Source organism: Streptomyces sp. NPDC001450 (assembly GCF_053597295.1).
Genome location: NZ_JBSFHY010000004.1, coordinates 54,350 through 109,000, shown reverse-complemented (window position 1 = coordinate 109,000; position 54,651 = coordinate 54,350). Strand labels below are relative to the sequence as shown.

The 54,651-nt window shown below is 71.2% G+C and carries 56 protein-coding genes and 3 pseudogenes (2 of these 59 only partly in view); 33 read left to right on the top strand and 26 right to left on the bottom strand.

All coding sequences use genetic code 11. From position 1 onward, the window contains the following. Positions 1-213 carry the 3' end of an SLC13 family permease gene (locus ACWC5O_RS05490; RefSeq protein ID WP_450582483.1) on the top strand. It extends 1,044 nt beyond the left edge of the window, so 213 of the gene's 1,257 nt are visible here — the last part of the coding sequence; the start codon falls outside the window, past its left edge; its stop codon occupies positions 211-213. A 5-nt stretch (positions 214-218) separates the two neighbouring features. Then, positions 219-719, top strand: a complete 501-nt coding sequence (locus tag ACWC5O_RS05485; RefSeq protein WP_450582481.1) for a universal stress protein — start codon at positions 219-221, stop codon at positions 717-719. A 57-nt stretch (positions 720-776) separates the two neighbouring features. Here the strand turns inward: ACWC5O_RS05485 and ACWC5O_RS05480 are convergent, their stop codons facing one another. The 4 genes from ACWC5O_RS05480 to ACWC5O_RS05465 all read right to left on the bottom strand — a co-directional run bounded on the left by ACWC5O_RS05480 (position 777) and on the right by ACWC5O_RS05465 (position 5,414). Then, entirely contained in the window at positions 777-1,412 is a 636-nt protein-coding gene (locus ACWC5O_RS05480; protein WP_450582479.1) for a hypothetical protein, read from the bottom strand. Then, positions 1,409-1,699, bottom strand: coding sequence for an SHOCT domain-containing protein (locus ACWC5O_RS05475; RefSeq protein WP_450582477.1), 291 nt, complete (start codon positions 1,697-1,699; stop codon positions 1,409-1,411). Before ACWC5O_RS05475 ends, ACWC5O_RS05480 begins: the two co-directional genes overlap by 4 nt. 1,007 nt (positions 1,700-2,706) lie before the next feature. After that, the gene (locus tag ACWC5O_RS05470) at positions 2,707-4,002 is read right to left on the bottom strand and encodes an MFS transporter (protein ID WP_450582475.1); all 1,296 of its coding nucleotides are present in this window, start codon (positions 4,000-4,002) and stop codon (positions 2,707-2,709) included. Beyond that, entirely contained in the window at positions 3,999-5,414 is a 1,416-nt protein-coding gene (locus ACWC5O_RS05465) for an MBL fold metallo-hydrolase (protein WP_450582473.1), read from the bottom strand. The genes ACWC5O_RS05470 and ACWC5O_RS05465 overlap by 4 nt, the downstream gene beginning before the upstream one ends. A 30-nt stretch (positions 5,415-5,444) precedes the next feature. On the opposite strand from ACWC5O_RS05465, the gene ACWC5O_RS05460 reads away from it, so the two are divergent. From ACWC5O_RS05460 to ACWC5O_RS05440, 5 genes are all read left to right on the top strand, one after another. Beyond that, positions 5,445-6,113: an ArsR/SmtB family transcription factor gene (locus tag ACWC5O_RS05460; RefSeq protein ID WP_450582472.1), complete on the top strand. Its 669-nt coding sequence runs from the start codon at positions 5,445-5,447 to the stop codon at positions 6,111-6,113. After that, a complete protein-coding gene (locus ACWC5O_RS05455; RefSeq protein WP_450582471.1) occupies positions 6,110-7,282 on the top strand; it encodes a cysteine desulfurase family protein in 1,173 nt (390 codons plus the stop codon). Before ACWC5O_RS05460 ends, ACWC5O_RS05455 begins: the two co-directional genes overlap by 4 nt. A gap of 351 nt (positions 7,283-7,633) precedes the next feature. Next, positions 7,634-7,981: a DUF190 domain-containing protein gene (locus ACWC5O_RS05450; RefSeq protein ID WP_450582469.1), complete on the top strand. Its 348-nt coding sequence runs from the start codon at positions 7,634-7,636 to the stop codon at positions 7,979-7,981. Beyond that, complete coding sequence (locus ACWC5O_RS05445) at positions 7,978-8,142, top strand: hypothetical protein (RefSeq protein WP_450582468.1); 165 nt, start codon at positions 7,978-7,980, stop codon at positions 8,140-8,142. Before ACWC5O_RS05450 ends, ACWC5O_RS05445 begins: the two co-directional genes overlap by 4 nt. Beyond that, positions 8,139-9,359, top strand: a complete 1,221-nt coding sequence (locus ACWC5O_RS05440; RefSeq protein ID WP_450582467.1) for an MFS transporter — start codon at positions 8,139-8,141, stop codon at positions 9,357-9,359. Before ACWC5O_RS05445 ends, ACWC5O_RS05440 begins: the two co-directional genes overlap by 4 nt. A gap of 57 nt (positions 9,360-9,416) precedes the next feature. Here ACWC5O_RS05440 and ACWC5O_RS05435 read toward each other — a convergent pair whose 3' ends face one another. Together ACWC5O_RS05435 and ACWC5O_RS05430 are read right to left on the bottom strand one after the other, a co-directional pair. Beyond that, positions 9,417-9,914, bottom strand: a complete 498-nt coding sequence (locus ACWC5O_RS05435; protein ID WP_450582466.1) for an inorganic diphosphatase — start codon at positions 9,912-9,914, stop codon at positions 9,417-9,419. Then, positions 9,902-10,258, bottom strand: a complete 357-nt coding sequence (locus tag ACWC5O_RS05430) for a hypothetical protein (RefSeq protein WP_450582464.1) — start codon at positions 10,256-10,258, stop codon at positions 9,902-9,904. Before ACWC5O_RS05430 ends, ACWC5O_RS05435 begins: the two co-directional genes overlap by 13 nt. A gap of 345 nt (positions 10,259-10,603) precedes the next feature. On the opposite strand from ACWC5O_RS05430, the gene ACWC5O_RS05425 reads away from it, so the two are divergent. From ACWC5O_RS05425 to ACWC5O_RS05405, 5 genes are all read left to right on the top strand, one after another. Next, positions 10,604-11,389 (top strand): helix-turn-helix transcriptional regulator, encoded by a 786-nt coding sequence (locus ACWC5O_RS05425; RefSeq protein WP_450582462.1) that lies wholly within the window; start codon positions 10,604-10,606, stop codon positions 11,387-11,389. Between the two features lie 346 nt (positions 11,390-11,735). Then, on the top strand, positions 11,736-12,119 hold the full coding sequence (locus ACWC5O_RS05420; RefSeq protein WP_450582460.1) for a hypothetical protein: 384 nt from the start codon (positions 11,736-11,738) through the stop codon (positions 12,117-12,119). Beyond that, positions 12,116-13,279: an MAB_1171c family putative transporter gene (locus tag ACWC5O_RS05415; protein ID WP_450582458.1), complete on the top strand. Its 1,164-nt coding sequence runs from the start codon at positions 12,116-12,118 to the stop codon at positions 13,277-13,279. Before ACWC5O_RS05420 ends, ACWC5O_RS05415 begins: the two co-directional genes overlap by 4 nt. 64 nt (positions 13,280-13,343) lie before the next feature. Further along, a complete protein-coding gene (locus ACWC5O_RS05410) occupies positions 13,344-14,498 on the top strand; it encodes a DUF6545 domain-containing protein (RefSeq protein ID WP_450582456.1) in 1,155 nt (384 codons plus the stop codon). 32 nt (positions 14,499-14,530) lie between these two features. Beyond that, positions 14,531-15,985 carry an NAD(P)/FAD-dependent oxidoreductase gene (locus tag ACWC5O_RS05405; RefSeq protein ID WP_450582454.1) on the top strand — a complete coding sequence of 485 codons (1,455 nt, stop codon included), beginning with the start codon at positions 14,531-14,533 and terminating at the stop codon, positions 15,983-15,985. A 62-nt stretch (positions 15,986-16,047) separates the two neighbouring features. Here the strand turns inward: ACWC5O_RS05405 and ACWC5O_RS05400 are convergent. After that, positions 16,048-16,267, bottom strand: a pseudogene (locus tag ACWC5O_RS05400) (NF041680 family putative transposase); the annotation flags it as partial. A 119-nt stretch (positions 16,268-16,386) separates the two neighbouring features. Beyond that, entirely contained in the window at positions 16,387-17,352 is a 966-nt protein-coding gene (locus ACWC5O_RS05395; protein WP_450582452.1) for a pirin family protein, read from the bottom strand. 119 nt (positions 17,353-17,471) lie between these two features. Here ACWC5O_RS05395 and ACWC5O_RS05390 point away from each other — a divergent pair. Continuing rightward, positions 17,472-17,663, top strand: a pseudogene (locus ACWC5O_RS05390) (hypothetical protein); the annotation flags it as partial. A 13-nt stretch (positions 17,664-17,676) separates the two neighbouring features. On the opposite strand, the gene ACWC5O_RS05385 reads toward ACWC5O_RS05390, so the two are convergent. The 4 genes from ACWC5O_RS05385 to ACWC5O_RS05370 all read right to left on the bottom strand — a co-directional run bounded on the left by ACWC5O_RS05385 (position 17,677) and on the right by ACWC5O_RS05370 (position 20,133). Next, positions 17,677-18,018, bottom strand: coding sequence for a hypothetical protein (locus ACWC5O_RS05385; protein ID WP_450582451.1), 342 nt, complete (start codon positions 18,016-18,018; stop codon positions 17,677-17,679). Further along, a complete protein-coding gene (locus ACWC5O_RS05380) occupies positions 18,015-18,701 on the bottom strand; it encodes an RNA polymerase sigma factor (protein ID WP_450582449.1) in 687 nt (228 codons plus the stop codon). Before ACWC5O_RS05380 ends, ACWC5O_RS05385 begins: the two co-directional genes overlap by 4 nt. Before the next feature lie 74 nt (positions 18,702-18,775). Further along, positions 18,776-19,276, bottom strand: a complete 501-nt coding sequence (locus tag ACWC5O_RS05375; protein WP_450582448.1) for a hypothetical protein — start codon at positions 19,274-19,276, stop codon at positions 18,776-18,778. Between the two features lie 161 nt (positions 19,277-19,437). Next, the gene (locus ACWC5O_RS05370; protein ID WP_450582447.1) at positions 19,438-20,133 is read right to left on the bottom strand and encodes a type 1 glutamine amidotransferase domain-containing protein; all 696 of its coding nucleotides are present in this window, start codon (positions 20,131-20,133) and stop codon (positions 19,438-19,440) included. A 155-nt stretch (positions 20,134-20,288) separates the two neighbouring features. Here ACWC5O_RS05370 and ACWC5O_RS05365 point away from each other — a divergent pair, with 155 nt between their 5' ends. Continuing rightward, the gene (locus ACWC5O_RS05365) at positions 20,289-21,194 is read left to right on the top strand and encodes a LysR family transcriptional regulator (protein ID WP_450582445.1); all 906 of its coding nucleotides are present in this window, start codon (positions 20,289-20,291) and stop codon (positions 21,192-21,194) included. Between the two features lie 5 nt (positions 21,195-21,199). Here ACWC5O_RS05365 and ACWC5O_RS05360 read toward each other — a convergent pair. Both ACWC5O_RS05360 and ACWC5O_RS05355 read right to left on the bottom strand, forming a co-directional pair. Then, a pseudogene (locus ACWC5O_RS05360) lies at positions 21,200-21,717 on the bottom strand (GNAT family N-acetyltransferase). A gap of 37 nt (positions 21,718-21,754) precedes the next feature. Continuing rightward, complete coding sequence (locus ACWC5O_RS05355) at positions 21,755-22,351, bottom strand: phosphohydrolase (protein WP_450582443.1); 597 nt, start codon at positions 22,349-22,351, stop codon at positions 21,755-21,757. Positions 22,352-22,402: 51 nt separating this feature from the next. Between ACWC5O_RS05355 and ACWC5O_RS05350 the strand changes: the two genes are divergently transcribed. Together ACWC5O_RS05350 and ACWC5O_RS05345 are read left to right on the top strand one after the other, a co-directional pair. Continuing rightward, entirely contained in the window at positions 22,403-23,077 is a 675-nt protein-coding gene (locus ACWC5O_RS05350; RefSeq protein WP_450582441.1) for a transmembrane-type terpene cyclase, read from the top strand. Positions 23,078-23,275: 198 nt separating this feature from the next. Beyond that, positions 23,276-23,632, top strand: a complete 357-nt coding sequence (locus tag ACWC5O_RS05345) for a cupin domain-containing protein (protein WP_450582439.1) — start codon at positions 23,276-23,278, stop codon at positions 23,630-23,632. Between the two features lie 76 nt (positions 23,633-23,708). On the opposite strand, the gene ACWC5O_RS05340 is transcribed toward ACWC5O_RS05345, so the two are convergent. The 4 genes from ACWC5O_RS05340 to ACWC5O_RS05325 all read right to left on the bottom strand — a co-directional run bounded on the left by ACWC5O_RS05340 (position 23,709) and on the right by ACWC5O_RS05325 (position 28,101). Then, entirely contained in the window at positions 23,709-24,680 is a 972-nt protein-coding gene (locus tag ACWC5O_RS05340; RefSeq protein ID WP_450582438.1) for an NAD(P)-dependent alcohol dehydrogenase, read from the bottom strand. A gap of 116 nt (positions 24,681-24,796) precedes the next feature. Further along, on the bottom strand, positions 24,797-25,771 hold the full coding sequence (locus tag ACWC5O_RS05335; protein ID WP_450582437.1) for a pyridoxal-phosphate dependent enzyme: 975 nt from the start codon (positions 25,769-25,771) through the stop codon (positions 24,797-24,799). Positions 25,772-25,897: 126 nt separating this feature from the next. Beyond that, the gene (locus tag ACWC5O_RS05330) at positions 25,898-27,247 is read right to left on the bottom strand and encodes a vWA domain-containing protein (RefSeq protein ID WP_450582436.1); all 1,350 of its coding nucleotides are present in this window, start codon (positions 27,245-27,247) and stop codon (positions 25,898-25,900) included. Then, positions 27,244-28,101, bottom strand: a complete 858-nt coding sequence (locus tag ACWC5O_RS05325; protein WP_450582434.1) for an AAA family ATPase — start codon at positions 28,099-28,101, stop codon at positions 27,244-27,246. Before ACWC5O_RS05325 ends, ACWC5O_RS05330 begins: the two co-directional genes overlap by 4 nt. A 154-nt stretch (positions 28,102-28,255) precedes the next feature. Here ACWC5O_RS05325 and ACWC5O_RS05320 point away from each other — a divergent pair, with 154 nt between their 5' ends. The 4 genes from ACWC5O_RS05320 to ACWC5O_RS05305 all read left to right on the top strand — a co-directional run bounded on the left by ACWC5O_RS05320 (position 28,256) and on the right by ACWC5O_RS05305 (position 31,185). Beyond that, a complete protein-coding gene (locus ACWC5O_RS05320; RefSeq protein WP_450582433.1) occupies positions 28,256-28,828 on the top strand; it encodes a TetR/AcrR family transcriptional regulator in 573 nt (190 codons plus the stop codon). A 70-nt stretch (positions 28,829-28,898) separates the two neighbouring features. Then, a complete protein-coding gene (locus ACWC5O_RS05315) occupies positions 28,899-29,579 on the top strand; it encodes an ABC transporter permease (RefSeq protein WP_450582431.1) in 681 nt (226 codons plus the stop codon). Continuing rightward, a complete protein-coding gene (locus tag ACWC5O_RS05310; RefSeq protein ID WP_450582430.1) occupies positions 29,576-30,247 on the top strand; it encodes an ABC transporter permease in 672 nt (223 codons plus the stop codon). The genes ACWC5O_RS05315 and ACWC5O_RS05310 overlap by 4 nt, the downstream gene beginning before the upstream one ends. Continuing rightward, a complete protein-coding gene (locus tag ACWC5O_RS05305; RefSeq protein ID WP_450582428.1) occupies positions 30,244-31,185 on the top strand; it encodes an ABC transporter substrate-binding protein in 942 nt (313 codons plus the stop codon). Before ACWC5O_RS05310 ends, ACWC5O_RS05305 begins: the two co-directional genes overlap by 4 nt. A gap of 9 nt (positions 31,186-31,194) precedes the next feature. Here the strand turns inward: ACWC5O_RS05305 and ACWC5O_RS05300 are convergent, their stop codons facing one another. The 7 genes from ACWC5O_RS05300 to rhaI all read right to left on the bottom strand — a co-directional run bounded on the left by ACWC5O_RS05300 (position 31,195) and on the right by rhaI (position 40,159). Beyond that, complete coding sequence (locus ACWC5O_RS05300; protein ID WP_450582426.1) at positions 31,195-32,349, bottom strand: betaine/proline/choline family ABC transporter ATP-binding protein; 1,155 nt, start codon at positions 32,347-32,349, stop codon at positions 31,195-31,197. Positions 32,350-32,406: 57 nt separating this feature from the next. Then, positions 32,407-33,036, bottom strand: coding sequence for a LutC/YkgG family protein (locus ACWC5O_RS05295; RefSeq protein WP_450582424.1), 630 nt, complete (start codon positions 33,034-33,036; stop codon positions 32,407-32,409). Further along, positions 33,033-34,535, bottom strand: coding sequence for a LutB/LldF family L-lactate oxidation iron-sulfur protein (locus ACWC5O_RS05290; RefSeq protein ID WP_450582422.1), 1,503 nt, complete (start codon positions 34,533-34,535; stop codon positions 33,033-33,035). The genes ACWC5O_RS05295 and ACWC5O_RS05290 overlap by 4 nt, the downstream gene beginning before the upstream one ends. After that, positions 34,532-35,287: a (Fe-S)-binding protein gene (locus ACWC5O_RS05285; RefSeq protein WP_450582421.1), complete on the bottom strand. Its 756-nt coding sequence runs from the start codon at positions 35,285-35,287 to the stop codon at positions 34,532-34,534. Before ACWC5O_RS05285 ends, ACWC5O_RS05290 begins: the two co-directional genes overlap by 4 nt. Before the next feature lie 72 nt (positions 35,288-35,359). After that, a complete protein-coding gene (locus tag ACWC5O_RS05280; protein WP_450582419.1) occupies positions 35,360-36,823 on the bottom strand; it encodes a rhamnulokinase in 1,464 nt (487 codons plus the stop codon). Next, a complete protein-coding gene (locus ACWC5O_RS05275) occupies positions 36,820-38,859 on the bottom strand; it encodes a bifunctional aldolase/short-chain dehydrogenase (protein WP_450582418.1) in 2,040 nt (679 codons plus the stop codon). Before ACWC5O_RS05275 ends, ACWC5O_RS05280 begins: the two co-directional genes overlap by 4 nt. Before the next feature lie 139 nt (positions 38,860-38,998). Further along, positions 38,999-40,159 carry an L-rhamnose isomerase gene (rhaI, locus tag ACWC5O_RS05270; RefSeq protein ID WP_450582417.1) on the bottom strand — a complete coding sequence of 387 codons (1,161 nt, stop codon included), beginning with the start codon at positions 40,157-40,159 and terminating at the stop codon, positions 38,999-39,001. Between the two features lie 270 nt (positions 40,160-40,429). On the opposite strand from rhaI, the gene ACWC5O_RS05265 reads away from it, so the two are divergent. The 11 genes from ACWC5O_RS05265 to ACWC5O_RS05215 all read left to right on the top strand — a co-directional run bounded on the left by ACWC5O_RS05265 (position 40,430) and on the right by ACWC5O_RS05215 (position 52,258). Further along, positions 40,430-41,947, top strand: coding sequence for a sugar ABC transporter ATP-binding protein (locus ACWC5O_RS05265; RefSeq protein WP_450582416.1), 1,518 nt, complete (start codon positions 40,430-40,432; stop codon positions 41,945-41,947). Then, on the top strand, positions 41,944-42,984 hold the full coding sequence (locus ACWC5O_RS05260) for an ABC transporter permease (protein WP_450582414.1): 1,041 nt from the start codon (positions 41,944-41,946) through the stop codon (positions 42,982-42,984). Before ACWC5O_RS05265 ends, ACWC5O_RS05260 begins: the two co-directional genes overlap by 4 nt. Next, entirely contained in the window at positions 42,977-43,969 is a 993-nt protein-coding gene (locus ACWC5O_RS05255) for an ABC transporter permease (RefSeq protein ID WP_450582412.1), read from the top strand. The genes ACWC5O_RS05260 and ACWC5O_RS05255 overlap by 8 nt, the downstream gene beginning before the upstream one ends. Before the next feature lie 31 nt (positions 43,970-44,000). Then, positions 44,001-45,080: a rhamnose ABC transporter substrate-binding protein gene (rhaS, locus tag ACWC5O_RS05250; protein WP_450582410.1), complete on the top strand. Its 1,080-nt coding sequence runs from the start codon at positions 44,001-44,003 to the stop codon at positions 45,078-45,080. Positions 45,081-45,097: 17 nt separating this feature from the next. After that, complete coding sequence (locus ACWC5O_RS05245) at positions 45,098-45,418, top strand: L-rhamnose mutarotase (protein WP_450582409.1); 321 nt, start codon at positions 45,098-45,100, stop codon at positions 45,416-45,418. 16 nt (positions 45,419-45,434) lie between these two features. Beyond that, the gene (locus ACWC5O_RS05240) at positions 45,435-46,847 is read left to right on the top strand and encodes a BNR repeat-containing protein (protein ID WP_450582407.1); all 1,413 of its coding nucleotides are present in this window, start codon (positions 45,435-45,437) and stop codon (positions 46,845-46,847) included. Between the two features lie 78 nt (positions 46,848-46,925). Further along, entirely contained in the window at positions 46,926-47,951 is a 1,026-nt protein-coding gene (locus ACWC5O_RS05235; RefSeq protein ID WP_450582405.1) for a LacI family DNA-binding transcriptional regulator, read from the top strand. Between the two features lie 98 nt (positions 47,952-48,049). Beyond that, the gene (locus ACWC5O_RS05230) at positions 48,050-49,351 is read left to right on the top strand and encodes an alpha/beta fold hydrolase (protein WP_450582403.1); all 1,302 of its coding nucleotides are present in this window, start codon (positions 48,050-48,052) and stop codon (positions 49,349-49,351) included. A 309-nt stretch (positions 49,352-49,660) separates the two neighbouring features. Beyond that, complete coding sequence (locus ACWC5O_RS05225; protein WP_450582401.1) at positions 49,661-50,404, top strand: PIG-L deacetylase family protein; 744 nt, start codon at positions 49,661-49,663, stop codon at positions 50,402-50,404. 34 nt (positions 50,405-50,438) lie between these two features. Continuing rightward, the gene (sigJ, locus tag ACWC5O_RS05220) at positions 50,439-51,332 is read left to right on the top strand and encodes an RNA polymerase sigma factor SigJ (RefSeq protein ID WP_450582400.1); all 894 of its coding nucleotides are present in this window, start codon (positions 50,439-50,441) and stop codon (positions 51,330-51,332) included. Positions 51,333-51,382: 50 nt separating this feature from the next. Beyond that, entirely contained in the window at positions 51,383-52,258 is an 876-nt protein-coding gene (locus tag ACWC5O_RS05215; protein ID WP_450582398.1) for a pentapeptide repeat-containing protein, read from the top strand. Here the strand turns inward: ACWC5O_RS05215 and ACWC5O_RS05210 are convergent. Then, positions 52,220-53,749, bottom strand: a complete 1,530-nt coding sequence (locus ACWC5O_RS05210; protein WP_450582396.1) for a cytochrome P450 — start codon at positions 53,747-53,749, stop codon at positions 52,220-52,222. The two genes, ACWC5O_RS05215 and ACWC5O_RS05210, sit on opposite strands and share 39 nt — an antisense overlap. Positions 53,750-53,868: 119 nt before the next feature. Between ACWC5O_RS05210 and ACWC5O_RS05205 the strand changes: the two genes are divergently transcribed. Both ACWC5O_RS05205 and ACWC5O_RS05200 read left to right on the top strand, forming a co-directional pair. Further along, on the top strand, positions 53,869-54,474 hold the full coding sequence (locus tag ACWC5O_RS05205) for a TetR/AcrR family transcriptional regulator (RefSeq protein ID WP_450582395.1): 606 nt from the start codon (positions 53,869-53,871) through the stop codon (positions 54,472-54,474). Positions 54,475-54,556: 82 nt separating this feature from the next. Beyond that, positions 54,557-54,651: the 5' end (the start) of a DUF2470 domain-containing protein gene (locus ACWC5O_RS05200; RefSeq protein WP_450582393.1), read on the top strand. Its footprint extends 634 nt past the window's final position; the window shows 95 of its 729 coding nt (coding positions 1-95); it begins with the start codon at positions 54,557-54,559; its stop codon lies off the right edge, out of view.

Here is a 54,651-nt window from a genome sequence, read left to right as displayed (position 1 = left end):
GCGGTCCTGGCAGTCCTGCTGGGGGTGAACATCGGCCCGAACCTCACCTACGCCGGCTCCCTGGCCACGCTGCTGTGGCGGCGCATCGTGCACGAACACGACAGTAACGTCGAACTCGGCGAGTTCACCCGGCTCGGTGTGTTCACCGTGCCTGCCGCCCTGGGGCTGTCGGTGGTGGCACTGTGGACCTCGCTCACCCTCATCGGAGGCTGACCGTCATGAAAGTCATCGCCTGGATCACCGAGGGCACGTGGCCCGCCGGCATCGACGCGGCCCGCGCCCACGCGCCGGAGGACGCCGACATCGTGCTGCTCCACGTCACCCCGGCCGACGTCCCGGGCGCGGCGCACAGCGCCTTCGCCGGTCTGCTCGGTCGCGGCCATGGCGAACGCGACCCCGGCACGCAGCTGGAGCACCTGGCCGCTGCCTCCGCCGAGACGTTCCTGGCCGAGGCCGCGCAGCGTCTGGGCCGCCCGTGCGCCCGCGTCGAGCGGACCGGCCGCGTCGAGCGGGAAGTCGTTGCCGCTGCCGAGGGCGCGGACCTGCTCATCCTCGCCCGCGACGGTGACCGCACCCATCTCGGGCCGCGCAGCCTGGGGCATGCCAGCCGTTTCATCGTCGACCACGCCCCGTGCCCTGTCCTGCTGGTGTGGCCCGAGCCCGCGCCCGGCATCGACACCATCCCGCCCCCGCCACCCCACCCGCCGCACCACCGATAGCGGCAGGCGCCCGGCACCGGACCGTCTTCCGCGGCCAGGAGCATGGCTGAGGTTGGACTATGTCTTGCCGGGGTGATCTTGCATCCGGATGAATTGGCCGTGCCAGGTGTGGTACCAGACCTGGCCGGTGGTCGCGTTGACCGAGAGCATGCCGACGACGTGGCCGTCACGCAGGGTGTGCAGGGTGTAGTAGCCGGGGAACTGGTCAGGTTCGGCGGCGCGCAGCCCGTGGCGGTGCTCACTGAGCCAGCGGTCGGCGACTCTCACCGCCTGGTCGGGCCCGATCGCCGCGGTGCCGGGCCGGGGGCCGGCGTGCATCATGCCGTAGCCGGTGTTCCACATCATGGCCGGCCCGAACTCCAGCTGGACGGCACCGCTGCCCGGGTCGATGAGGACCTCGGTCGCGTGGCTGCCGTCAGGCGCGAGAAGCTCGGCGTAGTAGCCGTTGCTGAACTGCATGATCTCCCCGACGTGCAGGCCCCAGCGCTGGGCGAAGCGCCCGGCGGCGCGGTCGGCGTCGGCCATGTTGTGTACGGGGCCCTGGCGGGAGACGGTGCCCATCATCGCCCCGGGGCCTGGCCGCCACGACGGGGAGCCGCCGCCTGCGACCCACACGATCGAAGCGATCAGTGCGGCCACTGCGGCGACCAGCACGGTCAGCGGCAGCCAGCTGCCCCGTAGCCGCCTGGTCACCGGGGCCTCGGCTTGTGGGCGGCGAGGCGTTCACGCGCCTCGGTGTAGGCGTCCGCGTCGATCTCACCGGCGGCGTAGCGGCGGTCGAGGATCTCCTCCGGGGTCTCCCGGTGCTCGCGGCTCGCCCAGCCCTCCCGTCCCCGGCTGCCGTCCGGGTGACCGCCGGACGGGCTGTGCGTCAGGCGTATCACCGCCCATACGGCGAGGCCGATCAACGCGATCCACAGCAAGGGCATGAAGGCCATCCAAGCCCAGCCACCGCCCCAGCCGCCGTCCCAGTACATCATCGCAGCTCACCTCCCAGGAGGCTCCTGCTCTCCAGTCTCCCCAGCGAGGGCATGACGGCGGCAGGGGCCTTCTGGCCCGGCCGCTGGACCATTCGGCTCCCTTGTGTTCGGGGACAGGGCGATCTGGCACGGTCGGTATCGATACGGCCACGTGCAGGTGGGACCGGCACCTGGGCGCGCACGTCCTGTGCACGTCCTGCCCGGGAGATCCGCTGCGGTCAGGCCTTCCGACTCCCGCGGCGGCGCATCATGGCGAACGCACCGCCGCCGCCCGCGAGGGCCAACATGGCCCCGGCCGCGATCGGCAAGGGCGCCGAGCTCGTGGCGCTGCCGCCCACGCCGGCTCTGACAGTCCCATGCGGGGTGGGCGGGACCCGCATCGTCGGAGTGGCGGACGGCATCGCGGACTGCGTCATGGTGCAGGTCATCGTCATGGTCGAGGGCATTGCCATGGCGGATGGCATCGTCATGGTGCACGGCACTGTCTTGGCGGACGGCATCGTCATGGCAGACGGCATCGGCATTGTGCACGTCATCGACATCGTGGTGGCGGAGGATCGCTGCATGGTGCAGCTCGGTGACACGCTGGATGTCCCGGTCGGGCCCGGCCACGCGGTCGCCGGCACGGCGAGAGCGGTCAGGGAGATCGTGCCGACGGCGAGGGCAGCGGCGGCTATGCGACGAGAGCGCATGATTCTCTCCTCAGCCGGACGCGGCCACGGTGACCGCGTGAGGGGGATCCGGCATACAGAGATGAAAGCGTCGTGCTGGCGTGCATCGCGACGCGAACTGATCCCCCTCTCACCCGGATGCAGCCCGGTCACGGCCCGATCAAGCTGTTTTCCCAAGTCGTTGGGCATGCCTGCGCCATCACAGACCGAGGTTGCTCGGTCCGCCTTCTGGGTGACGGTCGGAGCGCGGCCAGGGCCAGGGGCTCCTGGTGGACTGAGCCAGGCTGCAGGGTGCCGCAGCCGAGGTTCTGATCGCGTACGAGCCAGGCTCCTCGGTCAGGCAGGAGGGATCGCGGGACGGGGGTGGGTTTCGTACATGCGGATCGCCACGATCAGTCCGGAGGCGGCGGTGAGGGCGGCGACGGCCCAGATGGCGATGGTCACGCTGTAGGCATCGGCGAGGGCTCCGGCGAGCAGGGCGCCGACGGCGAAGCCGCCGTCGCGCCAGAGGCGGTAGACGCCGACGGATCGGGCGCGCCATGCGGGGTGGGCGACGTCGCCGATGGCGGCCAGCAGGGTGGGGTAGACCAGCGCGGTGCCAACGCCGAGCATGACCTGGGCCGCGGACCAGACGGGGAAGCTGGTGCCGATCGCCACCAGGGCGATGGCCGCGGCCTGGATCAGCATGCCGGCGGTGATCAGGTGTTTGCGGCCGATGCGGTCGGACCACCAGCCGGTGAAGAGTTGCCCGAAGCCCCATATCGCGGGGTAGAGGGCGGCCAGGACGCCGATCCGGACGACGGACAGGCCGTGGGCGGCGAAGAGGAGGGGGAAGATGCCCCAGGCGAGGGCGTCGTTGAGGTTGTTGACCAGGCCGGCCTGGCTGGCGGCGGACAGGGCCTTGTCGCGGAAGCTGGTGATCCAGGCAATCTGGCCGGTCGTCAGCTCACCGTGGTGCTCCGGGTTCTTGGGTGCCGGGTGGCGGGCGGCTTCGGCGCGGGCGTGGCCCTGCGTCTCGCGCACCGCGAGGGTGGACAGGCCGAGAGCGAGAGCCGCGTAGGCCACGCCGAGGAGGAAGGGGGCGGGCCGCAGTCCCCAGTGGGCGGCGATGGCACCGGTGGCCATGGCGGTGGCCGCGAGGGCGACGTAGCCGGAGGCTTCGTTGAAGCCCATGGCCAGCCCGCGGCGGGCCGGTCCGACCAGGTCGATCTTCATGATGACGGTGGTGGACCAGGTCAGACCCTGGTTGACACCGAGCAGGACGTTGGCGAAGACGATCCAGCCCCAGGCCGGACCGAAGATCAGCAGCACCGGCACCGGCAGTGCCACCAACCAGCCGGCGACCAGCACGGGCTTGCGGCCGTAGCGGTCGGAGAGGGTGCCGGCGAAGAAGTTGGTGATCGCCTTGGTGGCGCCGAAGGCCACGATGTACGTCAGTGCGGCGGTGTAGGCGGACAGGTGAAAGACGTCCTTGGCGAGCAACGGCAACACGGTGCGTTCCTGGCCGAGCATGCCGCCGACGAGGGCGTTGACCGCGACCAGGAGGGAGAACTGGGCGAGGTTGGCGCGCAGACCGAGCCGTATGCCGTCGTCGGCGGCACCGGGCGGAGCGGTGGTGGCGGGGGTGGTCACCGGCCCTCCTCCAGGGTGCGGCCGGTGGCCTTGGCCCAGTCGGCGGCTCCGCCGACCAGCACGGCGAGATCATCGGCGCCGCTGCGGACGAGGAAGCTGGCGGCGGTCATGGCGCGCTCGCCGTGCCCGCACATCACCACAGCCCCGTGCGGTGCCGGTCCGGACGCGCCCGCCAGGGTGCCGAGTTCCGCGTGTACGGCTCCGGGGATGTGCCCGGCGGTGTACTCGGCCTGCTGGCGTACGTCGAGGACGGGGCGGTCGCCGATGCGGTCGGCGGTGACGAGTTCCAGTGTCCGCACGGATCCGTCGTCCGCTCGCCAGGCGTCCATGCCTCCTGCCAGGTGGCCGGCGAGACGGTCGTAGCCGATCTTCGCCGCCTGCCAGGCCACCTCGGCCCCGTCCTGGCCGGGGCCGAGGACGAACACCAGCGGAGCCTCGGGCGGCAGCAGCCAGCCCAGCCAGGTGGCGAACGCCTCGCGCAAGGGAATCGAGACGGCACCGGGGATGTGCCCGGCGGCGAACTGCTTCACCGGGCGGACGTCGACCAGCTGCGCGCCCTGACCCAGCAGGCTCCGCACCGCCGCGACGTCCAGCGGCGCCAGGCCCAGCTCGGCGGGCAGGAGGGCAGGTCCGAGCCGGTTCAGCTGCCCGAGCCGGTCGAAGTACGCGGGGTAGGAGCCGAGGCTGTCCAGCAGCTGTCGTGCGAAGGCGTCCTCGTCCGGTGCCGCGAGCAGGGCGTTGGCCTGCTTCTGGGCGCCGATGGTGGTGGTGCGCTCCGCTCCGGGCGGGGCGGAGCAGAACGAGCCGGCACCGTGGGTGGGCCACACGGCAGTGGCGTCCGGCAGGCCGGCGAGGCGGTGCAGGGAGTGGTACTGGGCGCGGGCCAGCTCCTCCGTGCGCTCGGGGCCGAGGAGGTCGGGGCGTGCGGCCGAGCCGACGATCAGGGAGCCGCCGGTGAACACCCCCAGCTCCCGGGAGCCGTCCAGCAGCAGGTAGGACAGATGCTCGTCGGTGTGACCAGGGGTGGCCAGCGCCCGCAGGGTGAGTCCGCCCAGGTCGATCTCGTCGCCGTCGGCCAGCGGGGTGTGGTCGAAGGCGCGGTCTCCGGCGGCGGAGGCCAGCACGGTGGCGCCGTCGTCGTGCGCCAGTTGCAGGGCGCCGGTGAGGAAGTCGGCGTGCAGATGGGTGTCGGCCGCGTATGCCACCGTGAGGCCGCGCCTGGCGGTGGTCTCGCGCAGCGCGCGGACGTCCCGGGAGGCATCGACGGCCAGAGCTCGGCCGTCGCCGAGGCCGACGAGGTAGGCGCAGTTGCCCAGTCCCTCGTCGACCAGGGGTATCAGGTGGTCGTCGGTGAAGCCCACGGTGTCCTCCAGAAGGCCGGGCCGGGGTGGCGCATCGCCTTCCCCACTCATACAATATTCCACGGATTCATGGAGGATGCCATGGGAGACCCCGTCCGCAAAGCCGCTCTGTTCGAGGCGCTCGCCACCACCGGCAAGGCACTGTCCAACGGCAAGCGCCTGGAACTGCTGGACCTGCTCGCCCAGGGCGAACGCACCGTGGACGCCCTCGCGAAGGCCGCCGGACTGGGCCTGACCACCGCCTCCGCCCACCTGCAGACCCTCAAACAGGCCGGCCTGGTCACCACCCGCCGCGAGGGCACCCGCATCCACTACCGGCTCGCCGGAGACGATGTCGCGCAGCTGTTCGCGTTGCTGCGCACGGTCGCCGAAACCCACCAGGCCGCGGTGCCTGCCGCCCGGGACGCCTACCTCGGCGAGGACGGCGCCCAGGAAGTCACCCGCGAGGAACTGCGTGCCCGCGTGCCGGCCGGGGACGTGGTGGTGCTGGATGTGCGACCGGTGGAGGAATACCGGGCCGGACACATCCCAGGAGCTGTGTCCATCCCCGTCGACGAGCTGGCCGAGCGGATCACCGAGCTGCCCGAGGACACGGAGGTCGTCGTCTACTGCCGCGGCGCCTACTGCGTGCTCGCCTACGACGCGGTGCGGCTGCTGGCCGACCGCGGACGGCGGGCGCTGCGGCTGAGCGACGGCATGCTGGAATGGCGCCTGGCCGAACTGCCCGTCAGTACCGGGGCGTCGGCATGACCCACACTGCTCCGCCGCATCCGGGACTGGCCGACGGGCCCATCTACCTGGACTACAACGCCACCACCCCCGTAGACCCGCGCGTCGCCGAAGCGATGCTGCCGCACCTGACCGACTTCTTCGGTAATCCCTCCAGCAGCCACCTCTACGGCGCTGAGCCGAAAGCGGCCCTGGAAAACGCGCGGGCGCAGGTCGCCGGCCTGATCGGCGCCCGCTGCGACGAGATCGTCTTCACCGCCTCCGGCTCGGAGGCCGACCTGCTCGCCCTGCGCGGGGCGGCCCTTGCTTCCCGTCGGTCCCGCCCGCACGTGATCACCCAGGCCACCGAGCACCCGGCAGTCCTGGAGTCCTGCCGCGCCCTTGAGCGCCTGCACGGCGCGCGGGTCACGGTGCTGCCGGTCGACGGCGACGGCCTGGTCGACCCCTCCGCGCCGGCCGCCGCCCTGGACGAGGACACAGTGCTGGTGTCGGTGATGGCCGCCAACAACGAGACCGGCGCCCTGCAGCCGATCGCCGAACTCGCCGCTCTCGCCCACGAGTACGGTGTGCTGTTCCACTGCGACGCCGCCCAGGCGGTGGGGAAGATCCCCCTCGACGTCGAGGAGTGGGGCGTGGACCTGCTCACCGTCGTGGGGCACAAGATGTATGCCCCGAAGGGTGCGGCCGCGCTGTACGTGCGCGACGGCGTGCGGCTGGAGCCGGTCGTCTACGGCGGCGGCCAGGAACGCGGCCTGCGGGCCGGCACCGAGAACACCGCCCTGGCCGTGGCGCTCGGCACCGCGGCCCGGCTGGCCGCCGACGACCTTGCGCAGGACGGACCCGCCCGAGTGGCTGCACTGCGGGACGACCTGCACCGGCGCCTGGCCGACGCGCTGCCCGGTCGCGTCCACCTCAACGGGCCCCGGACGGCACGCCTGCCGAACACGCTGAACGTCAGCATCGACGGCGTGCTCGGGCACGAACTCCTCGCCGCTGTGCCGGAGATCGCCGCCTCCACCGGATCGGCCTGCCACAGCGGCACCCACACCCCCTCCCCGGTCCTGACCGCGATGGGTTTGGACAGCAAGCGGGCGTCGGGGGCCCTGCGGGTGTCGCTGGGCCGCTGGTCCACGACGGCTGACATCGAGACGGCGGTGACCGCACTCATCGAGGCGGCCGCCGCGCACTGACCGGGCCCACCGGCCCGCCCTCACCCTGGCTCCCGTCTTGCCTGTCCCAGCCGCCCCCGACAGGCCAACAATGATCGTCCGGAAGATGGACGCACCGCGTGCGGCGATGCGGCGTTAATCTGGTCGCCAGCTGCGGCATCTGATCGCAGCGCGGTGGAGTCGCCGTACCCGAACCGCGGCATCGGTGCCGCCGACAGTTCCTGCTTGCGAAGGTGTGTGCCCGTGTACCTGGGCCCCGGCGAGTAGGAGACGTACGTTTCACCGACGTGTGGGCGGCGCACCGGCTGGTCCGGCCGTTCTTCTATGGCTTGCGGCGACGATGACGCGCCGCCTGGTGGCAGGGAGGCAGCGGTGACAAGGCTGACGGGCAGGGCACTGCGCGTGACGATCTTCATCGGTGAGAACGACGTCTGGCACCACAAGCCCCTGTACAGCGAGATCGTGCACCGTGCGCACAAGGCAGGGCTGGCCGGCGCCTCGGTGTTCCGCGGCGTGGAAGGCTTCGGCGCCTCCTCCTTGATCCACACCTCGCGGTTGCTGTCGCTGAGCGAAGACCTGCCGGTGGCGATCGTGATCGTGGACGCCGAGGACCAGGTGCGGCAGTTCCTGCCCCAGCTGGACGAGCTGGTCGGGGAGGGGCTGGTGATTCTCGACGAGTGCGAGGTCATCCGGTACGTGGGCAGGGAGAAGAAGGCGTGAACTGGCTGCTCGTGATCCGCGGCGCCATGGTCTGGGCCGTGGCGGCCGGGGCCGCCTCGTCGCAGATGCTGTTCTTCGCCGCCGCCGTCGGCGCCAGCATGGTGGCCGGCCTGGGGGTGGCGTTCGTCGGTGTGTCGTTCGGGCAGGCACTGTGGGCGTGAACCGGCCGGTGCCCGAGGAGCGGGCGGCGGAGCGGTCATCGGCGCGAATGGGGCCGTGGCGGTTCGTGCTCTGGTTCGGCACGGTCAGTCTGCTTGCGGACGTCGTGTACGAGGGCGCCCGCTCGATCACCGGGCCGTTGCTCGCCTCACTGGGCGCGTCCGCCCTGGTCGTCGGAGTGGTCACCGGCGCCGGGGAGGCGGCGGCGCTGGGGCTGCGACTGGTCTCCGGGCCTCTGGCGGACCGCACCCGCCGCTTCTGGGGCCTGGCGATCGCCGGGTACGCCCTGACGGTCGTCTCGGTGCCGCTGCTGGGCGTGGCCGGTGCGCTGTGGGCCGCGTGCGTGCTGGTGATCGCCGAGCGGGTGGGCAAGGCGGTGCGCTCACCGGCGAAGGACACGCTGCTCTCGCACGCCACCGCCGCGACCGGCCGGGGCCGCGGCTTCGCCGTCCACGAGGCGCTGGACCAGATCGGCGCCCTGGCCGGTCCGCTGCTGGTCGCGGGCGTGCTCGCGCTGACCGGGAACGACTACGGCCCCGCGCTCGGTGTGCTCGCCGCGCCGGGCGTCGTCGTACTGCTGTTGCTGTTCTGGCTGCGGGCGCGGGTGCCGGATCCGGAAGGCTACGAACGCGCGGTGGAGGTCGCGGCGCCCGTGGCACCGCAGGCGCGGGACGGGCGGCTGCCGAGGGCGTTCTGGACGTACGCCGCCTTCACGGCGGCCACCACGACCGGGTTCGCGACCTTCGGGGTGCTCTCCTACCACCTGGTCGAGCGGCATCTGCTGACCGCCGCGTGGGTGCCGGTGCTGTACGCGGCGGCGATGGCCGTGGACGCGGTCGCGGCGCTGGCCAGCGGCTGGGTCTACGACCGGATCGGCCCACGCGTTCTGGTCGCGCTGCCGGTGCTGACCGCGGGCGTGGTGGCCCTGGCGTTCACCGACACCGTCGCGATCGCGGCGGCCGGGTCGCTGGTGTGGGGCGCGGCCATGGGCATACAGGAGTCCACCCTGCGCGCCACGGTCGCCGACCTCGTGCCCCGGGGGCGGCGGGCGACCGCCTACGGGCTGTTCGCCGGTGTCGTCGGCGCGGCGAGCCTGGCGGGCGGTGCACTGACGGGTGGCCTGTACGGCTACTCGATCCCCGTGCTGATCACGGTGGTCGTCGCCATCCAGGTGCTGGCCGTGGTGCTGCTTGCCGTCACCGGGGTCGAGCGGCGCTGAGACGCCGGCAGAGTTCGGCGTCGCCGGACTTGATCTGTAGTGCCTCGTCGGGGTGGTTCACGCCGGCTCGCTGGTGGCCGTGGCCGCGCGCTGCCGGGACGCTTCGATCTCCGCGTACGCACCGTCGCGGCCCTCCCAGTGGGAGCCCTCGACGGACTTGCCGGGCTCCAGGTCCTTGTAGACCTCGAAGAAGTGGGTGATCTCCAGCCGGTCGAACTCGGAGATGTCACCGATGTCCTGCACATTCGCATAGCGCGGGTCGTGGGCGGGGACGCACAACACCTTGTCGTCGGGGCCGTGTTCGTCCTTCATGCAGAACATGCCTACGGCCCGGCACTCGATGGTGCAGCCGGGGAAGGTGGGCTCGCCGGTCAGGACGAGCGCGTCGAGCGGGTCGCCGTCACGCCCCAGGGTGCCGTCGATGTAGCCATAGTCGGCCGGGTACTTGGTGGAGGTGAACAGCAGCCGGTCCAGCCGGATGCGGTGCAGCGTGTGGTCCATCTCGTACTTGTTGCGGGAACCCTGTGGGATCTCCACGGTCACTATGAACTCCACGTCGTCCTCCTTGCCTCGTCGGTGTGGGCCTCGTCGGTGTGGTCCTCGCAAGGGCGGGATCCATGCTTCAGTTGGAAGTCCGTCCCGGCACGCCCGCAGGCCTGCGCCGTCCGGCCGGTCACCGGGCCCGGCTCGCCACAGGCGGCCACCGCCGCATCGGCCGGCCGCTGCGCGGACACCGCCTTGTCCAGCACCTCGACCAGCGACCGTATCTGAGCGGGGCGCGAGAGACGGACGGGTGGGAAATGGCGACGGCGCAGGCGAGCGAGGAGGCGGACGGTACGGCGCCACAGTTCCGTGCCGGGCAGCGGTGCGGGCGGGGCGAGCGCAGAACGTACAGGCATGGCTCCTCCTGGTCAGCACGGCTGGACCAGGGACCGTCAGCGGACGCGCGTCCGCGGTTGCGGTGAGCCCCATCACCGGCATGCCCCTCCCAGGGGGGTGTGCCCTTCCAGTGTGCGCCTCGGTCCATTCCAGGCCACCCCGTCGGTGGCGGGCATGGGCCGGATGGGCATCTGACCAGGACCATCAGCGCGCGCTCAACACTGGGCCGTCTTGGACGGCCACGATCCGGCTCGGTGGCTACCGAGTCATGGAATGTCGCCGGCCGGGGTGTCCGCCGCCAGCTGAACCGGGCGGGGTGTGTTTCGCCTCGCCCGGCCATCTGCGTGCGCGCTGGGCTCGGTTGAATGGATCACCCTGCGTGGCGATCCCGCTACCTGATGCCACAAGATGTCAACTTCATCTGCGAACATGCGCAGAAGGTCCTGACATTGGTGACCGGTCGAGGGCTGATGCAGATACCCTCGCGTCAGTCCCTCTCCCTGATCAAAGCGACGCGCCCAGGAGAATGCTCGGTGGCAGCAGCTGATGCCTACGCAAGACTCGCCGGAACCCTGGAGCGCATCCAACATGCCTCCGGACGCTCCGATTTGCTCGACGTGCTCAACACCGAGGACCTGGCGTTCGAGACCGGGATCCCTGAGTCCGTCGTGCGGACCCTGCTCGCAGGGGACAGGGTCGAAGCGATCTCGGTGTCGGATCGCGTCCGGCAGCGGCTCGACTTCCTCCGCGAGACCCGGCGGCGCGACGACGGAAGGAAGTACACCCTCGAGGAGATGGCCGCCGCTGCGGGCGTAACCCGTCAGACGATGAGCGAGTGGCGCAGGAAGGGCATGCCGAGCCTGGAGTCCGCCGACCGGCTGCGCCGCTTCTTCTCCCTGCCGCCCGGGTTCTTCTTCGCAGATGAGCCGGAGGCGCTCAACGAAGCGCTTCAATGGCATCTGCAGGAGTTCGAATCGCGATCTGACCCGCTCGCGCAGCTTCGCACGCCTGAGATCCTCCGGCTGGCCGCGCGCGGGCTCCTCTCGCCCACGGGGGTGCAGGCGATGGCTCAGTGGGCGGAGGCCGTCACCCGACCTGACAACCCCGGTGCCGGCAGCGGCGGCCAGGACCAAGAGCGGCATGTGCCGTGAACTTTGAGTTCGCCGGGGCATCGGGCCCTGTGCAGCCGCCCCGGTCGCGCGTCCCGCTTCGGGGCCTTGCCGCGGCCCGCGGCTGCACACCTTCGTCGAGCTGCGAGGACGGACAATGACTCCTCTGGCCAGGCTTCATCAGTGGCAGAGGTTAAGGAAGCGCGACCGGGAGATGCATCAGTTCGCTGAGACACTTCTCGGTCCCATTCGGGAGAGGCTGAGTGGTACCAGCGCAGGCGGCGGCGTGTCAGCCGGGGAGGCACGATTAGATCCTGAAGCCCTGTTCGAGGCCTTGGTCGAGTCTGCCAGGCGGTGGCGCAGCGGTCGTCGGCTCGAGGTCCACAGAGTGCACATCCCCCGCACGTTCAAGGCCACAGGGATGTGGCTGGAGCGTGCGGACCAGGACGACGTCATCATTGAGCAGGACGCCGAGATCTGGCATCAAGCGCAGATCCTCGGTCACGAGTTGTGGCACATGCGGCAAAGGGACGGCTTCACGCCTGAGCAGCTGGCGGCCGGAGCCTGTGGCGCCGCCGACTCAGGGCATGGACATGGCGCTCAGCCAGCCGCTGCGCGTTCTCGTTTCGACGAGGATCCCGAGAAGGATGCCGAGCTGTTCGGTATCCGTGTCGGGCAGGAGATGCGGGCGCTGATGGAGCGGGACGTGATCGTCGGCGAGACGGCCCGCCGCATCGCTGATGCTCTCAACTATCGGGGGAAACGGAGATGAGCGGGACGATCAACTACGTCAGCTGCGGTCTGCTGTGGATCGGGCTCCTGGCGAAGCTGCCGGACCTGATCCGGCACTGGAGCGAGCTCTCCCTCCGCGCCATCAACGGGGTGTTGGCGTTTGCGTCGCTGTGCTTCCTCTTCGGGGCGCCCAGTTCGGTTGGGGCGATCAACCGGGTGAGCGGCGTGTCCAACCTGGCCGCCCCGCTGACCTACGCTTCGATCACTGCGTACAGCGCAACGCTGCTGATCCTGATCGCCTGCTGGCGTGGCGGCCCCTCTGTCCGCCGGACGATTCGGATTTGGATATGCGGTTACGCAGCTGTTCTTGCCGGAATCGCAGTCCTGTTCGCCGCGGGGGACGCTGCTCAGGAGCGACGCACCGACTTTGACACCTACTATGCGACGACGCCCTGGATCGCCGAAATGGTCGTCCTGTACCTGGTCGCGCATTTGACGGCTGTGACGGTCAGTGCGATCTGGTCGCTGCGCTGGGCCTTCGAAGCGGAGGTTCGAAGGCGGCCCTGGTTGCGGTCCAGTCTGCTGACGATTGGCGCCGGCACGGTCATCAGCGCCGGGTACAGCATCTTCAAACTGGTGGCTGTGGTCGCGCGGTGGTCTGGTCGGGACTGGGCGGTTCTTGGAACTTCCGTCCCGCCCGTGTGCGCCGGTCTGGGCGCGCTCCTGACCGTCGTTGGGGTCCTGCTCCCGATGGCGGGCTACCACCTTTCGGCGTGGCGCGACTTCTTCCGTCTGGCGTCCCTCGATGCCGTGCTGGATCCGGTGCTCACGGATCGGGCACTGCGTGTTGAGCGGCCACGCTCCCCGTTCCTGTGGGGCACCTGGCGGCAGAGCACCATCCTCAACGGCCTCCACGCGATCGAGACGCTCTTCGACGAGAGGCTTTTCGATGAAGTCCACGACACGGAGCTGGAGAAGACGGGCGACTGGGAGAAGTCCACTTCTGCTGCGTGGGCCGCCACCATCGCGGCGGCCGCGAAGCGAAGCACGCAGCCTGTCCTTGAACCGGCTGACGCGTCAAATCGGCTTTCGCACCCGCGAGACTTCGAGTCCTTGGTCCTGATCGCGGATGCCGTGAAGAGATCCGAGCGCGAGGCACGGACAGTCGCTCATGGCCCTGCCAGGGCTGGGTCGGCCTGACCCCGCACGAAGCGACTGCACCAATCCCCCCACGGTCTGAGGACCTGAACGGAGTCCCGCAAAAATGAGTCTTGTCGTGTATATGGCGGCTTTCCTCTTGGCCCTGGCTGCCATGCTGCTTCGCCGATCGCGCACGACTCCCCGCTCACCGCTGGCTGTCGCCACCCGGGCCACCGCGTTCATCGCGGCCGTCTGCTTCGTCTGGTCCGCTCCGGTGACGCTCGCCGCGGTCAACCGCGTCACGGGTATTCCCAACGTGGGTGCCCCGCTGACCTACGGCTCAATCTCTGCCTTCAGCTGCTCCCTGATCATCTTGCTGATCTACTGGCGGGGTGGACCGCGAGAGCAGATGCGCCGCATGGTCCGGATGACCGTTGCCGTCTACGGGACGCTCATCATCGCCATCATCACGCTGTTCGGCCTCTCGGATGCGCATACGGAGCGACTCAGGGACCTGGACACCTACTACGCAAATACCCCATATATGAGAGAGATGATCATTCTCTACCTCATGGGTCATCTGGCGAGCACCATCGTCCTCAGCGCTGTCTGTCTGAAGTGGGCACGCGACGAAGTCACGGGCCTCCTCCGCGCGGGCCTCCAGCTGATTCTGGTAGGCCTGCTGATTGACACCCTCGGATTCACCCTCACCAAGGTCACCGCAGTGGTCGCGCGCTGGCTCGGCTACAACCTGGACGCCCTGTCGACTACCGTCGCACCTCCTGCCGCTGCCTTGGGCGCCCTGATCTACTCCGCAGGGTTCGTCCTCCCACGTCTCGCATCCGCCGCCGCGGCGGAGAGGCAAAGCCTGGCAACTTACCGCGCGCTCAAGCCCCTGTGGTCGGCGGTGAAGGACGTGGCTACGGCACCGAAGGCAGAGCCGACCTGGTGGCAGCTTTGGTGGCAGCTGCCAAGCAGCCGTCGCTACCTGCTCGAGGCAAACATCCGTGACGCCCTGTTGCAGCTGACGGCGCACTTCGACCAGCGGGTCGGCCACACAACGTACGCGGCCGCCGTGGAGCGCGGCGAGCTGCAAGAAAGAGCGCGCACCGCCTCGGAGCAGGCGATGATCATGGATGGCATACGCCGCGTGTCGGGCAGGGCTGACGGCCCTGCCGATCCGCCGGAGGAGTTCCGCATCACCATCGATCTCGTTGAGCTGGCGAACGCTGTGCGCCGCCTTCACAGGGCAGCACCGGAGCAGGCGAGCACCCAGTGAAGTCGTCTCATGACCGCTACAAGGAGAGCCAGTTGTCGCACAAAGCTGTCGTCATCGGAGCAGGCGTAGCCGGGCTTCTAGCCGCAGCAGCGTTGTCCCTCGCCGAACCCGCACTGCACGTCCATCTGCTCGAGAAGGACGAACTTGCGGAAGGACCCGAGAACCGCCGTGGTGTTCCCCAGGGCCGGCATGCCCACCTGCTCATGGCCGGCGGCCTGTCTGCCATGGAGGCTCTGCTCCCGGTGAGCGTGCGGGAGCGCCTGCTGGAGGCAGGGGCACACGAGATCGCGCTCGGCAACGGAATGCTCGCCCTCACTCCCGACAGCGGGTGGTTCCACCGATGGAGGTGGAACGGCCCCCACGTGATCACCTGCACGCGTGCCCTGCTGGACTGGGTCCTCCGCCGAGCCTTGCTCGACTCGGGAACCAACATCTCAATCCATCAGGCCACGGTGGAAGGGCTCCTTGGCAACGCTCGGCGTGTCCGCGGAGTCCGCATCGGCCAGACAGCAAACCACAGTCTGGGGTCCGAGCTGGAAGCGGACATCGTTATTGACGCCAGCGGTCGGGGCTCGGGCAGCCTGAAGTGGCTTGACGACATAGGCATTAGCGGCGTCGAAGAGAGGAAGATCGACACCGGCCTCACCAACGCCACCCGGATCTACCGCACACCAGCGGGTGCCGAGTCGTTCCCGCTGACCTTGGTGCAGGCGAACCCCTACAACGGTCGGCCCGGCCGGAGCGCCATGGTGCTCCCGATCGAGGGCAACCGATGGATGGTCAGCGCGGGTGGATCCCGAGGTGGTGAACCTCCCACGGATCCTGAGGGTTTTCTCGAGTACACCCTCAACCTGCCGCACCCGATCGTCGGACACCTCATCTCCGGCGCGGAACCCCTTACCGATGTGGTGGTCAGTCGCGGCCGCAGCACCAGTAACGCTCGCCGGTACTTCGAGAAGTCGACGCAGTGGCCTGAGCGGTTCATCACGCTCGGCGACGCGTTGGCAACCTTCAACCCCGCCTACGGGCAGGGCATGTCGGTCGCAGCACTCGGCGCCCAGGTCCTGGCCCGGGAACTGCAGCAGACCGGCCTCACCAGCCCAGGCCTTTCCCGACGCGTTCTTCGCGGCGCGGCACACCACGTCGACATGGCCTGGGCCACGGCTGTCGGAATGGACGTGCTCTACCCGGGTGTACTCGGTGCAGAGCCGCGGTTCACCGACCGGCTGGCCGCCAGGTACACACGCCGACTGACGAAGGCCGCAACCGGATCCTTCGACGCGGCAGCAGCTCTGTGGAACGTCACCAGCCTCAAGGCTCCTCCGACACGAGTGTTGCGACCCAGAGCCCTCCTGGCGGCCCTGAACGGGCCTCTCCTCCCCCCGACGATCGAGCCTCCCCTGATGCCTTCAGAGCGGGAGGTGCTCAACCGGCTCTGGAGGGCATCTCACGGATCAAGCACATCCAAGGCCTGTCACCGCCAGTAGTCGTCACACGCCCTGGCAGGCACCCGCGTGCCAGGGCATGTGGTCAGTCCTTAGCTTGTCTTTTAAGGTCTGAGTAGGTTTCGTTCGGTGATGCTCTCGGGTCGTTTGGCGGTTTTGCCCGACGTCGTAGTGGGTGGCGGGCCGTCGGTTCTCCGAGCCGATTGGCCGTCCGTGTCCGGGTGTTGAGGGTTTGGGTGCACGGGCCGGACAGGTGAGGTGCGGGCGGAGGTTCCGGAACCCCCGGCGGACCAGGGCGGGGGTGAGGCGGCCGGGCTCGGCCGGGCTGGGTGCGGACGCAGCGCACGATGTTGAAGGGGGTTTGCTGCCGCGGCCTGAGCGAACAGGGCGGGGTGCGTTTCACCTCGCCCTGCCATGTGTGCGCAGGTCGGGATGTTCCCGGCTCAGCGCACTCGACCCCGCGCCTTCAGTGCGACCGGCGGCAGCTCCGGCGCAGGCAAAGGATCTCCGTCGTACCCCTTCACAACCCCAAATCTCGACCCGCTCATCCAGTCCTCGCGGGCCTGCTTGATGTCGTCCTGCGTACGCCCGACGAAGTTCCACCACATGATCAGCTCCTCGGCGAACGGCTCGCCGCCCAGCAGCATGATCCCCGCGTCCGAATCGGCGCGCAGCGGGAGTTCGGTGCGGCCGCAGCCGAGGTAGAGCATCGAGCCGGGCAGTACCGGCACTCCGTCGACGTGCACCTCGCCGGACATCGCCAGCACGCCGTACTCGAAGTCCGGTACCAGGGGCAGCCGGACGTCGGCGCCCCGGCCGAGGGCGAGGTCCGCGCCGACGATCGGGGTGAACGTCGTACCGGGGGAGGACGATCCGTCGAGGTCGCCGAGGATCACGGTCGCGGTCAGGCCGGGGGCGGTGACCTTGGGGAGTTCGGCGTGGTACTCGAACTTGGGGTCGGTGTGGCGGTGTTCGTCCGGGAGCGCGACCCACAGTTGAGCGCCGTGCAGGAAGCGGGCGTGCGACTTGGGGCTCTCCTCGGAGTGGCTGATGGCCCGGCCCGAGGTCATCAGGCCCAGCTGCTTGGGCCGGATCGTCTGGAGGCTGCCGGTGGAGTCCCGGTGCAGCACCTCGCCCTCGTGCAGCCAGCTGACCGTCTGCAACCCGATGTGCGGATGCGGGGGGACCTGCATGCCGGGCTCGTCGGCGATGTCGTCGGGGCCGTAGTGGTCGACGAAGGCCCACGCGCCGATCATGCGGCGGCCGAGGTTCGGCAGCAGCCGGCGCACCTCGGTCGACTCCCCGAGTTTCACCAGGCGGGGGCTCAGCAGTTCGCGGACGGGTTCGGCGACGACGAATCCGCGGCCGCCGCACACGCTCGGTACCGGAGCGCGGTCAAGGTTGCTCATGCCGCCCAACTTAGCGGCAGCTCGTCGTTGTTGCCGAGCGCCGATAGAGGTGTGGTGCGGGGGCGTGCGGGGCATGGCACCCCTGGTCCTCCTGGCTAAGCTGCTCCACGCCCCGGCCTCGGACGCGGTCTGTGGACGCCGCGGCCGACGTCGCCGCCACGGCCACCACCGGCGGCGTCGGGGCGTACGCCTTCTGTGACCTGGACAGCGGCCCGTACACGGTGATCGCGACCGGCTCTCCGCCGCGGGCCGCCGGAGTCACCGTCTCCGGTGGCATCGAGGAGTACGACATCGAACTCGCCACCCGGGGCGTAGTTCACGGGACTACGGCGTCGGGGAGGAGGGGGTCGGCTCGGCCGTGGACGGGCGGACGGGGCTGGGGACCGGTGAGGGGGTGCCGGTCGTCGGCCGGGGGGAGCGGGCCGGTTCGGCCGGGTGGGCCGGGCCGCCGCGGACCGTGAAGAACACCAGGGCCGCCACCGCGGCCAGGGCCAGCAGGCCCACCGCGACCCGGCGTACGAGCACCTGGCGGGGGCGGACCACCCCGGTCGGCGGGCGCAGCGGCCGCAGGTCGGCCGGGCCGACGGACTGTGCACGGGCGGCGAGGGCGGCCCGCAGCCGCTCCTCGACCCGCGTCGGCGCGGTCCCGGTGCCGGACTCGTTCATCGCAGACCCTCCAGACGTCGGCCGAGCGCGTCCAGGGCCCTGCTGGCCGTGGACTTGACGGTGCCGCGCGACAGACCGAGCGTCGCCGCGATCTCGGCCTCGGTCAGGTGCGACCAGTAGCGCAGGACCAGCACCTCGCGCTGACGCGGAGTCAGGGTCCGCAGAGCCGCCAGCACCTCACGGTGGTCCTCGTGGAGCAGGACGTCCTCCTCCGGTGCGGGGGCGTGCTGCTCCGGTTCGGGGGTGTGCGCCCGTACGGTCCTGCGCCGCCGCAGCACCGAGCGGGCCGCGTTGACGACACTGGTCCGCAGGTACGCCTCCGGGTCGTCCAGCGAGCCGAGCCGGTGACCGTGGCGGCGGAACAGCGCCGTGAAGGCGTCCTGCACGACGTCCTCGGCCGTGGGCAGGTCGTCCACCAGCAGCACCGCCAGGCGCACCAGGGGGAGCCGGCGGTGGTGGTACAACTCCTCGATGCCGGGAGGGGGTTCGGGCAAGAGCAGCCCCTGTGTCCCGGCGCCGTCACCGCTGTCGCGGGGTGCCGGGTCCGCCGTCGTACCGGCGCGTACGCGCACGAGGACGTGGGCCCGCAGCGCACGCGTGAACCTGCGCCAGGCCGGTGCGGACTCCGGAGTGCCGGCCCGGTCCCAGGGCAGGGCCGCCGCCGGTGGTGTCGCTGTCGTCATGGATCTCCCCGGCCGGGTGTGCGGGGAGCCGCACCGCGCGCCTCCCCGCACACCCGGCATGCCTCAGTGGTGCCTCAGTGGTGCTGCGGAACCGGCGAAGGCGCGGCGTACCCGGTCGCGGGGACCGGACTCGGCGACGCCGGCCGGTGGCCGTGGCCGTGGGCGGCGCGCGGCACCGGCACCGGGGCCGGGGCGGCCGTGGACGGGACCGGTGAGGGGGTGACCGGGGCCGGTGACGGGGTGGCCGGCACGGGCTGTGGTGTCCCTGGGTGCGTGGGGGACGGCACCGGAGTGGCAGTGCCTGTGTGGGGGGCGGACGGCACCGGAGTGGGAGTGCCCGTGCGCGGGGCGGACGGCACCGGCGTCGGCGTCGCCGTACGGATCGGGGACGGTACGGGCGACGGCGTGGCGTGGCCTGTCGTGGTGGGGGACCCGGATCCGGCATGGGTGCTGTTCTGGACCGCCTGGGCGGTCACGGTGCCGCCGACGGCCAGGGCCGCGCCCACGGCGGAGGCCCCCAGGGCGGTACGCAGCCTGCGGATGCGGCGAGGGCGGGGGACACGGTGTGCGGACATGTGTTCCTTCGGTTGCTCGGGTCGCTCGGACATCGGTCGAAGTGGAGGCCTCCACCCCGACAGACGTCCGGCCCCGGGCGAGGTTGCAGGCGACGGCCGACCAGTTTTCCGCACGTGTGGTCGGCCGCCGCTCAGCAGTACCGCGGCCTCAGTCGGCCGCTTCAGCCCAGCTTCTTCAGCAACTCCTCGGCGACCGGTGCCGAGGAGGCCGGGTTCTGGCCGGTGACCAGGTTGCGGTCGACGACCGTGTGCGGCGCCCACGGCTCGGCCACCTGGACGTCGACGCCCGCCTCGGTCAGCCGGTCCTGGAGCAGCCACTTGGCCCGCTCGGCGAGCCCGCCCTGCGTCTCCTCCTCATTGGTGAAGGCCGCCACCCGGTAGCCGGCGAAGGCGTTCGAGCCGTCGGCCCGCACCGCCGCGAGCAGGGCGGCCGGACCGTGGCAGACCACCGCCAGCGGCTTGCCCGAGCCGAGGGCCGCGGTCAGCAGGCGGCCCGAGTCGGCGTCCACGGCCAGGTCCTCCATGGGCCCGTGCCCACCGGGGTAGAACACGGCGTCGAAGTCGTCGAGGTCGACCTCCGTCAGCTTCACCGGCTGCCGCAGCTCGGTCATCTCCTCCAGGGCGCGCGCCATCTTGTCGGCCCCCTCCTGACCGCCGTTGAACTCGGGCGCGAGGCTCGCCCGGTCGACCGCGGGCACCACACCGCCCGGCGTGGCGACGACGATCTCGTGGCCGGCGGCCTTGAGGGCGCGGTACGGGACCACGGCCTCCTCGGCCCAGAAGCCGGTCGGGTGCGGGGTGCCGTCGGCGAGCGTCCAGTGGGTGGCGCCGGTCAGTACGAAAAGGATCTTCGACATGGGTCTTCTGCTCCCTGAACATTGCGCTTGTGGAACGTGCGCTTGTGGGGAAAACGTAGGCGACACCACCCATAGGCAACCAATGAAGCGGCCAATGGCAGGCATAGGATCTCCTATGGGTCGCGCGGAGCGCCGTCCGGTGAATACTCGGCCTCGTGGACATCCCTACGCTCGACCTGAACCTGCTGCGTACCTTCCTCGCGGTCTACCGCTCAGGCTCCTTCACCGGTGCCGCCCGCCTGCTGGGCCTGTCGCAGCCGACGGTGACGACGCAGATGCGCGCGCTGGAACGGCAGACCGGCCGGGAGCTGTTCGAACGGCTGCCGCGCGGGGTGACGCCGACGCCGGTGGCCGAGGAACTGGCCGCCCGGATCGCCGCACCCCTGGACGAGCTGGCCGCCGTCGCCGGTCCTCAGCCGCGGGAGGGGGTGCGTGCGGAGCCCGTCCACCTCGCCGGGCCCGCCGAGATCCTGTGCACGACCGTCCTGCCCGTCCTGGCCCCGCTCGTCGCCGAGGGCGTACGACTGCGGGTGGCCACCGGCCTGACCGATCCGCTGCTGGACGAGCTGCGTGCGGGCCGCCACGACCTGGTGATCGCCACCTCCCGCCCGCGCGGCCGCACGCTCCACGCCGTGCCGCTCACCGACGAGGAGTTCGTCCTGGTCGCCGCGCCCGTCTGGGCCGAGCGGATGACGGACCGGCTGCCGGTCGAAGGGCCGGCCGCCCTGCACGCCATACCCCTGATCACCTATGCCGAGGACCTGCCGATCGCCCGCCGCTACTGGCGGCACGTCTTCGGTCGACGCCTCTCCTGCAGCGCCGCCGTGACCGTGCCCGACCTGCGCGGGGTGCTGGCCGTGGTGGTCGCGGGCGCGGGGTTCAGCGTGCTGCCCCGCTATCTGTGCGCGGATCAGCTGGAGTCCGGCGCGCTCGTGGAGCTGCTGGAGACGGAGGACCCGCCGATCAACACGGGTTTCCTCGTCCAGCGCCCCGGCGCCTCGGACAACCCCGACGTGGTCCGCGTCCGCGAGCTGCTGTTGCGGTCGGCGCGGACCTGGTAGCTCACTCACCGGGACCGGACAGCCACTTCCGGGGCCGGCACCGACCAGATCTCCTCGTCGTGCCGCTCGCCCCGGTAGAGGTAACTCTCCCTGAGCACACCGTCCTTGCGCATGCCGAGCCGCCGGGCAACCGCGATGCTGGGCGCGTTCTCGGGCGACACCCACCACTCGACACGGTGGACGCCCCGCTCCCGGATCGCCCAGTCGATGGTGACCCGGGTCGCCCGGGTCACCAGCCCCCGGCCCACCGCCGCAGGCTCCAGCCGGCAGCCCGCCTCGGCGGTGCCCTGCGGCACGTCCAACCGGCGCAGATCACCGCTCCGACCGGCGTGCCGCGGTACCGGATCCCGCAGATACGGCCGGTGTCGGCTGCCTCCTTCTCGGCGTACGCCCGCAGGAACGCCCGGCTGGACGTCAGATCCGTGACCACGTCCGGCAGCCCGTTGAACCGCCCGATGAACTCCCGCCCCCGGTCCACATGCTCGAGAAACTCCCCGGCCTGCCAAGGCCCGAGGGGACACAGCTCGGCACCGCCGTCGTCGAGGGGATCGCCTACATGGTCACCTTCGAACGAGGGGCTGGCACATCTGCCACGCCAGCCTGCGACCGGCCCCCTCCCCGATCCCCACGAGGACCTCGTCCAACTCCAGAAACCACTCCCAGCCCTCCCGCCCATCGACACCGGCCAGCCGGCCGACGACCAGGTCCTCCAGCTCCGGGACGCGTTTGTCCTTCCACACCTTGTCGGCGAGGCTCACGAGCAGGTCCGCCACGCCGATCCCGGGCGCGGTCCAGGCGGCGTGCGTCCCGGCGAACCGGGCCAGGCCGGGCTCCACGCCGCAGTTCAGCAACAGTTCACGCCCGGCCTCCTCGTGCCGCGCACCCGGGCCGGACAGCTCGGCCACGTGCACGGCCTTGCCGATGTCGTGCGTCGCGGCACCGAAGAGCACGGCCGCCGCGTCGAACTCCAGCCCGGGACACTGCTGTTGCACCCAGTCGACAAGCTGCGCCGCCACGTCGTGCACCGCCCTGAGGTGGGCCACCAGACGTGGTGGGGCGTCAACTCGCGCCAGCAGTGCGGCCGCCCGCTCGGGAAGCGGCCGGAGTGGCGGGTCGACGGCATCCATCGCGATCGACGCTGTGCGCTTGGCTGTCATCGTGTCAGGGTAAGCACCGGCAGGCGTGACGGTCCGGCAACGGAGGTGCTCATGCAGCTCGTGCACACGGGATTCCTGCTCGGAACGGGGCTCTTCTGGAGTGTCACGTACGTGCTGTTGATCCGCACGGGGCTGCGGGAGCGCACCTTCGGGATGCCTGTCGTCGCGTTCGCGACGAACATCAGCTGGGAGTTCATGTTCGCGTTCGCGCGGCCGCCGTCCGGGGTCATGCACGTGATCAACATCGTCTGGTTCTGCTTCGATCTCGCCATCGGCTACACCCTCGTACGCTTCGGGCGGTCCGAGTTCCCCTACCTGCCCGAGCGGTTGTTCCTGCCCGCGCTGGCCGTCCTGCTCGCCCTCGCCTACCCGGGCATGAACTACGCCTCCGAACAGTTCGACGAGGGCGTCGGCGCGATCACCGCGTTCGGCAGCAACCTGGCCATGTTCGGGATGTTCCTGGCGATGCTGGCCGCCCGCCGCGGCACGCGCGGCCAGTCGGTGGAGATCGCCGTGACCAAGCTGCTGGGCACCGCCTGCGCCTCGCTCTCGATGCGCACCGACCCCGACGGGGATCCGCGCTACGACAGCGTCCTCATGCACTACCTCTACCTCGGCTGCCTCCTCCTCGATCTCGCCTACGTCTACGCGGTGTTCGCCGTGGGGCGCGCCGAGCAGACCGGAGATTCGGCCGGGGTGCCGACGCAGAGTGCCCTCCAGTGCTGATGTGCCTCGGGAGAGGGCGCGCAGCGGAGTCTCGACAACGTTGTCTCCGTGTGCCTCACCGCCCACCCCGAATGGCGGCTGCGAGTTGACGGGCAGACGATGGTGTCGTGGGGTGCGGCCGCCGCCGGATCGCCGGTGCCGCCGGGAGACGGCGACCCGCCCCGGCCGTGGTGAGCGGCCGGAAGGGAGGACACCGTCATGTTGGAAGTGAAGACGGTAGACAAGCCGGACGAGCGGCGTGACTTTCCCCGGGGCCATCTCGAAGCCGTCCACCTGACCGGGCTCGACTTCGCCGTGGGCACGTTCGAACCGGGCTGGCGCTGGTCCGAGTCCGTGGCGCCGATCGCGGGCACCGAGAGTTGCCAGTTTTCCCACAGCGCCTATGTCGTTCAGGGCCGGCTGCACATCCGCATGGACGACGGCGGTGAGGGTGAGGTAGGCCCCGGCGATGTCTTCATGTGCCCGCCCGGGCACGACGCGTGGGTCGTGGGAGACGAGCAGGTCGTGGTGTACGACTTCGCGGGACCCACGGCGAAGGACTACGCGAAGTCTTAGGGACCCGACACGTCCCGCAGGTGCCCCGCGGTGCGCCCGTCACCGCGGGGCACGCCTGTGTCGCGGCCGCCCCCGGTCAGACCGTGACGACGACCTTCCCGCGCGCATGCTCCTCCTCCAGGTACCGGACGGCCTCGGGCGCTTCGCCCAGCGGGTACGTCCGGTCGATCACCGGGGCGAGCTTCCCGCAGTCGGCCAGCTCCCGCAGCTCCGCCAGCACCGCCTTGCTCGGTGCCGGGCCGACGAGCGGACGCAGCCGCTGGCGGACGAACGGGGAGAGCACGAGTCCCTGGAGGATGAGGACGGGAGCCCCGAAGAACTGCCCCGCGCTGCCCCCGCTGCCGAGGACGAGCGTTCCGGTGGGTGTGAGCGCGCGCCGGAGGCCGGAGATTCCGTGGCCGGCCGCAAGGTCGAGGACGACGTCGTACCGCCGCCCACCGCGCGTGAAGTCCTCCCGCGTGTAGTCGACGACGTGGTCCGCGCCCAGCGAGCGGACCAGCTCGGCGTTGCGCGTGCTGCACACGCCGGTCACCTCCGCGCCGAGCGCCTTGGCGATCTGCACGGCGAACGTGCCGACCCCGCCGGAGGCGCCGTTGATCAGCACATGCTGCCCCGGCCGCAGCCCTGCCACGTCACGCAGCCCACGCAGGGCGGTGTTCCCGGCCAGCGGCAGGGTCGCCGCCTGCTCGAAGGTCAGGGCGGCGGGCTTGCGCTCCACCCAGGCGTCCGGGACGCACACGTACTCCGCGAACGTGCCGTCGACCTCGCCGAACACCTCCTCCCCCGGCCGGAGGTCACGTACGTTGCGGCCGACCGCCGCCACCTCGCCCGCGAAGTCCCGGCCCCGGATCCGGGCCCGGGGGGCACGGAGTCCGAGCGCCAGCCGGGCCACGTACGGATCACCGCGCATGAGGTGCCAGTCGTACGCGTTCAACCCGGCGGCCCGCACCCGCACCAGCACCTCGTCGTCGCCGGGCACCGGCTCGTCCACGTCCCGCAGCTCCAGCACGTCCGGTGAGCCGTACCGGTCCTGGACCACTGCCTTCATGATCTCCCCCCTCGCTCTGTACCCGCAGGTTAGAGCGAGGTCCGCCGGCCGGGCATCGGGGAAGCGCCGTAGTACCGGGGGAGGACGAGCACGGTTGTGTGTAAGGGACCAGGGTCTCAGAGTCCGCGGGTGACGGCCCCCTCCTCGGCGTACGCGACGGCGTCCGCGTGCCCGAACAGGCCGGGCAGCCCGCCGGTGTGGACGAACACGGTCTTCTCGCCCGGCCGTACGTCACCGTCCCGGACGGCGGCGGCCAGCCCGGCCAGGGCCCGGCCGGTGTAGGTCGGGTCGAGGACGATCCCCTCGGTGCGGGCGGCGAGCCGGAGCGCCTCCGCCACCGGACCGGTCAGCGCCGCGTATCCGCTGCCCACCTGGTCCCGGCGCACCCGCAGCCGGTCCGCCACGACCTTGTCCGCGGTGAGCGGGGCCGCGAACTCCTCGACCGCGACGGCAGGGTCGGCCAGCGCGCCCACGTCGACACCGAGCACCGACTCCGTGCCGAGGGCGGCGACCAGCCCCGCCATGGTGCCGCCCGAGCCGAGCGCGACCACCGCCGTCCGCAGGTCGGGCACCTGCGCGCGCAACTCCTCGCCGCAGCGCACATAGCCGCGTGCGCCGAGCGTGCTGGACCCGCCGAACGGGATCAGTGCGGGACGGGCACCACCGGCCCGCAGCCGCGTGCACACCTCGGCCGCCGCGGCGTCGAGCCCGGCCTGGTCCACGTCGCCCGCCCAGGAGAGCCGGGCCCCCAACAGGCCGTCCAGGGCGAGGTTCCCGGACCGGGACCGCCCCGGTGCGCCGCGCAGTACGAGGACGGCGGCCAGGCCCAGCCGGGCGGCCGCGGCGGCCGTCAGCCGGGCGTGGTTGCTCTGCGCGGCGCCCGTGGTCACGAGGGTGTCCGCGCCCTCGGCCAGCGCCGCGCCCGCGAGCCACTCCAGCTTGCGGATCTTGTTCCCGCCACCGCCCAGGCCGGTCAGGTCGTCCCGCTTGACCCACAGGTCGTCCGGACCGAGCCCGAGCGCGGCGGCGAGCCGGGGCGCCGGTTCGACGGGAGTCGGGAAGGTGCCGAGCTGCACGGGCTGGTGGCTCATGTCGTACGTCCTCGTCTGCCGGGCGGGTGGCCGGTGGCGGGTGGGTGGATCGCGGTCCGATGGCGAGCGGCCGCCGGGCACTTGGCGGCCGGTGAGGTCCAGTCGATCACGCCGGGCAGCCCCGCGTCACACCGGCAGCAGCCGTCCGATCAGCGCGCCGAGCTGCCGGGCCGTGCGGCACTCGTGCATCTCCACCAGCTCGGCGTAGGCGGGCGCCGCCGAGTCGCCGGTGCCCCACTGGGCGCGCGGCTCGGGGTTCAGCCAGTAGACGCGCCGGGCGTCCCGGGCGAGTTCGCGGACGGCGGCCAGGTTCGGGTCGCTCATGTTGGTGCGGGCGTCGCCCAGGACGAAGACGGTGGTGCGCGGACCGACCGCGGCGCCGTACCGCTCGGTGAACTCGCCCAGGGCGACGCCGTAGTCGCTGCTGCCGTGCCAGCCGGTGAGCGTGGCCTGAGCGCGGATCCGGGCGCCGAGCCCGTCCGGGTCGGCGCGGCCGTGGTCGAGCAGGCCGGTCACCTCGTCGAGGCGGTTGACGAAGGCGAACACCCGGACCTTGCTGAACTGGTCGTGCAGCGCCTGCACCAGCAGCATCGTGAAGTCCGAGAACCCGGACACCGAGCCCGACACATCGCACAGCAGCACCAGTTCGGGCCGGGCCGGACGGCGCCGGCGCAGCACCGGCCGCATCGGCACCCCGCCCGTGGACAGCGAGGAGCGCAGGGTGCGGCGCAAGTCGATCGTGCCGCGTGCGGCCCGGCGGCGGCGTGCGGCCAGCCGGGTCGCGAGCTTGCGCGCCAGCGGCTGGACCGTCCTGCGCAGCTCGGCCAGTTGGTCCCGGCCGGCGTACAGGAAGTCCACCCGGTCGGCGGTCGGCGCGACGGCCCGCCGGGCGATCTCGTCCCGCCCGCGCCGCTCGGCGACCCGGCGCCGCGCCTCCACCGCGACCAGCTGCCGGAACGCCTCGATACGGCGCCGGATCTCGTCGTCCAGCAGCCGGTCCGCGAACCCCGCGCCGCCGTCCCGGCCCCTGACGTCGGCCCGCACCCGGGCGAGCAGGGTCTGCGGGCGGAGCCGGTCCAGGGTCTGGTACGCCGACCAGCCGTCCGACCCCGGTGAACTCCCGTACCCGCCCATGCCGTCCACCGCCTCGGCCGCCAGCCGGGCCATCAGTGACCGGTCGTCGGCGGCCAGCGCCTCCGCGAGCCGGTCGCGCAGCTCGTCGCGGCCCGCCTGTTCCGTGCCGGGACCGCCGACGCCGCGCGGGAAGTACAGGTCGAAGACCGGGTCGAACACCACCCGCTGCCCCGGCCCGTGCAGCAGGGTCGCGGCCAGCCCCTCCCGCAGCAGGTCCCGGTCGGCGAACCCGAGGGCCTCCACGGCGAGGGCCGCGTCGACGGTCTCCCCGGTGCCGATCCGGACGCCGTGCGCGCGCAGCGCCCCGACCAGACCGGTGATCCGCCCCTCGACACCGCTCACAGCGCGTCCAGGTCCAGCTTGGCCGCGGCCTTCTGCACGTCGTCCTGGTGCTTGAGGATCACGCCCAGGGTGTCCCGTACGACGGCCTCGTCCAGGGTGTCGGCGCCGAGGGCCAGCAGGGTGCGCGCCCAGTCGATGGTCTCGGCGATCGACGGCACCTTGCGCAGGTCCATCGCGCGCAGCGCCCTGACCACCCGCACCACCGACTCGGCCAGCGCCGCTCCGAGCCCGGGCACCTTCAGCCGTACGATCCGCCGCTCCAGCTCCTCCTCGGGGAACCCGATGTGCAGGAACAGGCAGCGGCGGCGCAGCGCCTCGGACAGCTCGCGCCCCGCGTTGGAGGTGAGCACGACGAAGGGGCGGCGGGTCGCGGTGATCGTGCCCAGCTCGGGGACCGTGACCTGGAAGTCGCTGAGCACCTCCAGCAGCAGGCCCTCCATCTCCACGTCGGCCTTGTCGGTCTCGTCGATCAGCAGCACGGTCGGCTCGTCGCCGCGGATCGCGGTCAGCAGCGGGCGGGGGAGCAGGAACTCCTCGCTGAAGATGTCGGTGCGGGTCTCGTCCCAGTTCTCGTCTCGGCCCGCACTGATGCGCAGCAGCTGCTTGGCGTGGTTCCACTCGTACAGCGCCCGTGACTCGTCCACGCCCTCGTAGCACTGCAGCCGTACCAGCCGCGCCCCCGCGACCTGGGCGACGGCCTTGGCCAGCTCGGTCTTGCCGACGCCGGCGGGGCCCTCCACCAGCAGCGGCTTGCCCAGCCGGGCGGCGAGGAAGACGGTCGTGGCGACGGCGGGCGAGGCGAGGTACCCGGTCTCGGCGAGGCGGGCGGAGACGTCGTCGACGGATGAGAACAACGGGGCCTCCGGCTGGGTCGGTGTCTACGTCCAGATCTGCGTCCAGTCACTATCTAAGCGCTTGTTCACCATCCTTGTCACGGAATTCCCCGGGCGCCCGGCGGCGTGTATACCGATCGGTTTCCGTTTGTCCCGGACACGGTAACCTCGCCGTATGGCCACCACGGACAAGGCGTCCCCCCGGGACCGGCTGCTCGACGCGGCCGCCCGGCTCTTCTACCGCGACGGCGTCTCCATCGGCGTCGAGGCGCTGTGCCGTACGGCCGGCGTCTCGAAGCGGTCGATGTACCAGCTCTTCGAGAGCAAGGACGAGATGCTCGCCGCGAGCCTGGAGCGACGCCTCCCGCGGTACCAGGCCCAGCTGACGCCCGCCGGCCCGGCGGCCGGGACACCGCGCGAGCGCATCCTGTACGTCTTCGGACAAGTGGCGAAGGCCTCCGCCGAACCCGACTACCGCGGCTGCCCCTACCTGGCCGTACTGGTCGAGCTGAAGGACCCGGAGCACCCGGCGAGCCAGGTCGCCCGCGCGGTCAAGGAACGCCTCGCGGAGACCTTCCGCACGCAGGCGCAGGAAGGCGGCGCCCGGGACCCCGAGCTGCTCGCCCGCCAGCTGATGCTGATCTTCGACGGCGCCAGCGCCCGCGCCGGAGCCCGCGTGGAACGCCTGGACGACGGACTCGCCACGGCGACGGTGACCGCGCTCCTGGACGCGGCCGGAATGCGGTAGCCCACACCCGGTGGCCCGGACGGGCCACCACAACGCGCCGCCCCGCTCGCCCGCCCGGTGCAATGGATGCGTGACCGCGCCCCCGGACGACTGCCTCGCGCGCAACGAGTGGATCTGCGGTGCCTATCTGAGCAGCCGCCGCCAGATCCTCCTCGACGCGGTCGTCCAGCACCTCCAGCTGACGTCGGTGTCGGTCCTCATCGGGCTCGCCGTCGCCCTGCCGCTCGCGGTGCTCGCCCGCCGCTGGGCCTTGGCGGCCGGTCCGGTCCTCGGCGTGACGACGATCCTCTACACCATCCCGTCCCTGGCGATGTTCTCCCTGCTCCTGCCCCTCTACGGCCTCTCGGCCACCCTGGTCGTCGCGGGACTGGTGCTCTACTCGCTCACCCTGCTGGTGCGGAACATCCTGGCCGGGCTGCGCGCGGTCCCCAAGGAGACCCGGCAGGCGGCGCGCGGCCTCGGTTACGGCCCGATCCGGCTGCTGCTCACCGTCGAACTGCCCCTGGCTCTGCCGGCCGCGATGGCCGGGCTGCGCATCGCGACCGTCTCGGCGGTCTCCCTGGTCACGGTCGGCGCGATCGTCGGCTTCGGCGGCCTCGGGAACCTGATCTACTCGGGCATGAACACCTACTTCAAGGCCCAGGTGCTCACCGCGTCCGTGCTGTGCGTAGTGATCGCCGTCGCCGCCGACGTCCTCCTGCTCGGCGTGCAGTGGCTGATCACCCCCTGGGTGAGGGCGGCTCGCGGATGAACACCCTCGGCACCGCCTGGGACTGGCTGGCCGACCCCGCCCACTGGTCCGGCGACGACGGCGTCCGGCACCGGCTGCTCCAGCACCTGGTACTCACCGTCGTCTGCCTGGTCATCAGCTGCCTGATCGCGCTGCCGGTCGCGCTGGTCCTCGGCCACCTGGGCAGGGGTGGCGCGCTCGCCGTCAACATCTCCAACGTCGGCCGGGCCGTCCCCACCTTCGCCGTGCTGGTCCTGCTCCTGCTGACCCCGGTCGGGAAGTGGGGCGAGGGGCCGACCGTGGTCGCCCTGGTGCTGTTCGCCGTCCCGCCCCTGCTCACCAACGCCTACGTCGGCATGCGCGAGGTCGACCGGAGCGTCGTGCAGTCGGCGCGGGGCATGGGGATGACCGGGCGGCAGATGCTGTTTCGCGTGGAACTGCCCCTTTCGCTCCCGATGGTCCTCAACGGGGTGCGGATCGCCGCCGTCCAGCTCGTCGCCACCGCCACCATCGCCGCGCTCGCGGGCGGCGGCGGACTCGGCCGCATCATCACGGCGGGCTTCAACCTGGCCAGCACGCCCATGGTGGTCGCCGGGGCCCTCCTCGTCGCCGTGTTCGCACTGATCGTCGAGGCAGTCTTCGAGGTCGCCGAGCGCCTGGCACCGGCCTGGGCCAGGGGCGGCCGATGAGGGGCCGCACCGCGGTCACGGCGGCCGGGCTCCTGGTCCTGACCGCCTGCTCCACCGGCCCCTCCCTGGAGACCCGCGGCGCGGTCACCGCATCGCCCGGCGACAGCCACCACCTGACCATCGGCTCGGGCGGCTTCACCGAGAGCGACCTGCTCGCCCAGCTGTACGCGCAGCTGCTGAACCATGCCGGGTACAAGACGTCGGTCATCACGGTCGCCAACCGGGAGCTGTACGAACCGGCCCTGGAGTCCGGCCAGATCGACGTCGTGCCCGAATACGCGGCCACTCTCGCCGACTGGCTGAACGCCAAGACCCACGGCGCCGACGCGAAGCCCGTCGGCTCACCCGACCTGGACGCCACGATGAAGGCCCTGCGGAACCTCGCCGCACCCCGCGGCCTCACGGCCTTGCCGCCCGGTCGCGCGGTGGACCAGAACGCCTTCGCGGTTTCCGCCGACTACGCCCGGCAGCACCACCTCAAGACCCTCAGCGACCTCGGCGCCTCGAAGCAGAGGGTACGGCTCGCCGCCGGTGACGAGTGCGTGCAACGGCCTTACTGCGAACCGGGGTTGAAGAAGGTCTACGGCATCGACATCACCGGGATCGACCCCAAGGGCGTCGGCACCACCCAGGCCAAGCGGGCCGTGCAGGACGGCCGCGACCAGATGGTGCTGACCACCACCACCGACGCCACCCTCGACCAGTTCGGCCTGGTCCTGCTCGCCGACGACAGGCACCTGCAGAACGCCGACTACGTCGTCCCGGTCGTCAACCGTGCCCGCGCGGGCAGTGCGGGCGTGGCGAAGGCGCTGGACCGGCTCAACGGCGTCCTCACGACCGCTGACCTGGCGGCCATGAACCGGCAGGTCGACAGCTGGCGTCGGCTGCCGGCCGACGTGGCCCGGACCTATCTGCGGGACAAGGGCCTGCTGAAGTGACGGCCCGCCTCAGGCGTCCGAGACCGAGTCGAACGGCACCTGCCCCCGCGCGACACCCCGGGCGTCCGCGTCCACCGAGCGACGCAGCGCCTCGTGCAGCTTCGCCGGGGTCAGCACGCCAAGGAAGCGTGCCCCGTCCAGCACGGCGACCCACCCGGCGTCGTACTGGAGCATCACCCCGAACGCCTGCTTCAGCGGGGCACCCACCGGCACCCAGGCCGTCATCCGGTGCGCGAGGCCCCCGACCGTGCCGCCCGCGGCCAGCTCGTCGATGCCGACCCAGCCGTGCAGATCGCCGTGCGCGTCGAGGACGACCGCCCACCGGGCGCCCTCGGCCCGCAGCCGCTCCACGGCCCGCTCGGCGGGCTCGTCCGGCCGGGCCACCGGCGGCTGTTCGAGATCGTCCGGCTGGATCTCGGTGACCGACAGCCGCTTCAGCCCCCGGTCGGCGCCCACGAACCCGGCGACGTACGGCGTGGCGGGCGAGCCGAGCACCGCCCCCGGCGTGTCGAACTGCTCGATGCGCCCCTGCCCGTACACGGCGATCCGGTCCCCGAGCCGGACGGCCTCCTCGATGTCGTGCGTGACCAGCAGCACCGTCTTGCGCACCGCGGCCTGCATCCGCAGGAACTCGTCCTGCAACTGCTCCCGCACCACCGGGTCGACCGCGCCGAACGGCTCGTCCATCAGCAGCACCGGCGGATCCGCCGCGAGCGCCCGCGCCACACCCACCCGCTGCCGCTGGCCGCCGGAGAGCTGCTCCGGATAGCGCGGCCCGTACGTCTTCGGGTCGAGGCCCACCAGATCGAGCAGCTCGGCCGCCCGGGCCCGCGCCTTCGCCCGCTTCCAGCCGAGCAGCGCCGGCACGGTCGCCGTGTTGTCCAGCACCGTACGGTGCGGGAAGAGGCCCACCTGCTGGATGACATAGCCGATACGGCGGCGCAGCGCCACCGGATCGACCTGCGCGATGTCCTCTCCGTTCACGAGGATCCGGCCGGAGGTCGGCTCGATGAGCCGGTTCACCATCATCATGGTCGTCGTCTTGCCGCAGCCCGAGGGACCCACGAGGGTGACGATTTCGCCCTCGGACACCTCGAAGGAGAGGCCGTCCACGGCCGTCGTACCGTCCGGATACCGCTTGGTGACCTGCTCGAACCGGATCATCCCCGCACGCTAGCGTGTCCGCTCGCGCTGTCGCGCCAAGGGGAGGGTGGCGGAGTGTCAGCCCAGGAGGACGACCTCCAGGGTGCGGGGGCCGTGCACGCCCTCGACCCGGTCCAGTTCGATGTCACTCGTGGCCGACGGGCCGGAGATCCAGGTCAACGGGAGGGTGGGGGAGAGGCGTTCGAGGGCCTGCGGGACCGAGGAGACCACCTGGCCGGGCACCCGCACCACACAGATGTGGTGGTCGGGGACGAGGCTGATCCGGCGCCGGCCCTGGTCCGGGCCGCCGTCCAGCACGATCGTGCCGGTCTCGGCGATCGCCACCGCACAGGACGTGATCACGCTGTCCACACGGTCCAGCTCGTGCGGCGTGCTGTCGGCCCGGTCGGCCACCTGCGTCACGTCCGCCTCCGCGAGCCAGCTCTCCGTCAGCCCCGGCGGCACCAGCACCGAGCCCGCCTTCCGGTCCATGAGCAAGCGGGCGATCAGGGCCGGGAGCTCGTCCTCCGTGCAGCAGTGCACGATCGCCCGGTAGTCCGTCAGGTTCTCCGCCAGCAGCTGCACGGTCTGCTCGACACTTCGCTCGCCGTGCTCGGTGAGGTAGGTGCGCGGGACGGCCTCGTCGTCCGGCGTCACGTCCGCCAGCGCGCGCCGCACGCGGCCCAGGATCCGCTCTCTGCTGCTCACTTCGCGCCCTTCTTTCCGCCGTCCGTGCGCTGCCACCAGTCCCGGAACGGCTCCGCGGGCACCGGCGGCAGGTCCCGGGAGCCGCTCCAGGCCTTGCCAGGGCCGGGGAGTGTCCGTGGGTGGAAGCGGCGTGTCCGTGAGGCGAGCCGCTGCCCCGCCCGCAACGCCCCCGGGTGTGCGAACGCCCAGCGAGCCGCCCGCATGGCCGCCCGCTCGGCCGCATGCCCCTTCGCGGGCTTCAGCAGCACCCTGTTGCCCTCCCGGACCGCCGGACCGCCCTCCACGACCCGCTCCCGCAGGTGCACCAGCACCTCGGGGATGTCGATGGCGACGGGGCAGACCTCGTAGCAGGCACCGCACAGCGTCGACGCGTACGGCAGTGAGGCGTCGATCTCGCTTGCCGTGCCCCGGAGTTGAGGACTCAGAATCGCTCCGATCGGGCCCGGGTAGACCGAGCCGTAGGCGTGCCCGCCCGCCCGCTCGTACACCGGGCACACGTTCAGGCAGGCCGAGCAGCGGATGCAGCGCAGCGCCTGGCGGCCGACCTGGTCGGCCAGGGCGTCGGTGCGGCCGTTGTCGAGCAGGACCAGGTGGAAGGTCTGCGGTCCGTCCTCGTCCGTCGTGCCCGTCCACATGCTCGTGTACGGGTTCATGCGCTCGGCCGTGGAGGAGCGGGGGAGGGTCTGGAGGAAGACCTCCAGGTCGCGCCAGGTGGGGACGACCTTCTCGATGCCGACGACCGAGATCAGGGTCTTTGGGAGGGTGAGGCACATCCGGCCGTTGCCCTCGGACTCCACGACGACCAGCGTTCCGGTCTCGGCGACCATGAAGTTGGCGCCGGAGATGCCGACCTTGGCCCGCAGGAACTTCTCCCGCAGGTGCAGCCGTGCGGCTTCGGCGAGTTCGGCGGGTGTGTCGGTGAGGCCCTCGGGGGCGGGACGGCCCCACTCGCTCATCTCGGAGCGGAAGATGTCCCGGATCTCCCCCCGGTTGCGGTGGATGGCCGGGACGAGGATGTGCGAGGGCCGGTCCTTGCCCAACTGCACGATCAGTTCGGCGAGATCGGTCTCGTAGGCCCGGATGCCCTCGGCCTCGAGGGCTTCGTTGAGCCCGATCTCCTGCGTGGCCATGGATTTGACCTTGACGACCTCCGACTCGCCGGTGGCCCGGACGAGTTCGGCGACGATCCGGTTGGCCTCCTCGGCGTCCGCCGCCCAGTGGACCGTACCCCCGGCGGCCGCGACCGCCTCCTCCAACTGCACCAGATAGCGGTCCAGATGGCGCAGGGTGTGGTCCTTGATGGCCCGGCCCGCCTCCCTCAGCTCCGCCCAGTCGGACAACTCGGCGACCGCCTTGGCCCGTTTGGCGCGGATGGTGTGCGTGGCGTGGCGCAGATTGGCGCGCAGGGTCCGGTTGCCCACGGCATCGTGCGCCGCCTTCGGAAAGGCCGGGTGGGTGGGTGGGGGAAACTCAGGCATGCCGACGAACGTCCCGCTCATACCGCCGGTTCCTCCTCCGTGCTCGCCAGGATCTCCGCGATGTGCACCGGCCGCATGCCCACCTCGAGCCGGGTCATGGTCCCGCCGATGTGCATCAGGCAGGAGTTGTCGGCCGCGCACAGCACCTCGGCGCCGGTCGACTCGGCGTTGCGGACCTTGTCGGCGCCCATCGCCGCCGAGACCTCGGAGTTCTTCAGCGCGAAGGTTCCACCGAACCCGCAGCACTCCTCGGCCCCCGGCAGCTCCACCAACTCCAGCCCCTTGACGGCCTGCAGGAGCCGCCGGGGCCGGTCACCGAGCCCGAGACCGCGCAGGCCGTGGCAGGTCGGATGGTAGGTGACCTTGTGCGGGTAGGAGGCGCCCACGTCCGTCACGCCCAGCACGTCCACCAGGAACTCCGTGAGCTCGTAGGTCCTGGGGACCACGGGTGCCAGCGTCCGGGCGAGGGTGTCCCCGCGCCCCTCGGCCCGCGCCCGCTCACCCATCCTCGGGTACAGCTCCCGCACCATCGCCCCGCACGATCCGGACGGGGTCACGATGGCCTCGTACCCCCTGAAGACATCGGAGAAATGCCGGGCCAGGGGCTCCGCCTCATGCCGATAGCCGGTGTTGTAGTGCGCCTGCCCGCAACACGTCTGCGCCATCGGAAAGTCGACCTCGACACCCAGCCTGGTCAGCAGCTTCACCACCGCTCGGCCGGTGTCCGGATAGAGCGTGTCGTTGACACAGGTCAGGAACAGGGCGACACGCATCGCGGCTCCTCGGGGTCGGTCATCGGACGAGTGCAGGGTAATGGGCGGACGCCGCCGGGGGCAGAGGGCGACTCACCGCGTGGCGAGCCGGGCCTGGGCCTCCCGCCAGCGCGCCGTGTCGCCCCGGGGCGCGTACCGGGTCAGCGGCTGGGTACGGGTGAGCAGCCGGCGCATGCCGTCGAGGTCGCCGACCAGCCCGTGGGTGCGGGCCTGTACGAGGACGTTGCCGAGGGCGGCCGCCTCCGTGGCGCCCGCCACCACCGGCAGCCCGCACGCGTCGGCCGTCAGCTGACACAGCAGCGCGTTACGCGTGCCGCCCCCGACGACGTACACGACGTCCACCGGATGGTCGGCCAGCCGCTGCGCGTCCTCGACGGCCCGCCGGTGCGCGAGAGCCAGCGAGTCGAGGATGCACCGCGTGATCTCGGCCCGCGTCCCGGGCACCGGCTGCCCCGAGGCCCGACACGCCTCGGCGATCCGCTCGGGCATCCGCCCCGGAGCCAGGAACGCCTCGTCCCCCGCGTCGACGACCGACCGCAGCGCCGGCACCCCGGCGGCCTCGCGCAGCAACAGCCCCAGATCGGGCTCGCCCCAGGCCCGTACGCACTCCTGGAGCAGCCACAGCCCCATGATGTTGCGCAGATAGCGGACCGTGCCGTCGAGCCCCAGCTCATTGGTGAAGTTCGCGGCCCGGCTCTCCTCCGTGAGCACCGGCGCGTCCAACTCCAGGCCGGCCAGGGACCAGGTGCCGGTGCAGATGTAGGCGAAGCGCTCGCCGACGGCCGGTACCGCCGCCACCGCCGAAGCGGTGTCGTGCGACCCGACGGCCGTCACCGGCACCGGACTCGTGAGCCCCGTCTCCTCCAGCACCTCCGCCCGCAGCACACCCGCCGGATCACCCGGCTGCCGCAGCGGCGCGAACAGAGCGAGGTCGATCCCCAGCCGCTCGGCGACGTCGTACGACCACGCGCGCGTCCGGGGATCGATCAGCTGGGTGGTCGAGGCGTTGGTCAGTTCGGTGCCCTGCTCGCCGGTCAGCCAGTACGTCAGCAGGTCGGGGATGAGCAACAGCCGCCTGGCGTGCACGAACTGGGCGGTCGAGCGGGCGGCCGTGAGCTGGTACAGGGTGTTGAATGGGGCGTACTGCAACCCGGTCGCCGCGTACAGCTCGGCGGCCGGCACCCTTGCCCACACCTTCTCCGCGACGCCCTCGGTGCGGGCGTCGCGGTAGTGCACCGGGTTGCCCAGCAGGGCCCCGTCGGCGTCCAACAGGCCGTAGTCCACGGCCCAGCTGTCGATGCCGACGGAGTCGAGTCGTCCACCGCAGTGGGCACCGGCCGCCCGCAGCCCGTCCAGCACACCGGCGTACAGCGCGAGTACGTCCCAACGCAGCCCCTCCGGCACCCGCACCGGCCGGTTCGGGAACCGGTGCGCCTCGCTCAGCTCAAGCGCGTCGTACCCGACCCGCCCGACCATCACACGCCCGCTGGACGCGCCCAGATCGACGGCTGCGTACGACCTCAAACCCGCGCTCATCGAAGGAACGCGGCCGCCACACCCGCGTCGACCGGGACGTGCAGCCCGGTGGTATGAGTGAGTTCCCCGCCGGTGAGCGCGAACACCGCGTTCGCCACATGCTCCGGCAGCACCTCCCGCTTCAGGATGGTCCGCTGCGCGTAGAACTCGCCCAGCTTCTCCTCCGGCACCCCGTACACGGCGGCCCGCTGAGCACCCCAGCCGCCCGCGAAGATCCCGGACCCGCGCACCACGCCGTCCGGGTTGACCCCGTTCACCCGGATCCCGTGCTCACCCAGTTCGGCCGCCAGTAGCCGCACTTGATGGGCCTGGTCGGCCTTGGTGGCGGAGTAGGCGATGTTGTTCGGGCCGGCGAAGACGGCGTTCTTCGACGCGATGTAGACGATGTCCCCGCCCAGCCCCTGCGTGATCATCATGCGAGCCGCTTCCCGCGAGACGAGGAAGGAGCCACGCGCCATGATGTCGTGCTGGAGGTCCCAGTCCCTGGCGGAAGTCTCCAGCAGCGGCTTGGAGATGGAGATGCCGGCGTTGTTGACCACGAGGTCGACGCCACCGAAGGCGAGCGCGGCGGCCCTGAAGGCGCCGGCGATCTGCTCCTCTTCCGTCACGTCCACGGTGACGGCGACGGCCTTGTCGGGCCCGCCCAGCTCTTCGGCCACGGCGGACGCGTTCTCGCCGTCGAGATCGGCGACGACGACGCACGCTCCTTCGGCCACGAGCCGGTGCGCGATCGCCTTCCCGATCCCGCTGCCCGCACCCGTCACCAGGGCCACCCGGGTGGCCAGCGGCTTCGGCTTCGGCATCCGCTGGAGCTTGGCCTCCTCAAGCGCCCAGTACTCGATCCGGAACTTCTCCGACTCCTCGATCGGCGCGTACGTGGACACGGCCTCGGCCCCGCGCATCACGCTGATCGCGTTGACGTAGAACTCACCGGCCACACGGGCGGTCTGCTTGTCCTTGCCGAAGGAGAACATGCCCACGCCGGGAATCAGCACGATCGCCGGGTCGGCGCCGCGCATGGCGGGGGAGCCGGGCAGCGCGTGCCGCTGGTAATAGGCGGCGTACTCCTCGCGGTAGTCGGCGTGCAGCTCCTTCAGCCGGGCGACGGCCTCCTCCAGGGGTACGGTCGGCGGCAGGTCCAGCACCAGCGGCCGTACCTTGGTGCGCAGGAAGTGGTCGGGGCAGGAGGTGCCCAGTGCGGCGAGCCGGGGATGCCCGTCCCGCGCCACGAAGTCGAGAACGACCTCGGAGTCGTTGAAGTGCCCCACCTGCGGCTTGTCCTGGGACGCGACGGCCCGCACGTACGGTGCGAGGGCGGCCGCCCGCTCCCGCCGCTCGCTCTCGGGCAACGCCTCGTACCCCTCGATTACCGCCCCGAACGGCTCCGCCTTCCCCTTCTCCTCCAGGAAGGCCTCGGCGGTGTGGATGATGTGCAGCGAGTTCCGCTCGCACTCCTCGGACGTCGGTCCCCAGGCGGTGATCCCGTGCCCGCCGAGGATGCACCCGACGGCCTGCGGGTTGGCCTCCTTGATCGCGGCGATGTCCAGCCCCAGCTGGAACCCGGGCCGCCGCCACGGCACCCACACCACGCTGTCCCCGAAGCACTCGGCGGTCAGCTTCTCCCCGTCGGCGGCGCAGGCGAGCGCGATGCCGGAGTCCGGGTGCAGATGGTCGACGTGCGGGGCGTCCACGAGTCCGTGCATGGCGGTGTCGATGGAGGGAGCTGCCCCGCCCTTGCCGTGCAGGCAGTAGTCGAAGGCGGCGACCATCTCGTCCTCGCGCTCGACACCCGGGTAGACGTCCACGAGCGCCCGCAGCCGGTCCAGCCGCAGCACGGCGAGCCCCGCCTCGGTGAGCGTGCCGAGGTCACCACCGGACCCCTTCACCCACATCAGCTCGACGTCACCACCGGTGACGGGGTCGGTGTCGGTGCCCTTGGCGGAGGCGTTTCCGCCGGCGTAGTTGGTGTTACGGGGATCGGAGCCGAGCCGGTGAGACCGGCCGAGAAGAGCAGCGGCTTCGGGATGCGGTGCCATGAACTTCCAGTCCTTGTTTGAAAGAGGGCGAGTGTATTTCCCTAGGGGCGCGGGGCTGAATCGACATGCGGCTCCGCCGCGTGGGCGCTACCAGCCACAACGAAGCCGCACCCGGCAACGAACAGAACCCGGCGGACGCTTACGCCCCCCACCCCGCCTGCTCGCCACCAACCCGCTCGGCAACGATCTTCTCCGCCCACCCAGACCGCGCATACGCAGCCAACGGATCGGTGTCCAACCCCATCTCTTCCCGAACCTCCGCAAGCAACGGCCGCACATCCGTGTTGTACGCATCCATCAACACGGCATTGGCGCCCAGCACATCACCGGAGACCTGCGCCGCGGCCAACGCCGACCGGTCGACCAGCAGAGCCTTCGCCGTAGCCTCCTGCACATTCATCACCGACCGGATGATCGCCGGAATCTTCCCCTCGATGTTGTGGCACTGATCGAGCATGAACGCGACCTCGGAGGTGAACCCACCCCCACGCACGACCTCGTACATGATCCGGAAGAGCTGGAACGGATCAGCGGCTCCCACCATCAGGTCGTCATCCGCGTAGAACCGTGAGTTGAAGTCGAACCCCCCGAGCTTCCCCTCCCTGAGCAGCGTGGCGACGATGAACTCGATGTTGGTCCCGGGCGCGTGGTGCCCGGTGTCGACGACCACCTGGGCCTTGTCACCGAGCTTGAGACAGTGGGCGTAGGCGGTGCCCCAGTCCGGGACGTCGGTCGTATAGAACGCCGGCTCGAAGAGCTTGTACTCCAGCAGCATCCGCTGCCCCTCGCCGAGCCGCTCGTACACCTCGGCCAGCCCCTCGGCCAGCCGGTCCTGCCGCGCCCGTACGTCGTCCTGCCCTGGATAGTTCGTACCGTCCGCGAACCACAGCTTCAGGTCCTTCGACCCCGTCGCGTCCATGATGTCGACGCACTCCAGCAGATGATCGACGGCCTTACGGCGCACCGCCGCATCCGGATGACAGATGCTGCCGAGCCTGTAGTCGTCGTCCTGGAAGGTGTTGGAGTTGATCGCGCCGAGCTTCAGCCCACGCTCCTCGGCGAACTTCGCCAGGGCCGCGTAGTCCTCGACCTTGTCCCACGGGATGTGCAGGGCGACGGTCGGGGCAACGCCGGTGAACGCGTGCACCTGCGCCGCGTCCTCCAGCTTCTCCTGCGGATCGCGTGGCACACCTCGCTGGGCGAACACCTTGAACCGCGTCCCCGAGTTCCCGTACGCCCACGACGGCGTCTCGACGGCCTGGGTCTTGAGCGCGGCCTTCACCGCGGCGAGGTCGGTCACCTGAGGGCTCCTGTGGGGTCCGTGGGGTCCGGTCGAACGACGTAATGCGTGAAACGATTCAGGAGCGCAAGCTATGGGCCCTCTCAAGGGGTGTCAAGCGCTCTGGCCAACCCTGTTTTCCGTGACCCGGCCGTGACCTTAGGCTATCGAAATTTTTTCGACACGGACCCATTGACGTGACATGGCCGGGATGTCTAACGTCCCGGCAATCCAGTTGAAACCTTTCACGATGCCGTCGGGACCGCCGCGGGCGTCGTCGAGGAGCCATCCATGACCCACCCGCCTGACCCGGGACCGGCCCCGGTGCTGGCCCTGAGGGACGTGTCCAAGTCCTTCGGCGCCGTACGCGCCCTGCGCGGCGTCTCCCTGGAGCTGTTCCCCGGCGAGGTGCACGCCCTCGCCGGCGAGAACGGCGCGGGCAAGTCGACCCTGATCAAGACGCTCGCCGGCGTGCACCGACCGGACGCCGGTCAGGTGCTGCTCGACGGCGAGCCGGTCGTCTTCCACAGCCCCGGCGACGCCCGCGACGCCGGCATCGCCGTGATCTACCAGGAACCGACCCTCTTCCCCGACCTGTCGATCGCCGAGAACATCTTCATGGGCCGCCGGCCCCGCCGTGCCCTCGGCCGGATCGACCACAAGGCCACCCACGCGGCCACCGCGGCCCTGATGCGGCGGCTCGGCGTGGACCTCGACCCCGACCGCCCGGCCCGCGGTCTGTCGATCGCCGACCAGCAGATCGTGGAGATCGCCAAGGCCCTCTCCTTCGACGCCCGCGTCCTGATCATGGACGAGCCCACGGCCGCCCTGACCGGCAGCGAGGTCGCCCGCCTCTTCAGCGTCGTGCGCACCCTGCGCGAACAGGGCGCCGCCGTCCTGTTCATCTCCCACCGGCTGGAGGAGATCTTCCAGATCTGCCGGCGGGTGACCACCCTGCGGGACGGGGCCTGGATCGCCGGCGAGCTCCTCGACGGCATGACCGAGGACGACCTGGTCCGTCGCATGGTCGGCCGTGACCTGGACGAGCTCTACCCCAAGCAGGAGGTCACGCCCGGCCAGGTCGCCCTGAGCGTGCGCCGGCTGACTCGCGAAGGCGTCTTCACCGACGTCTCCTTCGAGGTCCGGCGCGGCGAGATCGTCGGCCTCGCCGGCCTCGTCGGCGCGGGTCGCACCGAGGTCGCCCGCGCGGTCTTCGGCGTCGACCGCTGGGACGCGGGGGAGGTCGAGGTCGACGGCCGCAGGCTCACCAACGGCGCGCCCTCCACCGCGATGGCCGCCGGACTCGCCCTGGTCCCCGAGGACCGGCGCGCGCAGGGCCTGGTGATGGACATGTCCATCGAGCGGAACATCGGCCTGACCGGACTCCGTACGACGGTGAAGGCCGGGCTGGTGGACCGCGGCGCCGAACGCAGCCGCTCCCTCGACTGGGCGGTCAAGCTCCAGGTGAAGTACGCCCGGATCGCCGACGCCGTCTCCACCCTCTCCGGCGGCAACCAGCAGAAGGTCGTCCTCGCCAAGTGGCTGGCCACCGGCCCGAAGGTACTGATCGTGGACGAGCCCACCCGCGGCATCGACGTCGGCACGAAGGCCGAGGTCCACCGGCTGCTGTCCCAGCTCGCCGCCGACGGGGTCGCCGTCCTGATGATCTCCTCCGATCTGCCCGAGGTCCTCGGCATGGCCGACCGCGTGCTGGTGATGCACGAGGGCCGGATCACCGCCGAGATCCCCCGCTCCGAAGCCACCGAGGAAACCGTGATGGCCGCAGCCACCGGGAGGGCCGCCGCATGACGGTGACCGCACCCGACCACGCACCGCCCGCCGAGGTGCCGGGGTCCAGCGGCACCCGGCTGGTCGACCGCGTCTTCAAGATGCGCGAACTCGCCATCCTGGTCGTCTTCCTGGTGATGATCGCCGTCACCCAGGCGGGCAACAGCGAGTTCCTGTCCGAGCAGGGCATCAAGGACCTGCTGCTGAACGCCACGATCCTGGTGCTGGTCGCCACCGGCCAGTCCCTGGTGGTGATCACGAGGAACGTCGACCTGTCCGTCGGCTCCACTCTCGGCATCAGCGCCTTCGCGGCCGGCACCTACCTCCACGCAGGCGGGAACCCTGTCGTCGCGATCGCCCTCGCCGTCCTGCTCGGCGTCGGCCTCGGTCTCCTCAACGGCCTGCTCGTCAGCCTCGGCCAGGTGCCCGCGCTCGTCGTCACGCTCGGCACCCTCTACATCATCCGCGGCATCGACTCGATCTGGGTCGGCTCCCGGCAGATCACCGCGGCCGATCTCCCCGGCGGATTCGTCGACTTCGGCTCCGGCGGACTCTCGGCGATCCCCTGGCCGGCCCTGATCGCCCTCGCCGTACTCGTCGCCACCGCCTACTACCTCAGACACTTCGGCAGCGGCCGTGAGCTGTACGCGCTCGGCTCCAGCCCGGAGGCCGCCCGCCTCGCGGGCATCCCCGTGCGCAAGCGGATCCTGGCCGCCTACACCATCTGCGGCGCCCTCGCCGGACTCGCCGGCGCCCTGTACCTGGCCCGGTTCGGCAACGTCGACTCCGGCACCGGCAACGGCTACGAACTCACCGTCGTCAGCGCGGTCGTGGTCGGCGGCGTCGCCTTCACCGGCGGCTCCGGCAGCGTCTACGGCGCCGCCCTCGGCGGACTGCTGCTCACCTCCATCAACAGCGTGCTGCCCGCCCTCGGCGTCAGCTCCGTGTGGGTGCTCGCCATCAACGGCGTCCTGCTGCTGCTCGCCATCGCCGTCGACCGGATCGTCGCGCTGCGGGTGGCCGCCGCCCTGAAGAAGAGGAAGGCCCGCCATGCCTGAGTCCCTGACACGCGCGGTCCGCTGGGACACGGTTGTCGGCGCGCTCCTGGTCGTCCTGTTGCTGCTGTCGTTCGGTTTCGTCGACGGCTTCGGCAACGCCCTGAACCTGTCGTTCCTGATCGGCAACACCCTGCCGGTCGCCCTGATCGCCCTGCCGATGACTCTCCTGGTGGTAGCCGGAGAGATCGACCTGTCGGTCGCCTCGACGGCCGGCCTGTCGGGCGCGGTGATGGGCAAGCTGTGGAACGAGGGCATGGCCATCGAGACGATCATCCCGATCTGTCTCCTGCTCGGTGTGGTGTGCGGGCTGGTCAACGGCCTCCTCGTCACCCGGCTCGGGCTGCCCTCCCTCGCCGTCACCATCGGCACGCTCGCGGCCTACCGGGGCATCGCGCAGATCGTGCTCGGCTCCGACGCGGTGACCGACTTTCCCACGCAGTACCTGGACTTCGCGGCCGGACGCCTCGGTGACACGTTCCTGCCGCAGGCCTTCCTGCCCTTCTTGGCCCTGCTCGCCATCGCCGTGGTCGTCCTGCACGCCACCCCGTTCGGCCGGTCGCTGTTCGCGATCGGTGCCAACGAGGAGGCTGCGCGCTTCGCCGGGATACGGGTCAAGCGGCACAAGCTGATCCTGTTCACGGTGACCGGGTTGATGGCCTCGCTCACCGGGATCTTCTGGGCGCTGCACTACGCCAGCGCCCGCTACGACAACGCCACCGGACTCGAACTCTCCGTCGTCGCGGCCGTGCTGCTCGGCGGGATCGACTTCGACGGTGGCAAGGGCACGCTCGGCGGCGCGATCGCGGGAGTCTTCCTGCTCGGCGCGCTGCAGAACGTGATGAGCCTGCTGAACGTCTCCGCGCAGTCGCAGATCGTCGTCACCGGCGTCCTGCTCGTCGTCTCCGTGCTCGGCCCCCGGGTCGCACACCAGATCTCGGTGGCGAAGGCGGGCCGCAGAGCCACCGCCTCGACTCCGGCCTCGTAACCTCCGCTCACCCCCGTAAAGGACCATCGCCATGCGCAAGTCAGCCCTCCGCCGCACCTGCGCCGCCTTCGCGGCCGGAACCTCTCTCGCCCTCGCCCTCACCGCCTGCGGCGGCACCACCAAGAACGACGTCAAGGACGACAACGCCTCGGCCGCCTCCGCCGGCAAGGCCGATCCGAACGCGGCCACCAAGAAGGGGCTGACCGTCGGCTTCCTGCCCAAGCAGGTCAACAACCCGTACTTCACCACCTCCGACAAGGGCGGCGAGAAGGCCCTCACCGAACTGGGCTCCAGGTACAAGGAGGTGGGCCCGAGCAGTGCCACCGACACTTCCGGCCAGGTGAGTTACGTCAACACCCTCACCCAGCAGCAGGTGAACGCCATCAGCGTGTCCGCGCAGGACCCGGGAGCCCTGTGCACCGCGCTCAAGCAGGCCATGAGCAACGGCATCAAGGTCGTCACCTACGACTCCGACACCAACCCCGGCTGCCGCAACGCCTTCGTCTCGCAGGCGTCCGCCGAGGACCTGGGCCGTACCGAGGTGCAGCTGCTCGCCGAGCAGATCGGGTACAAGGGCGAGATCGCGGTCCTGTCCGCCGCGCAGACCGCGACGAACCAGAACACCTGGATCGGCTACATGAAGGACGAGCTGAAGGACCCCAAGTACAAGAACATCAAGCTGGTCAAGATCGCCTACGGAAACGACGACGCCCAGCAGTCCTTCCAGCAGACCCAGGGCCTCCTCCAGGAGCACCCGGATCTGAAGGGGATCATCTCCCCGACCACCGTCGGCATCAAGGCAGCCGCCCAGTACCTGTCCGGCTCCAAGTACAGGGGCAAGGTCAAGCTGACCGGCCTCGGCACGCCAAACGACATGCGCAAGTACGTCAAGAACGGCACCGTCGACGCCTTCGAGCTGTGGGACCCGGCCAAGCTCGGCGACCTCGCCGCCCGCACCGCCGTCGCCCTGGTGTCCGGGCAGATCACCGGCAAGGAGGGCGAGACCTTCAAGGCCGGCGGCACCACGTACACCATCGGCAAGGACGGCGTGATCAACCTGGGCAAGCCGACCGTGTTCGACGCCAAGAACATCGGCCAGTTCAACTTCTAGTGATCGAGGGGCTGTTGATGCAGCGCGTGTGCTTCCTGCTGAAGGTCCGGGCGGACCGGCTCGACGAGTACCGCGAGCGGCACGCCGCCGTGTGGCCGCAGATGCTCGACGCCCTGCGGGCGACCGGCTGGCACAACTACTCGCTCTTCCTGCGTGAGGACGGCCTGCTCGTCGGCTACCTGGAGACCGAGGACTTCGCCGCCGCCCAGGCCGGCATGGAGGCCACCGGCATCAACGCCCGTTGGCAGGCGGAGATGGCGCCGTTCTTCGAGTCGTTGGACGGCGCCCGGCCCGACGAGGCCATGAAACCGCTCACCGAAGTGTTCCACCTGGCCTGACCCTGGAGTCTCGCTGATGAGAAGACGCACCGTGCTGGCGACCGCCCTCCTGGCCGCGGTGGCGGCCCCCGGCACCGCGAACGCGGCCGGTCCCGGCCCGTCCGTAACGAAGAAGGGCACCACTCGACTTGACAGCCAGGCCATCTACTTCGTGTCCTACGACGGCCTGGTCAACAACAACTCCTTCCAGAAGAACGGCCTGCTGACCTACAAGGGCTACCAGTACGCCGCCTGGTACACCTCGACCCGCAACGCCGTCGTCGCCCGCCGGGTCCTCGGCGGCTCGACCTGGTCGGCCGTCACCCTGTCCCACACCCTCAAGAGGGACGACTCCCACAACGTCGTCTCCATGGGCGTCTCGAAGACGGACGGCCGTCTCCACCTCAACATGGACTCGCACAGCGACGGCTTCTTCTACGTGAAGTCGGTCGCCGGACTCCTGGACAGCCCTGGGTCCACGGCCTGGACCTCGTCCGTCTTCGGTGCCGTACAGACGACCCTCGACGGGCTCGCGCTCACCTCGCAGTTCACCTACCCCCAGTTCGTCTCGACGCCCGAGGGCAGGCTCCAGCTCGGTTACCGGGTCGGCATCTCCGGCAACGGCCGTAACGCCCTTGCGGAGTACGACGGTTCGGCCTGGACCGCGCTGGGGGAGTGGAGCAGCTCCACCGGCACCTACGCCAGCTCGCACGGCTCCAGCACCGCCCGCAACATGTACCTGCACGGTATCGACTACGACGCGGGCGGCCGGCTGCACGCCTTCTTCACCTGGCGCGAGCAGAACGCCGCAGTGATGTGCGACAGCGGCGGCATCACCAACCACGACACCGGCTACGTCTACTCCACCGACCGCGGCCGCACCTGGCGCAACGACGCGGGCACGGTCGTGGCCACCACCGGAACCTCGGACACGGTCGCCGTCGGCGACGCCGGACTCGTCGTCGACCCCCTGAACCCGGACCACTCCCTGATGAACCAGGAGAGCCAGGCCACCGACTCGGCCGGCCTGCCGCACGCGATCATCAGCTACGTCCCCGGCCGCTTCGGCCAGTGCACCACGAACTACGTCGCCGACCGCACCGCGAACGGCCGCGCCTTCCACCTCCGCAAGAACTCCTCCGGCAGCTGGCAGAAGACCGAGATCCCCCTCGCGCTGAACTCCAGCCAGCGCACCAAGCTGGTCCTGGACAGGTACGACAACGCCTACGCGATCTTCCCGTACGGCCGGATCGCCGGTGCCTCGAAGTCCTCCGGGTACACGGACTGGACGCTGCTGTACGACGGCGGTGACCTGAACGCGTTCGGGGAGGTCGTGATCGACGAGATGCGCGTGAAGGCGGACGACGTGCTGTCCTTCATGTACCAGGAGAAGTCGAGCGGCACCACCCCCTCGCCCCTGCATGTCGTGGACTTCGCACTCCCTGCGTGACCGGTCTGTTCTGGGCGGCGATGACGGTAATGTGAAGGCCTTCCCGCCGCCCCTCGTTTCCCTGGAGGTCCCCGCCCGATGGCCCAGTCGGTGGGTATCAAGGACGTCGCCCGCGCCGCCGGAGTGTCGGTGGGCACGGTGTCGAACGTCATCAACCGCCCGGACACCGTCGCCAGCGAGACCCGGGCCCGGGTGCTGTCCACGATCGACCGGCTCGGCTACGTCCGCAGCGAGTCCGCGCGCCAGCTGCGCGCGGGACGCAGCCGGATCATGGGTCTGCTCGTCCTCGACATGGGCAACCCCTTCTTCGTGGACGTCGCACGGGGGGCCGAGCGGGCCGCGCGCCAGGCCGGGGTCGGCGTGATGGTCTGCAACAGCGCGCAGGACGCGGCCGAGGAGGCCGAGTACCTCTCCCTCTTCGCCGAGCAGCGGGTGCGCGGGGTGCTGCTCACCCCGGCCGACGCCACCGGCCGCAACATCGAGGCCTTCCGCCGGCACGGCATCCCCTTCGTGCTGGTGGACCGGGTCGCCGAGGGCACCACCGAGTGCTCGGTCTCCGTGGACGACGTGGCGGGCGGCGCCCTCGCCGTCCGGCACCTGGTAGACGCCGGGCACCGCTCCATCGCCTACGTCAGCGGCCCGCCCGGACTCAACCAGGTCCGCGACCGCCGTATCGGCGCGCTCAACGCCCTCGCCGAGGCCGGGCTCGGCCCCGACGCGCTGCGCGAGCTGCCCACCGAGCGGCTCGACGTGGCCGCCGGCCGGGACGCGGGCGCCCGCCTGCTCGGCCTCGCCGACCGGCCCACAGCCGTCTTCTGCGCCAACGACCTGCTCGCGCTCGGCGTCCTGCAGGCCATGTACGCGGCGGGCGTCACCGTCCCCGACGACCTCGCGATCGTCGGTTACGACGACATCGAGTTCGCCGCGGCGGCCGCCGTACCGCTCACCTCCGTACGGCAGCCCGCCGTCACCATGGGTGCCCTCGCCGCCGAGCTGCTGCTGGAGGAGACCGAGACCGAGGGCGGTGCCGGCGCCCATGAACACCGGCGCGTGGTACTCCAGCCGGAGCTGGTGGTCCGTCGCTCCAGCCTGGCCGCCCGCTGACCGAAAGTTCAGTAACGATCCATGATCCCGGGGCTCGGCTCACCGCCGTCCATGTGCTGAACTGGGACGCGTCCGACCCATCCGTCCCGGGAGACCCGTTGAGCCTCAGTTACCGCCAGCCCGGCGTCGTCCTCACCGACCGTCACTTCACCGTGCCCCTCGACCACGGCGACCCCGACGGCGAGACCATCGAGCTGTACGCCCGGGAGGTCGTCGCGAGTGACAAGGCGGGCCAGGAGCTGCCCTGGCTGCTGTATCTGCAGGGTGGGCCCGGCTTCGGGGCGAACCGTTTCATCGGACGGCAGGCCTGGCTCGACCGCGCCCTCAAGGACTACCGTGTCCTCCTCCTCGACCAGCGCGGCACCGGCCGCTCCACGCCCGCCACCCGGCAGACGCTCCCGCTGCGCGGCGGCCCTGCCGAGCAGGCCGGCTACCTCACCCGCTTCCGCGCCGACTCGATCGTGCGCGACTGCGAGGCCATCCGCCCCGAGGTGACGGGCGGTGCCCCCTGGACCGTGCTCGGCCAGAGCTTCGGCGGCTTCTGCACGGTGTCGTACCTCTCCCTGGCCCCCGAGGGGCTCAGCACCGCCGTCATCACCGGCGGCCTGCCCTCCCTCGACGCCCACGCCGACGACGTCTACCGGGCCGCCTACCCGCGCGTCGAACGCAAGGTCGCCGCGCACTACGCCCGTTACCCGCAGGACGTGGAGCGGGCCCGCCGCGTCGCCGACCACCTCCTCACCCACGACGTCGTGCTGCCGGGCGGCTACCGCTTCACCGTCGAGGCCTTCCAGTCCCTGGGCCTGATGCTCGGCGCCAGCGACGGCAGCCACCGTCTGCACCACCTCCTGGAGGACGCCTTCGTCCGCACCCCCGGCGGCCTCGAGCTGTCCGACGCCTTCCAGGAAGCGGTCCAGGGCCTGCTGTCGTACGCGGGGCACCCGCTGTACGCCCTCGTCCACGAGGCGATCTACGGCCAGGACACGCGCCCCACCGCCTGGGCCGCCGAGCGGGTCCGCGCGGAGTTTCCGCAGTTCGACGCGGCCAAGGCGATCGCCGGAGACGCCCCGGTGCTGTTCACGGGTGAGACGGTCCACCCCTGGATGTTCGACACCGACCCGGCCCTGCGCCCGCTGCGCGAGACCGCCGAGCTGCTCGCCGCCCGCACCGACTGGCAGCCGCTGTACGACCCCGCCCGCCTCGCCGCCAACGAGGTTCCGGTGGCCGCGGCGATCTACCACGACGACATGTACGTGGACACCGCCCACTCGCTGCGGACCGCCCGCGCCGTCCGCGGCCTGCGCACCTGGGTCACCGACGAGTTCGAGCACGACGGCCTGCGCGCCGGAGCACCCCGGGTCCTGGACCGGCTGCTCGCGCTGACCCGCGACGAGGTGTGAGGCAGGGTGCGGCACAACGAGTCCTCCCCGAGGGCTCTGCCGTGGTCCGCGCGGCCGCCGGCCTCGCCGCACTCGGCGTCTCCGCGGGCCCCTGCGGGGCCGCAGCCCTGGCCGGTGTCCGGGCGGGCGCTCACCGGGGAGGGCGCCGAAGAACGCCGTACCGCACTCTGCCTCCGACCGACCTCAGTGGCCGTCCAGCTGAGCACCGAGGGCGCGTCCGCCAGCCCGCACACCACCGCCGTACCACCCGTGAGAAGCCCACGCTGAAAAAGGAGTTGCGACACAGGCGCGGCCGCATAGTCTGCGGCCATGAGCGAGCCGAAGATCACCCAGCTCCAGCCCCTGCCCGACGACTGGCAGCGTGCCCTCGCCGTGGTCGCTCACCCCGACGACCTGGAGTACGGGTGCTCGGCCGCGGTCGCCGCCTGGACCGACGCAGGCCGCGAGGTCGCCTATGTCCTGGCCAGCAGCGGCGAGGCGGGCATCGACACCCTCGACCCCGCCACCTGCGGTCCGCTGCGCGAACGCGAGCAGCGGGCGAGCGCGGCCGTCGTCGGCGTCAGCACCGTGGAGTTCCTCGGCCACCGGGACGGCGTCATCGAGTACGGCCCCGCGCTGCGCCGCGACATAGCCGCCGCGATCCGCCGCCACCGCCCCGAACTCGTCATCACCCTCAACCACCGCGACACCTGGGGCGGTGTCGCCTGGAACACCCCGGACCACGTGGCCGTGGGCCGTGCCACGCTGGACGCGGCCGCGGACGCGGGGAACCGCTGGATCTTCCCGGAACTCACCGAGCAGGGACTGGAGCCCTGGAACGGCGTCCGCTGGGTGGCCGTCGCCGGCTCCAGCAGCCCCACGCACGCCGTGGACGCGACGGTCGGCCTGGAGCGCGCGGTGGGCTCCCTGCTGGAACACCGCACCTACATAGAGGCGTTGACCGAACAGGACCCGGAGACGTACGTCCGTGACTTCCTGACCGAGACGACCACCGCCACCGGGGAACGCTTCGGCGGGAAGCCGGCGGTGGCCTTCGAACTGTTCCACCGATAGCCCGGCCGACGAACCACCACCGAACGGGGACCCCATGAACGGCACCGACCTCCTCGCCGACCGCTTCGAGGAGCACCGCGGGCAACTGCGCGCGGTGGCCTACCGGATGCTCGGCTCGCTCGCCGAGGCGGAGGACGCGGTCCAGGAGGCGTGGCTGCGGCTCGGCCGCAGCGACCCGGACGAGATCAGGAACCTCGGCGGCTGGCTGACCACGGTCGTCGGCCGGGTCTGCCTGGACATGCTGCGCTCGCGCACCGCCCGCCGCGAGGAGCCGATGGACGACATGTTCGTGCCCGACCCGCTGGTCCGTCCCCTGTCCCAGGTGGATCCGGAGGCGGAGGTGCTGGAGGCGGACTCGGTCGGGCTCGCCCTGCTCGTCGTGCTGGAGACCCTGGATCCGGCCGAGCGGCTGGCGTTCGTCCTGCACGACATGTTCGCCGTGCCCTTCGACGACATCGCCGCGATCGTGGAGCGCACCCCGGCCGCCACCCGGCAGCTGGCCAGCCGGGCCCGCCGCCGGGTGCAGGGCTCGACCCCCGCGGTCGACCCGGACCTCGGCCGGCAGCGGCAGGTGGTCGACGCATGGCTGGCCGCCTCGCGCGGCGGCGACTTCGAGGCGCTCCTCGCCCTGCTCCACCCGGACGCGACGCTGCGTGCCGACGCCGGCGCCCTGGTGCGCGGGGCGGCCGCCTCCAAGGCCGTGCACGGGGCACGGAGGGTCGCCGAACAGGCCTCGATGTTCTCCCGGTTGGCCGTGTACGCCCGCCCCGTGCTGGTCAACGGAGCGGTGGGCCTGGTCACCGTGCCCGAGGGACGGCCCGTGTCGGTCACGGCGTTCACGATCGTCGACGGACGCATCACCGGCCTGTACATCCTCGCCGACCCGGACCGCATCGCCCGGCTGGACCTGCCGGTGCTGGAGGGGTGACCGAGCCGCCGTGGTCAGGACAAGTTCCGCAGGTCAGTAGGCTGGACGGTATGCCGGATCAGACCACCGACCGCTCCGCCCTGCGCGGCGACTGCGCCCAGTGCTTCGGGCTGTGCTGCGTCGCGCTGCCCTTCGCCGCCTCCGCGGACTTCGCCCTCGACAAGCCCGCGGGCAAGCCCTGCCCCAACCTCCAGGGCGACCACCGGTGCGGCATCCACGAGGGCCTGCGGCAGAAGGGCTTCGCCGGCTGCACGGTCTACGACTGCTTCGGCGCGGGGCAGAAGGTCTCGCAGGTCACCTTCGGCGGGCAGGACTGGCGTACGGGCTCGAAGGAGCACGCCCGCCGGATGTTCGACGTGTTCCCGGTCGTGCGCCAGCTGCACGAACTGCTCTGGTACCTGACCGAGGCGCTGGGTCTCGACGCCGCCCGGCCCGTCCACGCCGATCTGCGCCGGGCGCTGGAAGAGACCGAGCGGCTCACCCGGCAGACCCCCGGGGAACTGGCCGCGCTGGACGTGGCTGCCCACCGCCAGGAGGTCAACGTGCTCCTGTTGCGTACCAGCGACCTGGCCCGGGCGAGCGTCACCGACGGCAAGAGCGGCAAGGGCGACAAGGGCAAGAAGGGCAAGAAGGGCAAGGGGAAGGACCGGCGGGGCGCCGACCTCATCGGGGCCCGGCTCAGGGGTGCCGACCTGCGCGGTGCCAGTCTGCGCGGCGCCTACCTCATCGCCGCCGACCTCACCGGCGCCGACCTGCGCGGAGCCGACATGATCGGCGCCGACCTGCGCGACGCCGACCTGACCGACGCGGACCTCACCGGCGCCTTCTTCCTCACCCAGCCGCAGCTGAACGCCGCACGGGGCAGCGCCGGCACCAGGCTGCCGGGGTCACTCGCCCGCCCCGTGCACTGGGCAGCGGCCGGCTGACCCCGAGCCGTCGTCCGGGACCGTGACCGGTGTGGCCGCTGCGGGCACGGGGGTGGTGCGGCGCTCCAGATGCATCCGCAGGCCCTCCGGCATCAGCGTCAGGCGCTCGGTGACCCGGAGCCGGTAGTCCGGGTCCGGCCGCAGCTCGTAGCGGCGCAGCAGCAGGCCGAGGACGAGGGTCGCCTCGTGCAGGGCGAACTGGCGGCCGATGCAGGCCCGCGCGCCGGTCCCGAACGGCTTGAAGGTGTGCGGGGGACGGGCGCGCACGGCGGCGGCGTCGAACCGGTCCGGGTCGAACCGCTCGGAGTCCTCGCCCCACACCTCCGGGTCGCGGTGCAGCATCGGCAGCAGCACCAGCGCCCAGGCGCCGCGCCGCATCGGATGCTCCCCGGCCAGCACCGTGTCCTGCAAGGCCTCCCGGGCGTAGCCGGGCGCGGTCGGCCACAGCCGCAGCGACTCGTCCAGCACCCGGCGGACGTAGCGCAGCTTGGCGACCTGGTCGTAGCCGGGTTCCGGGTTGTCGCCCCAGACGCGGTCCACCTCGGCGCGGGCCCGGGCGGCGACCTCCGGGTGCCGGGCCAGGTAGTACAGGGCGAAGGAGAGCGCGCCCGAGGTGGTCTCGTGGCCCGCCACCAGGAACGTGATCACCTGCTTGCGGACGTTCTCCGCCGACAGCCGCTCCCCGGTCTCGGGGTGGGCCGTCGCCAGCATGCGGTCCAGCAGGTCCCCGTCCCCGCCGCCCGAGCGGCGCCGGGCCGTCACCAGCTCGCCGACCGTGCGGTCGAGGTGGGCGATGTCGGCCGCGTTGCGCCGGGCGGCGGCGCGCAGCAGCAGCGGCGCCAGCGGCACGGGCACGCTGTTCAGCCGCTGGGCGTAGGTGAGCGTGCCCACCATCGCCGTCACGAAGGGGTGCGGCCGGTCCCGCTCGAAGGAGCCGAAGTCGTGCCCGAACCCGGTGCGCGAGATCGTCTCCAGGGTCAGCTTGGTCATGTCGCCGGGCACGTCCACCGCCCGCCCGGCCGCCAGCTCCCGGTCCCAGTGGCCGGTCAGCCGCTCGGCGACCGCCAGCATCATGCCGTGGTAGCCCTCCATGGCCTCCCGGGTGAAGCCGGGCGCGAGGACGTCGTGGGCCAGCTGCCAGTTCGGCTCGTGGTTGTACGCCGTGAACAGGCCGTCGCCGGCGACCGGGCGCAGATTGGCTATCCCGAGGCCGACATGCTTGGCGAACCGGGACTCGTCGGCGAGATCGGCGACCAGGCGTGAGCCCCACAGGAACACGAACTCGTTCCCGAAGGCCCGACGCCGGAAGATCGGGCCCAGTTCGCGCCCGAAGCGCATCGAGTCCTGGACGGGCCGGCGCCGGTCGACGCCCAGCACATCGCCGGCCAGCGGCACCCGGCGCGGCGGATGCGGGATGCGGTGCAGCTCCGGCCAGCCCTGCTCGGCGCCCCGGAACCCCTTGGGCAGCCCGGTCTCCCTCGTCCCCGCCATGACGCGATCTCCCTTGATCCAGCGGATGGTCGAACCTGTGACGCGCGAGTTGTACGTGAGTTCAATAACGTGTTCCAGTGTGGTCCGCTTGTTGAACCCGCGTCAAGTAGAGTGACGCCATGCCCGCGAACCAGGGGGAGCGAGCCCGGCGCAGACTCAGCACCGAGGAACGCCGTGAGCAGCTGTTGTCGGTCGGGGCGAGGCTGTTCTCGGAGAGTCCCTACGACGACGTGTGGATCGAGCAGGTCGCCGAGATCGCCGGAGTCTCCCGCGGGCTGCTGTACCACTACTTCCCGACCAAGCGGGACTTCTTCGCCGCGGTCGTGGAGCGCGAGAGCGAGCGGATGCTGCGCATGACGGCGGCGGTGCCCGGGGTGCCGCTGCGCGAGCAGCTCGCCGCCAGCCTCGACACCTATCTCGGCTACGTCCACGCCCACGCCCACGGCTTCCGGGCCTTCCACCGCGCCGACGCGGCCGGCGACCAGGCCGTGCGCCGCGTCTACCAACGGGCCCTCGCCGCCCAGGAGCAGCAGATCCTCGCCGCGCTGGCCGCGGACCCCGAGTTCGGTCCGGTCCTCGACGGTGCCCCGCACGTACGCCTGGCCGTGCGCGGCTGGCTCGCCTTCACCACGGCCGTCTGCCTGGAGTGGCTGCGCGACGAGGGTCTGGCCCGGGAGCAGGTGCGCGACCTGTGTGCGCGTGCCCTGCTGGGCGTCCTCGCGTAACTCCTCGTCTTTGCTGGGACGTGGTTGGCGTGCGCCCGGATCTTCGATAAGTTAGGCAAGGCTTACCTAAGGAGGTCTCGGGATGGGTGACACGCAGGACTGGGCGGCCGGACCCGGTGCGGCGGAGCGGGCGCGGTCGGTGCTCGCCGCCGCGTGGTCGTGCGGGGTGACCGCGGA

Excerpts from the sequence above, each read along its gene's own strand:
- rhaS (WP_450582410.1), top strand. The coding sequence starts at position 44,001 with ATGCGCAAGTCAGCCCTCCGCCGCACCTGCGCCGCCTTCGCGGCCGGA.
- ACWC5O_RS05255 (WP_450582412.1), top strand. The coding sequence starts at position 42,977 with ATGCCTGAGTCCCTGACACGCGCGGTCCGCTGGGACACGGTTGTCGGC.
- ACWC5O_RS05375 (WP_450582448.1), bottom strand. The coding sequence starts at position 19,276 with ATGTCCGCACACCGTGTCCCCCGCCCTCGCCGCATCCGCAGGCTGCGT.
- ACWC5O_RS05335 (WP_450582437.1), bottom strand. The coding sequence starts at position 25,771 with ATGAGCCACCAGCCCGTGCAGCTCGGCACCTTCCCGACTCCCGTCGAA.
- ACWC5O_RS05260 (WP_450582414.1), top strand. The coding sequence starts at position 41,944 with ATGACGGTGACCGCACCCGACCACGCACCGCCCGCCGAGGTGCCGGGG.
- ACWC5O_RS05415 (WP_450582458.1), top strand. The coding sequence starts at position 12,116 with ATGAGCGGGACGATCAACTACGTCAGCTGCGGTCTGCTGTGGATCGGG.
- ACWC5O_RS05385 (WP_450582451.1), bottom strand. The coding sequence starts at position 18,018 with ATGAACGAGTCCGGCACCGGGACCGCGCCGACGCGGGTCGAGGAGCGG.
- ACWC5O_RS05485 (WP_450582481.1), top strand. The coding sequence starts at position 219 with ATGAAAGTCATCGCCTGGATCACCGAGGGCACGTGGCCCGCCGGCATC.
- ACWC5O_RS05240 (WP_450582407.1), top strand. The coding sequence starts at position 45,435 with ATGAGAAGACGCACCGTGCTGGCGACCGCCCTCCTGGCCGCGGTGGCG.
- ACWC5O_RS05370 (WP_450582447.1), bottom strand. The coding sequence starts at position 20,133 with ATGTCGAAGATCCTTTTCGTACTGACCGGCGCCACCCACTGGACGCTC.
- sigJ (WP_450582400.1), top strand. The coding sequence starts at position 50,439 with ATGAACGGCACCGACCTCCTCGCCGACCGCTTCGAGGAGCACCGCGGG.
- ACWC5O_RS05265 (WP_450582416.1), top strand. The coding sequence starts at position 40,430 with ATGACCCACCCGCCTGACCCGGGACCGGCCCCGGTGCTGGCCCTGAGG.
- ACWC5O_RS05235 (WP_450582405.1), top strand. The coding sequence starts at position 46,926 with ATGGCCCAGTCGGTGGGTATCAAGGACGTCGCCCGCGCCGCCGGAGTG.
- ACWC5O_RS05425 (WP_450582462.1), top strand. The coding sequence starts at position 10,604 with ATGGATCACCCTGCGTGGCGATCCCGCTACCTGATGCCACAAGATGTC.
- ACWC5O_RS05300 (WP_450582426.1), bottom strand. The coding sequence starts at position 32,349 with ATGATCCGGTTCGAGCAGGTCACCAAGCGGTATCCGGACGGTACGACG.
- ACWC5O_RS05285 (WP_450582421.1), bottom strand. The coding sequence starts at position 35,287 with ATGCGTGTCGCCCTGTTCCTGACCTGTGTCAACGACACGCTCTATCCG.
- ACWC5O_RS05410 (WP_450582456.1), top strand. The coding sequence starts at position 13,344 with ATGAGTCTTGTCGTGTATATGGCGGCTTTCCTCTTGGCCCTGGCTGCC.
- ACWC5O_RS05430 (WP_450582464.1), bottom strand. The coding sequence starts at position 10,258 with ATGCCTGTACGTTCTGCGCTCGCCCCGCCCGCACCGCTGCCCGGCACG.
- ACWC5O_RS05320 (WP_450582433.1), top strand. The coding sequence starts at position 28,256 with ATGGCCACCACGGACAAGGCGTCCCCCCGGGACCGGCTGCTCGACGCG.
- ACWC5O_RS05205 (WP_450582395.1), top strand. The coding sequence starts at position 53,869 with ATGCCCGCGAACCAGGGGGAGCGAGCCCGGCGCAGACTCAGCACCGAG.
- ACWC5O_RS05275 (WP_450582418.1), bottom strand. The coding sequence starts at position 38,859 with ATGGCACCGCATCCCGAAGCCGCTGCTCTTCTCGGCCGGTCTCACCGG.
- ACWC5O_RS05340 (WP_450582438.1), bottom strand. The coding sequence starts at position 24,680 with ATGAAGGCAGTGGTCCAGGACCGGTACGGCTCACCGGACGTGCTGGAG.
- ACWC5O_RS05465 (WP_450582473.1), bottom strand. The coding sequence starts at position 5,414 with ATGAGTGGGGAAGGCGATGCGCCACCCCGGCCCGGCCTTCTGGAGGAC.
- ACWC5O_RS05350 (WP_450582441.1), top strand. The coding sequence starts at position 22,403 with ATGCAGCTCGTGCACACGGGATTCCTGCTCGGAACGGGGCTCTTCTGG.
- ACWC5O_RS05310 (WP_450582430.1), top strand. The coding sequence starts at position 29,576 with ATGAACACCCTCGGCACCGCCTGGGACTGGCTGGCCGACCCCGCCCAC.
- ACWC5O_RS05455 (WP_450582471.1), top strand. The coding sequence starts at position 6,110 with ATGACCCACACTGCTCCGCCGCATCCGGGACTGGCCGACGGGCCCATC.
- ACWC5O_RS05475 (WP_450582477.1), bottom strand. The coding sequence starts at position 1,699 with ATGATGTACTGGGACGGCGGCTGGGGCGGTGGCTGGGCTTGGATGGCC.
- ACWC5O_RS05215 (WP_450582398.1), top strand. The coding sequence starts at position 51,383 with ATGCCGGATCAGACCACCGACCGCTCCGCCCTGCGCGGCGACTGCGCC.
- ACWC5O_RS05395 (WP_450582452.1), bottom strand. The coding sequence starts at position 17,352 with ATGAGCAACCTTGACCGCGCTCCGGTACCGAGCGTGTGCGGCGGCCGC.
- ACWC5O_RS05345 (WP_450582439.1), top strand. The coding sequence starts at position 23,276 with ATGTTGGAAGTGAAGACGGTAGACAAGCCGGACGAGCGGCGTGACTTT.
- ACWC5O_RS05225 (WP_450582401.1), top strand. The coding sequence starts at position 49,661 with ATGAGCGAGCCGAAGATCACCCAGCTCCAGCCCCTGCCCGACGACTGG.
- ACWC5O_RS05290 (WP_450582422.1), bottom strand. The coding sequence starts at position 34,535 with ATGAGCGGGACGTTCGTCGGCATGCCTGAGTTTCCCCCACCCACCCAC.
- ACWC5O_RS05355 (WP_450582443.1), bottom strand. The coding sequence starts at position 22,351 with ATGACAGCCAAGCGCACAGCGTCGATCGCGATGGATGCCGTCGACCCG.
- ACWC5O_RS05245 (WP_450582409.1), top strand. The coding sequence starts at position 45,098 with ATGCAGCGCGTGTGCTTCCTGCTGAAGGTCCGGGCGGACCGGCTCGAC.
- ACWC5O_RS05460 (WP_450582472.1), top strand. The coding sequence starts at position 5,445 with ATGGGAGACCCCGTCCGCAAAGCCGCTCTGTTCGAGGCGCTCGCCACC.
- ACWC5O_RS05380 (WP_450582449.1), bottom strand. The coding sequence starts at position 18,701 with ATGACGACAGCGACACCACCGGCGGCGGCCCTGCCCTGGGACCGGGCC.
- ACWC5O_RS05305 (WP_450582428.1), top strand. The coding sequence starts at position 30,244 with ATGAGGGGCCGCACCGCGGTCACGGCGGCCGGGCTCCTGGTCCTGACC.
- ACWC5O_RS05210 (WP_450582396.1), bottom strand. The coding sequence starts at position 53,749 with ATGGCGGGGACGAGGGAGACCGGGCTGCCCAAGGGGTTCCGGGGCGCC.
- ACWC5O_RS05280 (WP_450582419.1), bottom strand. The coding sequence starts at position 36,823 with ATGAGCGCGGGTTTGAGGTCGTACGCAGCCGTCGATCTGGGCGCGTCC.